A 57,671-nucleotide genomic window follows, 5' to 3' on the forward strand; every position below is an offset into this window, starting at 1 on the left:
TTCCGGTTGGCAGAAGGCTGCCAGGGTGATCCAGGTGCCCCCTGCTGCTGCACACGGTTCAGCGGACTGTTTTCAAAAACGGTAACCGCATAGGGATTCGGCGTCTTCACCGCTGCCACATCCCAGCCTACCCCATCTTTGTAAAAATCCGACTGTGTCGATTTTGCTGAAGCCCGGAAACTACCATTGCCTGACTTCTCACCATAGGGCAGATATTTCGTCGACTCACGACCAAACCCGTCATATTCAATATGCTGGACGATATCTTTATACGTTGGACTGGCCATCAGCTGCACCGTTTGGCTAGGCCTTCCTAGACCATCAAAGTACTGGATACTCTGATTCTCATCTCCGATCGTACGCTGCGCATTCAATGTAGCAAGTGTAACACCTGGACTACGGAACGTTTTGGTCATTATATAATTCTGTCCGGCTGTAGGAGTACTCAAAAGATTCTGAAAGCCCACAATACTGATCGTAACAGTTTTGCCTGCCGCGGGGGCAGGGATATGAAAGCCATTCTGGAGTGTAATGCTCTTGAGGGCCTGGATATTGATCTGGTTGCTATAGGAATTCAGCGTGGTGTCCTGCGGGAGCCGCTGTCCCTGTACTGCAACAAACCCGAATAAGGATATCAGTGTTAAAAAGTTCTTTTTCATAATCGATTAGGCTTAGTTGGAACGGTAATGGTAATCAAAGGACCTATTTACATAGTTCAGGTGATCAAGAACCGCCTGCAAGCGCTGCATACCGTCGTAGGTATAGGTTTCCTTGATTCCTCGAGCATCCGTCTTACTGGTCATACCAACCAAGGGTTTATAGGTATACGTTGTCACCATCGCTTTAGCCAGTCTGGAATCACTGCGGAGCTTATCTGATGCTGCCTTGATCAGGCTCTCCATTGTCGCTTCAGTCTGACTAATGCTGTTCAGGTTGTCAATTGTAGCTTGGGTAAGCACAGACACAACTTCAGCATAGGTCGCATTCTTAATTTCAATAATTGGATATTGGCCACCGTAACCCCAAAGATAAACCGTGATAGCATCATCTAACTTTTTTAGCTCCTGGGGCTTACTATAATTGTTATAGGATATAATTTCATAATCTTTCGCATAACGACTATCTGAGGAGAAAGTAGATAATGTTCCGGTTGGCGGTTCAACTCCTAAAACACGATTACTAAATTTAAACAATGACAATGCAACAGGCTGGCTAAGCTTAAGTTTTGATACCGTTTGAAGTAAACTATTTGAATTATATATATTGATAATTCCTGCAACTACTTTTCCATCAATCGTAGACACTTTCTCAAGAAAAGGTGATCTTACATTTCTACTAATCAGATTATCAATCCATGCAACACCCGATAAATAATTAGCGGGATAAACAAATATATCCTTCCGATTTCTTCCATCACTGGTTGACAAGGTTTGACTTATCAATTGCTGATCATTATTATAACTATAGATCACGCTTTCTTCCAGGGGTGCCGTACCATCAAACGTTTCGGTTTGCTTACTCACCAATGTACTGCTACAGCCATAGAGACTGGAGGTTCCATAACTGAAATAGGAATCTAAACCACTAAAAGAATACACTCCATCATTTTCAGTTGACTCTCCCTCAAGAAATAGTCTAACTTTTAAACTGTTGTATGCAGGTGTTAATATCTGTTGATAATTATATGTTTCCCGTTTAACAGGAGTAAGAATTGAATTTTCATATTTAAAATCTGTTTTCTTAAGCAAATTAATCTCCTTTCCTAAATAGTTTGTACTTACAAAAAAATCCGGGAATTGACGTGGAGACGTTTCCAGCTCCATCGTTGAACACATCAGCCCATTAGAGCCCATGTAATTTGAGGAAAAAAATATCCTTCCCACCGATTTATAAGGAGCCCCACCCCCAAAAGTAGAAAACGAATACCGCTGAAATGTGCTGTACTCAAATTGTGTGGCACCTTTGTAGGATTGATTGACATAATAATTTTCGGTGACCTTGGAATATCTAACAGGAGATTCCTCATTGTAAACCTTTTGAAGATCTGAAGAAAGTTTATCATTAAATTGCATTGACCTACCTAACCATCTTTGCGTATAAGGAGGGCGTACAAATCCATAAACAGATTCTTTGACATAATATTGTTGGTTAGCAATGTCATATTCTATATGAGAACCTTCATAGGAATATACGATGGAATCCCGTAAATTACCTTCTCCATTAGATAGATATTTTAAGCGAATACCTATCCTCTTATTATCGTGGAGGGAACTTTCGTATCCCATCCTCAAAACACCTCCTGTTGGAAACTGGACAGTATTCAACGAAAATGCGATTGCGGAATCGTCAGTAACGGTTCTATCTCTATTATAGTCAGTCAATAAAGCATCCAGGCTGTTGGTAAACATATTTGTAAATGAGCCTGAAAAATCGCAATACAGGCTATACCAAAATCGTGGAATATTTGTTGAAGGAGGTACACTTCCATATAATAACTTATAATAGCCCCAATAATCAGGAATAGATGAAGCTATTATGCTCGCATATTCGCTTTCTCTATTATAACTGAGAATATAACCTTGACCTTGCTGAACTGAGTTACCATCAAATATTTTAGCCGTTTTTAAAAATGATCCATTTCGTCCCAATATCATTTTACGCAAAAGACTGCTTCTTTGAAATAAGCTAATATAGTCCAGTTTATAATCGCTAGAACTTATTCTCTTCAGCTCAATCTTGATATTATTCGATGTATTTATTTCTTTCAAATAATATGTACCATAATACGGGCTATTACTAAAGCCTGCCGATTTTGAGGAAGATTGATTATAACTCATGGATCTGTATGAAACATAGTTGCTCCTAATATTTTTCGGATAAACATTATATTTATCATAACTGAATCTAATAAAATTATTATTTAAATCTTCAATTCGATAGATCATCCACGAGGATTTCGACATACCAAACATCTCAGTCCCATTTACTTCTTCGATATATCTGTCTCCTGTAGAATTGTCTGTTCCAAAAAAATATTTGATACCAGTATCACTTATCACTTTAAAGCCTTTAATATCATTCGCAACTATATCAATCTCTATCTTATATAAGCGGCTACCGCTCATTACAATGGGCTGACGGCTAACTGGGTCAAGGATAAATTGTCCGCTACCCTCAGGAGTAATATAAGAAAAGATATCGTAATCAGCATCCCAGTTCTTTCTACCAAATTTTGATGGGTAAACCTGATTGCTATTGACAAAATTTGCCAAAAATCTATCTCGCAAAAGGTTATTGGTATATAGAACATTTAAAGAATCTTGAAATGACGAGAAAAATGTAGTAGACTCATCAGGAAACCCATTTATTTCGCGGCTAACCCTATAATTACTGGAAAGAATCCATCCCAGACCAATCTCACCGATCGATTCATCGTATTTTATTCCGTCAGTTTTATAATTTAGTCCTACACTTAGTTTAATATCGCCATTCTTTAAATCGGTGAAGGGAATAGAAATATCTACATTACCATAACTGTTAGAAGCAGGCAGACTATGGTACTGAATGAATTTTTCCGATGTTGGAGAAGGCGGCACAATAATATTTTGCGACCATCCTCTATTAAAAAAACATAATATAGCTACGGTAAAAGTGAAAACATTTTTTAACATACCTCTTTTCATATTCAAAGTGTTTCTTTTCATGGTTAATTTTGGCTTTTAAACAAAAAGAAACAAGTATTTTCAATGATTCTCTTTGTTCGACAACTTGAAAAATAATTATCTTTTTAAAGATAAAAAAACTTTCAAAATTATTAAATAGAAAAGTGTGAAAAATACATTTATTTATTAAGATCAATTGAATTGACACCTCCCTATCTATCCATATTTGACGAAAAAAGTCCCGTAGATAATTTTCGGATAGTATTAAAAAGTAAACGAATTTGTCTCCAAATCAAACGTGTTATTTTTATAAACAAAAAAAGCCATCCAAAAATTGGATGGCTTTCTTAACACCTTTGTATTAAAGCTTATTTGATAATATCACGTAAACCTAGACCTTTAATGATCGCACGGTAACGGTTGATATCTTTTTTGTAAAGATAAGCTAATAATGAACGACGTTTACCTACTAACATTTGTAGGGCACGTTGTGTACCGAAATCTTTTCTGTTTTTTTTCAAGTGCTCAGTTAAGTGAGCAATTCTCTTAGTGAATAAAGCAACTTGACCTTCAGTAGATCCTGTGTTTGTAGCTGATCCGCCAAATTCTGCGAAGATATCAGCTTTGTACTCTTTACTTAAATACATTTCCTGAATAATATTAAAGCGTTAAAAATTTTATTAATTGGCTGCAAAGATAGCAAAAATCTTCGGTTTCCAAAATAATTTAATAAGCAAAGGTTCAGCTACTACTAAACCTTTATGTAGATTTTCTTCTTGTCCAACCAATAGCAGATTACCCACATCAACGTTAAGAAACATAGCGAATAAACAAAAGAACCAACTTCTGGTATCCCAGGCACTTTCGCGCAAACATATTTATAAAACCAGGCAAAAGCGTCGAGGTATTTTTGTGTACCATCCTCTTTTACGCCATCAGGAATACGGAACAATCCCAAAAAGCGTGGTAGAATACCGCTCAATACAAAGATGAATAACGGATTTTTACCAAAAACATCAAAAAACTGTGTCAATTTATTTTTGACACCCTGCACTTCAATAAACCAGATCATACCACCGAGTGTCATGGTTGCCAAACCTGTTGTATAGAGCACATAGGAACTCGTCCATATTTTTTTATTGATCGGAAAACCCAAGGCCCATATCCAAGCCAATACGACCAAAATAAATCCGGTCACAAACATTCCCGCCAGCAATTTAAAATGAGGCTCACTTGAGGCCGGCACTTTCGTCCACAGCCAATCCACCTGACCTTGCTTTTTAATAAATACACCAACTAAATAGCCAAAGACGACCTGAACAATTGTCGGCAAGGTACTCATCAACCCTTCAGGATCAAATGGCACCCCCTCCCCTTTGTAAACATGCGGCAACCCTAGGATTGCTATATCATACTTTGTACCGAACCAGCCCTCCAAGCTATAGGGATCTGCTCCTCCGGCTATTGCACAGATTGCCCAATAGAACAACAGTATGATTGCCGAGATCCAGATAATCGTTTTTTCTTTAAAATAATAAGCTAAAATCGAAGCAAAACAATAAGCAACTGCGATGCGTTGGAGTACACCAAAAATCCGGATTCCTCGGCTCGGATCCGTTCCGTCCACCCATTGTTTAAAAACTAGCTCCGCACCATCCCATTTCACAAAAGGCCACCAATTGATGAAAAGGCCAATCGCAAAAATCAAGATGGTCCGTTTAATTACTTTTTGCCAAAATACTGCAGGTCCCGCCTCCTGTAAACGAGGTATAACAAAAGACATGGCATTACCTACTGCGAAAAGAAAAAAAGGAAAAACCAGGTCTGTAGGTGAACATCCATGCCATTCTGCATGTTTTAGCGGTGCAAACATATGAGCCCATGTACCCGGATTATTCACCATAATCATCAGTGCCACAGTAGCTCCACGAAATACATCCAAGGAGTAATAGCGTTGTTTCATAATCAGATTGTATAATTAAAAGGTAAATATAACGTATTTGCCCTTCATTTTTATGCGCAGTCCACAATTTAATGGCATAAACAGGAAGGTCAGACGACAAGATTGTTACAATAACAAACGTTTGCATGGGCTTATTAGTCAGAAAAGGGATACTTTTTAAACAATTTTAAAAAGTATTTTGAACTTACTTTTTTTTAATATATCTTTAACAAAAGTTTAACCAACTTTATGAATTGTACCAAATACCAATGGAAAAAGATATACTGAAGAACCTATATTTTGATTCAACCCTGTCCATAGCAGAGTTGGTAAAAAAGCTTTCGAAAAGTACGCCATCCATTACCAAGGTGATCAATCGTCTTTTGGAAGAAAAGATCATTGTTGAATGTGGATTTGCCGAATCTACTGGCGGAAGACGACCTATTCAATTTGCGCTCAACCCGTCCTTGGATTTTTATATATTAACGATCTCTTGTGACCAGCATTTTTCGACATGCACAATTACCGATTTAACTCAAAAGACAATATTAGAGCATAGGGATATACCGTTAGACTTAAATTCCGAAGAGTCTTCAGAGCTCCTTTTATCCGAAATTGACCGAATTTTAGCATCTTCAACGATTTCATTAGATCGGATTATAGGTATTGGAATTAGTATGCCTGGTTTTGTTAATTCAGAATTGGGCGTCAATGAATCCTATATCAATACGCATCCTTTGTATGAAATAAAAAGCAGGATTGAAAAAAAATATAAACTGACAACAATCATAGAGAATGATTCTCGCTGCATAGCCATTGCAGAGAAAGAATTTGGGGCTGCGAAATACATTGAGCACTCACTTATTATTAATCTAAACTGGGGAGTTGGATTAGGAATTATCATTAATGGAACTGTTTTTAAGGGCGAATCAGGTTTTGCTGGAGAATTTAGCCACATCCCTCTTTCCGACAACAACACCTTATGCTCCTGTGGTAAACGGGGATGCCTTGAAGTTGAAGCATCATTGGATGCTGCCATTCGAAGTACGGAGAACGATATTCAAAACAATGAGTATTCGATTTATAGTACGTTTGTAAAGAGTAATCTAAACAAAATCGATGCACTGATCGAAGCGACTCATGTTGGAGACCAAATTGCGATTAACAATATCGGAAAAATAGGTTACATGCTCGGCAAAGGCATATCAACGCTCATCCATATTCTTAATCCAAAACAAATCATTGTCAGCGGAAGAGGTGCAGAACTGGGGAGAATTCTGAATCCTCAAATACAAATTGCCATTAATGAATTTTGCATCCCTGAAATTGCAAAAACAACACAGATTCAAATGTCAGAATTGAACAAACATGCTCAAATAAAGGGTACTGCAGCTATCGTCGTGGAAAACCATATCAACAGAATCCTAACTAAATAATTATTTATAAATTAAACACTTAAAGATGAGTCTATTCTACAAAAAAACAGCTGGATTAGCTTTGTGCACACTTTTCAGTGCAACATCGCTATTTGCACAGCAAGGCATTTCTGGAACAGTTTCAGATGCCAAGGGGCCAATTGCAGGTGCTACTATTTCCGTAAAGGGAACAAATAGAGCGACCCAGTCGACTGCAAGTGGGGCATTTAATATACAAGCTGCACAAGGCGAAACATTACGTATTTCACTAATAGGCTATAAACCTCAGGAAATTGTGGTTGGAACAACTAAAACGATTAACGTATCCTTAACAAGCGATGAATCAACTTTGGGAGAAGTGGTCGTCACAGCAATGGGAGTTAAACGTGAAAAAAGAAGTCTTGGTTATTCATTTCAAGATATACAAGGTACTGCATTGACGGATGCCAGAGAAAACAACATAGCCAATGCACTAGCGGGCAAGGTTTCCAGTCTTCAGGTTGTTAAAGGTTCAAACGGACCTTCATCATCTTCGAAAATTATTCTTCGCGGATTCAATTCCATTACCGGAGACAACCAACCGTTAATTGTTGTCGATGGGGTGCCGATGGATAATTTTGCCGGCGCTAAAAACAATGATTTTTGGAATCCGTCAGCAGATATGGGAAGTGGGTTAGGAGACTTAAATCCGGAAGATATCGAGAGCATGTCTGTCTTGAAAGGCGGTGCTGCTTCTGCGCTTTATGGATCACGTGCCTCTAATGGGGTTATTTTAATTACAACCAAAAGCGGTAAAGCAAAAGATGGCGTAGGAATTTCCTATTCAACCATTACGGGAATCGAAAATATCTTTATGACGCCAAAATTACAGAGTGACTTCTCTCAGGGGGATGGCGGTGTCTACGGTAAATTAGCCACAGGATCTTGGGGAGAAAAAATAACTGGGCAGGAAGTTGAGTTATGGAATGGTACGAAAACAAATTTAAAGGCCTACGATAATATCGGTAATTTCTTTAAAACAGGATTCAATACAACCCAAAACATCAATTTTCAACAGGCTGTTTCCGATAAAGTCAATGTATATTCATCAGCGACTTATTTGCATGATAACAGCAAATCTCCCGGCCAAAAACTAAACCGCCTAAATTTAATTAATAGAGTAAATGCCAAATTTGGTCAGCGCAATCAGTGGACTACCGACGTAAAGGTACAATACATGCGCAATATGGCCTATAATCGTGCAGTTGGTGGTGTGAATGGTGGTAATTATTATTCACAGTTGTTAACTTTCCCAAGAAGTTTGGACATTACGCAATTTAAACCTGGAATGGATGAATTGGGTGTGAAACAAAGTTGGTATTTGGAAGATTCAGGAATTAACCCATATTGGGCGGCCAACAATAAATTAAGCCGTGATACCCGTGATCGTTATTTGATGAACGCTACTGTAAAGTATGATTTTAATGACTGGTTAAGTGCTGATGTACGTGTGGGTTCTGATAACTATTCGACAAAATACGAAGATAAAACATATACCGGATCTCATATAAACAATTCGTATGGTACAGGTACAGACAAGTTTTATGAGAACAATTATATCGCAAGTTTACAGGCAAGAAAAGACAATCTATTCGGTAAATGGGGTGGTAGTGCCGCAATTTATGGACAGATCATGGACCGTAGCCGTACTTCCTTAAGCGCTAGTGCGGGCAATTTAAGGGTACCTAATCTATTTACCATTGGTAACAATATTGGCAATCCTGGTATTACTGAAAGTATCAATAGAAAACAGATTAATTCGATTTATGGTAACATTGACATCAATTATGATAATATTTGGTATGTTAGTTTCACAGGAAGAAATGACTGGACATCGACTTTACACCCAAATCATAACAGTTATTTTTACCCTTCTGTAAGCACCTCATTTGTACTCTCCGACCTGATCAATAAATCTGGAAGTATGCCTTCTTGGTTCAACTTTGCAAAGGTGAGAGCATCTTATGCAAGAACAGGTCGCGACATGGACGCATACCAATTATATAATACTTATATCATTGGTAATGACCCTAATAATAATACAACTGCATCCAAACGAGATGTTCTTTATGATGAGAACGTAGTTAATGAACTTCAAAAATCAATTGAAGTAGGTTTAGAGACTAAATTTTTCAACAATCGAGTTGGTTTGGATTTAACATATTATAAAAACAACTCAACAAATCAATTGATTGATATCCCAATGAACAATCTATCTGGATACAGAGCTTTCAAAGCCAATGCAGGTAATATTCTTAACGAGGGATTTGAAATCACATTAAACGCCGATGTAATAAGAAAAGAGAATTTTAGATGGAATCTAAATGCCAATGTTTCTCGCAATTTCAATAAAATTCTTGAATTACACCCTGAATCCAAACGAATGACATTGGGCGGCTATGACAATTTCGCAATATATGCAGCTGAAAATCAAAGATATGGCGCTATATTCGGAACAAAATTCCTACGTGTTGAAGATGCAAACAGCCCTTATAATGGACAACTTATTCTAAGCGGTACAGGTTTACCACAAGCGAAATCTAATGAAGCAGAGCTTCTGGGTGATCAGACTGCACGTGCCCTTGCTGGTATCACCAACTCTTTCACTTTTAAAAACTTCGGATTAAGCTTTCAAATCGATGGCAGATTTGGCGGAAAATTCTTCTCAGGAACACAGCGCGCACTACAAGCTAGCGGTTCTTCTGCCGAAACAGTTGTTAACGGAAGTCGGGATAATTTTGTTGTTGATGGAGTTATCCTAAAAAATGGTGCATACGAAAAAAGTACAGTCGCAGTTACGCCACAAGATTACTGGACAACCGTATCTGGAGCTAGTGGCAACTTAGGTATTACTGAACAAAATTTATACAATGCAACCAATGTTAGGATTAGAAATTTGCAATTAAATTACTCTATCCCTAAAAGCGTTTTGAAATCATCCATTGTTAAAAATGCAAAAGTAGGGGTATCGGTCAATAATTTAGCCATGCTAAAGAGTTATGCAAATGGTGTAGATCCTGAATCTACCTATGCAATGAGCTCAAATGCTGTAGGATTTGAAAATCTATCTTTTCCGACATCTCGTTCTTATTTCTTAAACCTATCTATTGGCTTCTAATCTGAATTATCATGAAAAATACACTATCAAAAATAGCGCTGGCAATATTATTAGTAAGCACAGCCACCTCCTGTACAAAACTAGAGGATATCAATATAGATCAAACTGCTGCAAATGACCAGCAAGTTAAACCAGAATATTTTTTAAACAACTCTATTATTGGAGCTCAGCAAGATCCCGGATTGGCCGAACGTTTATTTATTTATTCGTGGAAAACCGCTGCCCACCAGCAATATTTTAACTTTATCAATATCGGGCAGCAAAGTGATGACTATAATTCCTTGTACTGGTCAAGTATCTCAGGCTGGTTGAATAACGCTAACGCAACCATCGAAATTGCAGAGAAGAAAACTCAAAATGGCACGGCTGCTGTTTACAACCAAAATATGATACAGGTTGCCAGAATATGGCGAGCATACTTGTTAAGTGAGTTAAGTGACAATTTTGGCCCAATACCTACCAAAGGATTTCAAGGAGTCAATCCTGAATTTGATGCTGTCAAAGACGTTTATTATTATCTGTTGACTGAATTAAAAGATGCTCAATCGAAAATCGATCCAGCTGTCAGCAATTCGGGTATCGAAAAATATGATGCCGCTTACGGTTTCAAATGGGACAATTGGATCCGCTATGCGAACTCAATGCGTATGCGTTTGGCAATGCGCTTATCAGAGGTTGATGCAACGAAAGCAAAAACCGAATTTGAGGATGCTGTTAAAACGAATAAATACATTGAAACAGCTGCACAAAACTTCGGCGTACAGGAAAAAGACGGTTGGGATCCACTAACGGGTGTAATGAGCCGTTCATGGAATACACAACTACTATCTGCTACATTAAACAATATATTTATTGGATTGGGTGGCATCAAAACTGCTGATCAGTTTACAGAAACCGAAGTTTTAAGCAAAATCAAGAACGAAGACGATTTTGGTATCCGTTATCTGGATAACTTCTCGACTATGTCAAATGACCCAAGCCAAGGTTATTACTTAGATGGGATTCCAAATAAAATGGATCCAAGAGCATACAAAGCTTTCTTTATTCCAGGTCATACATCCGACCCACAATATTGGACCAATGCTAGCAATCAGGATGCCCAAATCAAAAAACCAGACGGCACTACATTGAATTTTAAAACTTCATACACATGGAATGCGTTTACGTCAGGTACATGGGGAGCTAAATCGTCAAATATGGTGCTTAGAGCACAAAATGGTCGTATTCCAGGCATGATCAAAAAGTTCAGAACAAGCACACAAAAACGTTTATTCTTCGCTTCATGGGAAAGTTATTTTTTGATTGCCGAAGCGGCTTTGAGAGGTTGGAGCACTCCTATATCTGACAAAGTTGCCTATGAAAAAGGTATTTCAGAAAACTTTAACTACTGGGAAGTATCATCTTACCTCGGTCAATACTTAGCATCAGAAAACTACAACCGTGTGGGAACTTCAGTAAAATATGATCATACAACGGAGCCTGCTGCGACCTTCACTGTCAAGTACAAAGACGGTTATACTAATGCTACAGGAACTGCCGCAATCAAGTATCCTGAAAATACGATCTATAAAAATGGAGCAATCAAGAACGATAAGTTGACAAAAATTATCACGCAAAAATATATTGCCTCATTTCCATACTTATGCCTTGAGGCATGGAATGACCAACGTCGTTTAGGCCTTCCTTTCTTTGAAAATCCTGCTGTCGAAACGGCCATCGCAACAATGCCACAATTGACAAGTGCAAATTACACAAAAAACCAAGTAGATTTCTTTCCACAAAGAACGAGCTATCCTTCATCATTTAGAAATGCTGATCAGGCAAATTATGATAAAGCGGTATCCTTATTAGGTGGATCAGATGGCGTATTTACACCCCTATGGTGGGCTAAACAAAAATAATTTTTTTATAACACTAGAAAAGCCGGCCTTGAGCCGGCTTTTCTAGTTTATCACAATATTGATCAGTATATTTGTTACAATTACACTTATTATTAATTCAAAAGAAGCATCCAATTCCCTTAAAAATAAAGAATCTATCAAATTCTTTTTAAATTTTTTAAAAAGAATTTGGAACTTAAAATAAAGTATCTATATCTTTATATATAAACTAAAAACAAACACAGAAAAACTCAATTGCCGCACACCTAAATTAAGTAGAGCAATTGAGCTAAAAACCAACTACCAATGATATTAAAAAAGTATAATATCATTATTGAAAACATTAAAAACCAAATGATTACTCATTAATGAAGCTTAAGTAGAAATGGTCCTAGAGATTTTAAGGAATTTGTATTATCGGCCTATGCAACCGATTGCAGACATCGCGAACTCACTTTCACGAAGTATACCTTCTGTCACCAAACAAATCAACGAACTTCTTTCAAAGAATATCGTAGTTGAGAAAGGTTATGCTGCATCGACAGGCGGAAGAAAGGCTATGCAGTATATGATTAATGAAGATTTAAGCTATACAATCGCCAGCCTATCTATCGATCAATTCTATACAGCAATTACCTTATCAAACCTTAAAGGGGATATTATCTCATCGCTAGAAAATCTTCCGGTTGATCTTCGAGATTCTGATGCAGCAAACGTACTATTAAAAACCGTAGATCGCTTTTTTTCTACAAATAATATTGATTTAAAACAGGTTATCGGCATAGGGATTAGCATGCCGGGCTTTGTCAATTCAGAAACAGGGTTAAATGAATCCTACAACAGTGATTCCCCCTTATATAATATAAAGGAACTCATCGAACAAAAGTTTAACGTGCCTGCAGTAATTGACAACGATTCACGCTGTGTCGCCTGGGCTGAGAAAAAATTTGGAAATGCACAAGATTCCTCGCACTCCCTTGTCATTAATCTTAATTGGGGAGTAGGTTTGGGTATTCTTATTAATGACGACATCTTTAAAGGAACTTCTGGTTTTGCCGGTGAGTTCAGCCACATCCCTCTTTCAGACGAATTAACACTATGCTCTTGCGGTAAGAGAGGGTGCTTAGAAGTGGAAGCTTCTGTGAGCGCTGCCATCCGAAATATTGAAAAGGATATAAAGAACGGCGAATACTCTATATATGAAAAACTTGTAGAAGAATATGACAACAAAGCTGAAGCTCTTATTGAATCCGTTCACATTGGTGATCAGATAGCCATCAATAATATCGGAAAAATTGGGTACTTATTAGGTAAAGGAATATCAACGTTGATACATATTCTCAATCCGAACAAAATTATCATCAGTGGTCGTGGAGCGGAAATCGGTTATATCCTTGCGCCTCATATCCAAGTTGCAGTAAATGAATACAGCATTCCTAAAATATCGAAGAAAACAAGCATTGAGATCTCCGACCTGCACAAAAGAGCGCAGCAACTCGGCACAACAGCATTAGTCATAGAAAAATACATCACAAACATTATTAACTAACGTTTTACACAAATACCTAAAACATGAGTCTATTTTACAAAAAAACTGCAGGATTAGCGTTATGTACACTATTTAGTGCTACATCACTCTACGCGCAGCAAAGCATTACTGGAACAGTTTCAGATGCTAATGGACCTATTTCTGGCGCTACGGTTACCGTAAAAGGGACAACTAGAGGCACACAAACAGCAGCAAACGGGTCATTTACACTACAAGCTTCTAAAGGAGAGACATTACGAATATCCATTATTGGATACAAATCACAAGATATCGCAGTTGGCTCGACTAAAACGATTAATGTAACCTTAACTTCTGATGCCTCTGCACTGGATGAAGTTGTCGTCACAGCGATGGGTATCAAACGGGATTCCAAAGCACTAGGATATGCAGTAAGCACGATCAAAGCGGAAGAACTTACCAAAGCAGGAAATACCAACTTTGGTTCTGCGCTATATGGTAAAGTTGCCGGTCTAAAAATTACAACTGCACCAGGTGGAGCTTCCAGTGCCGTAAACGTTCAAATCCGGGGTATTAACTCCCTAAATTATCAACGTCAACCGCTCTATGTTGTAGATGGTGTCATCATCCGTAATGATGAACAATACGGAACTAAAGGAGCCAATAACAACAACTATTGGGATGATCAACGTATCCGTGGTAATGGTATGTTAGATATTAATCCCGCGGATATTGAAAGTATGTCTGTATTAAAAGGATCTGCAGCAAGTGCGTTGTACGGATCAGATGCGGCAAGTGGTGTTATCGTAATTACAACAAAAAAAGGGATTAAAGGCCGAGGATTAGGCATTGATTTTAATTACAATGGTTCTATCGAACGTGCCGCATTTTTACCAAAATTCCAAAATATCTATGGACCTGGTTATGATGCAGCGACCAATCTCGCGAATGGTGCTACCGAAGAGGGATGGATCGCTGATGCGAATTCACCATCAGGAAGACGTCCATACTTTCGTTCATATGGTAACTTTGGTCCAAAATTTACTGGCGAAGAGGTAAGCTGGTGGGATGGTACGACCAAGAAATACGAAGCGCGCGAAAACAACTTTAAAGATATCTTCGATACTGGTTATAATTCGAACATTAACTTTGCGATTTCCAATCAAACAGACAAAGTCAACTATCGTCTGAGCGGTACGCGCATGGATTACAAAAGTACCAGTCCGGGTTCAAAACAAAGCAGAAATACCTTCAACCTAAATAGTACGGTGAAGATGCATGAGAAATTATCATTGGATCTCGTAGCGAACTATACAAACACAAAAACACATAATCGTTCGGCATTACTCGGACAAGTCCTAGGATCCTATGGAGGTTTCTTTAGCCGTACGGAAGATATGTCTGTATTAAAAGAAAAATATCAAACTTCCGATGGGTACAAGTATTCGGCCTTCGGTACGGGACGCGACGAAGATTTCAAATATACCATTCGACCATACAATTTGTTGGATTATTTCTGGTCCCAATATAAAAACAGTTATGACGAAACAGAAAACCGTTTATTAACGAGTGCTACCTTAAATTGGGAAGTCGTAAATCACCTTAAATTGAGAGGCCGTATCGGTAATGATTTCACTTCAGCTGCTATTACAAACAAACAATATAACGAGTATGCAACCCGTTATAATTCCACAACCAACAGCTCAGGAGGATTCAGTACATCAAAGGGACTGTACTCTATATTGTATGGTGATGTATTAGCAACTTATGCCAACAAAATAAATAGCGATTGGGATTACAGTGTAAGTGCTGGTTTCCAATCTAGGGAAGAGAACTATGACGATCAATCGTCTACTACACAAAGCGGACTCGTAAAAGAGAACTGGTTTAGTATCAGCAATAGCTATGCACCAGCAACCACAACAAATGAGCGTAAGAAAAAAATAAAATATGCCTATTTCGGGATGGCCAATATTGGTTATAAGGGATTTGCTTATTTAGATGGTACATATCGCTCGGAATATTCCTCAACCATGCCTCCTGGCAACAACAACTACAAATACGGTTCAGTTAGCGGAAGTTTTATTTTTAGTGATGCTTTGGGGCTAAAGTCTGAAAAATTCAACTTTGGCAAATTGCGTGTTTCTTACGGTATTGTCGGAAATGATGCTGGAATTTATGTCGCAAATGTGGCGAACAGTCAAAATGCAATTGGTACAATCAATGGGTCAGTACCTTCTTTGACTTACAGCGGTAGCTATGGAAATTTAGAGCTAATGCCAGAAATGAAATATGAATGGGAATATGGTTTAGAATTGAAATTCCTAAAAAACAGATTAGGGTTAGATATCAGCTACTATGACAACTACATTGACGATCAAATTTTAAATCTAACAACTGAAGCATCTGCGGGTGCAACTTCCCAATGGACAAATGTGGGTCGTATCTCCAATAATGGTCTCGAAGTGTCATTAACAGCAACACCTATCCAACATGAGAATTTTAGCTGGAATACCCGTCTAAACTATTCATTCAATAGAACAATGGTGGATAAATTAAATACTGGCGGAGACGAGTTAGTTTTTTATAGTGCGGATGAGAATTCCTTAAAAGTCGTGGCCGAAGTCGGCAAGAAATTAGGGAATATTTACGCCTATGATATAGCTAAAGATGAACAGGGGAATAATTTAATTTCCGATGAAGGTTATTATGTCATTGATAAAACAAAGTACAAATATGTAGGAAATATATTACCAAAAGCAATTGGTGGTATGACCAATACATTCAACTATAAGAACTTTTCATTGGATTTCACGGTAGATTATCGTCTCGGTGGTAAAATGGTGTCTGAAAATCAAAAATACGCCATGGGAACTGGTGCGTATGAAAATACTTTGGAATACAGAGAAACGGGTGTTACCTTGGATGGTGTAAATGAGAAAACCGGAGCTAAAAATAATGTACACCTAAGCGCAGCAGAATATTACATGAATACCTTTGCTTGGGGAGCGGATTCATGGACCGAGAAAGGCGCGGTATATGATAACTCTTTTGTCAAAATGCGGGAACTATCCGTTAGTTACCGAATTCCATCTTCTGTAACACAAAAGCTCAAATTAAATAATGTAAGAGTATCCTTATTGGGCCGAAATCTATTTTACTTCTACAGAACTCTTAAAAATATTGACCCAGAATCACCAGTTGGAAACCAATGGTGGTCACAAGGGGTAGATGTTGGTTCTAATACTGCAACAAGAAGTTTTGGATTTTCATTGAATGCTAATTTTTAACCGTAATTAATCATGAATAAATCATTTTATATATTATTATTTTTAACGCTATCGACCCTTGGATTTACAGGATGTAAATCTGAATTGGAAGATGCGTTTAACAATCCGGATCAAACCACTGAGGCAAGTATTCCCGGCTTTTTCACCGATTTGTTAAATAACGATCGGGTTCGCCCATCGTATTGGCATTACAGAACATTTATTCTATCAAATCAAGCGATATATACGCAAACTGCTTCTTTTATTCCAAACAATACAATGTACCAGCCGAATGATAGTTATTCCTATGGCTATTGGACAGATTTCTATGCTCCCGGTGTACTTGGCGTTTACCGAAAAATGGAAGCTGCTTACGCGGAATTAACACCAGAAAATCAAGCGAAAGAAGAAATTTTCCTTCAGGCTGGTAAAGTGGTCATGTACGATGAAGCATCAAAACTCATCGACAATTATGGTGATATTCCTTTTTCAGAAGCAGGGAGTTTACCGTTAACGAGCATTGCGAAAAAAGCGAAATTCGATGACCAAAAAGAGTTATACTATTCTTTTATAGATGATCTAAAAGCAATCAATACGTATTTTAGTGAAACTGCTACAACAGGTGATTTTTCAAAATTTGACATTCTAAATAGCGGTGGTATTGACAAATGGAGACGTTATGCCAACTCTTTGCGTTTACGTTTATTAATGCGCATCTCCAATGTCGATGAAAGTAAAGCTAAAACAGAAGTTTTAGAAATGTTGAATAATCCCAGCACATACCCATTAGTAGATGGTTCTGCAAATGCAAACTACCTTCCGGGAACTACGGATATTTTGCTTCAACCATTAACAACGTACACAGGTACGTTGCGTCAAGCGTTAACAGAAGGAAATAATCAATACGCAACGGATTACATGTTAAATAAAACAATGAAACCCGCAAATGACCCACGTATTCCTGTATTTTACGATAAATTTGGTGTTACAAAAGATGGTGTATTTACCCCAAATAAGGAGTATAATGCGATGCCAATTACCTTCACTGAAAATGACATTTTAACAAATTATCAAAAATATGCGGTGTTGGATTCTGCAACATTCTTTGATAATGCAAAACTACCGGGCATTGTTGCAACAGCATCTGAGACTAACTTTGCTAAAGCAGAAGCTTACTTAAGATGGGGAAGTGATACAGACGCAAAAGCAGCTTATGATCTAGCGCTTAAACAGTCCGTTACGTTCTATTATTACCTGAATAATTTAAATACATCAGGTCTGAAAACAGAAACAAAACCTACTGATGCTGTAATCGCTGATTTTGTTGACAATTCAACAGCGAAATATACCGGAACTTCAACAGCAAAATTAGAACTGATCTTGACCCAAAAATGGCTTCATTACGGATTCTTACAGGCGCAACATGCTTGGTCTGAATATAGGAGAACTGGTTATCCAAAAATTACGGTCTTAACAGCTGGAGCTGCAAATTATTCTACGCTTCCATTAAGATTTTTATATCCTACTGGAGAGATTTCCGTTAACTCCGAAAATTACGAAGCTGTTCGTTCAAAAGATACTAGAACAACCAAACTTTTCTGGGACGTTAATTAAGGCATACACTACATCTATCTATAAGAAGGCCACCTTAGGTGGCCTTCTTTTTATCATTTTCATTATCTTTATCCATGCAAAAATTAAAAACCATTATATCCACTGCGCTGATCGCTTCAAGCGCAACACTAGCGTTTGGCCAGGCACATAACGTATCTAATGGCTATCAAAAACCGACAGATCCCTTAGTAATTGAAAATCTCGAACAATGGCAAGATATGAAGTTTGGTCTTTTCATGCACTGGGGTACCTATAGTCAATGGGGAATCGTTGAAAGCTGGAGTATCTGTCCTGAAGATGAAGGCTGGACCCAACGCAAACCCGAACATGGTAAAACTTATTTTGAATACCTCAAGAACTACGAAAATCTACAGACCACCTTTAATCCTACGGATTTCAATCCACAAAAATGGGCCGATGCCGCAAAAGCTGCCGGCATGAAATATGTCGTCTTTACAACAAAACATCACGATGGATTTGCCATGTTCGATACCAAAGAATCGGATTATAAAATTACATCCTCCAAAACGCCATTTTCCACAAACCCAAAGGCAAATGTGACCAAAGAAATCTTCAATACCTTCCGCAATGACGGTTTTAAAATTGGGGCTTATTTCTCCAAACCGGACTGGCACTCCGATTACTACTGGTGGTCATACTTTCCGCCAAAAGACAGAAATGTAAATTATGACCCTAAAAAATATCCGGATCGTTGGCAAAAATTCAAAGACTTTACCTACAATCAAATCAACGAGCTGACCTCAGCATATGGCAAAGTCGACATTCTTTGGTTGGATGGTGGTCAGGTGCGCCCCTTAGAAACCGTTGACAAATCTGTTGACTGGCAACAGACAATCAAAATGGATCAGAATATTGACATGGACCGCATTGGGGGCATGGCAAGGAAAAATCAACCCGGCATTATCGTTGTCGACCGTACAGTACCTGGAAACTGGGAAAATTATGTCACACCTGAACAAGCGATTCCTGAACATCCCTTGGATATTCCATGGGAAAGTTGTATCACCATGGGAAATTCGTTCAGCTATGTGCCCAACGACCAATACAAACCGACCAAAAAGATTGTTGAAACATTGGTAAAAATTATTTCCCGCGGTGGAAACTACCTATTGAACATCGCCCCTGGCCCAACAGGAGATTATGACCAGGCAGCATACGATCGCTTGAACGAACTGGCAGCCTGGATGAAAATCAATCAAACTGCAGTGTTTGCAACACGTACGATTGCTCCATATCACCAAGGTGACTATTACTACACTAGAAGCAAAGACAGTAAAGTGGTCAATGTATTCCATCTTTCTGAAGGTGATACTTACCAGCAGCCAAACGAATACGTCTTTCAAGTACCTGATAATTTTAGCGTAAAGAAAATCGCTATTTTGGGTCATAAAGGTAAATTAGACTGGTCTCAACGTGGTAACCAAATTACCTTAAGAAGCCCTAGTACACGATTTAGTTATGCGACTGCAATTCAATTGCAAAGCAAATAATATAAAATTCCGTTGGATATAATCCAACGGAATTTTATCATTTAACAAGGTCATTGTTTACCGATCACCGCCTGAACATCTCAATATTCCCAAAGCCTCTGCTCAGGAATAAGAAAATAAGTCATCAACAAACTATGGGGTTTTTAGAACCTTAAATTCCAATGAAAAAAATCAACCTATTTCCACTATTTATCCTTCTTTTTCTCTCCTCATGTGCAACGTATAAACCTCAGATCCTGGTATCAGAGCAAATTTTTAAAACAGGCCAGGTTCCATTCCAACAATGCCATGCTTCCACGATTCAAGTCATCGGAAAAGACAGTTTATTGGCAGCCTGGTTTGGTGGTACACATGAATCTAACCCCGATGTTGTCATATGGAGTTCACTGTATAGCCATGGACAATGGCAGCGTCCTGTACAGATTGCAGACGGTATCCTTGGTGACAACCGCTTTCCAACATGGAATCCTGTCTTCTATCAATACCCGCACAGTGACACCCTATCTTTGTATTATAAAATAGGGCCCAATCCCAGAGAATGGAAAGGCTATGTCAAACATTCACTGGATAAAGGAACGACCTGGTCTGCAGCGCAGCAGTTGCCTGAAGGTATTTTGGGGCCTATCAAGAATAAACCGCTCACCTTGACAAACGGACTGCTTCTCTCCCCTTCCAGCACGGAGTCCAAAGAAGAAATCTGGAAAGCACACCTGGAAATCAGCCGCGATCATGGCCGCTCCTGGTCCGTCAGCGCAATACGCCCCGATACCAGTATCCAGGTTATTCAGCCAAGTGTGATCCAACATACAGATGGACGCATTCAGGTGCTCTGTCGAAGTAAAGAAAATAAAGTGATGGCAGCATTCTCAGCAGATGAAGGCCTTACCTGGGGCCCCTGGCAAGCCACAAACCTGCTCAATCCCAATTCTGCCACAGACGCCATCCGTTTAAATAATGGTTTATTTATCATCGTCTTCAATCCGGCCATCGCTGGCAACGACTGGTGGGAAGGACGCACAAAACTCCATGTCGCCATATCAAAGGATGGCTTACAGTGGAAAGATGTCCTAACCCTTGAAGATGGGGTAAAGAACGATGAATATTCTTATCCGACAATTATTCAGGACACAAACGGTCTTATCCACATCACCTATACCTGGAATAGGAAAAGTATCAAGCATATTGTGCTCAAATAAGAATGATAGTTGTAACAAAAATGGCAGTAACTTCGTTGTATGCTAAAAACCAAGTTATGAGATCAATATCAAAATTATTAACATTATTAGCATATATCGTATCCGTAGGTTGCTCAAAGGAAACTGCTAATCACAACCTCTATCTCGAGGGAACCTATTCAGGAAAATTTATAGTCAGCTATAAAAATCAGGACCAAACTTTCACTGGAGACGTAACTGTACGGTTTAAAGCGGACAGTTTCTTTTGTACAGCAAACAAAAATAGATTTCCTGCAGGTGGCTCAGGAACATATGAGATTAATGGCGACCAAATTATTTTCAAAGATAAAAATGTATGGACCGCCGACTTCGATTGGGCTTTAATATTGAACCACAATTACACCTATTTAGTGAATGGAAACGATCTAACTTTAACAAAAGCTCCCCATCAACATAATAGCTATATCTATAAATTAACGAAGGATTAATTAATAATCCTTCGTTAATTCCAATTCTCCCTTCAACCGGATATCATCGGAAGATGCGCCGACCAAAAGTTTAAACCTGCCTTTTTCCGTCTTCCATTCGTTACCTGCATTCCAAAGTTTGAGGTCCTCCTTGGTCAATTGAAAAGAATAACGTTCTTTCTTTCCTGCGGCAATGTTTTTACGCTCAAACCGCTTCAACTGCATAACAGGTGTCACCACCGAACTTACTTCATCCACAACATACAACTGAGCGACTTCATCGCCCGCCAATTTGCCCTGGTTTACCACGTCGAACGACACTGTACATACAAAATCATTGCCATTCTCCTTCAGCGAGACCTGTAAATTGGAGTAATCAAAACTACTGTAGCTCAACCCATAACCAAAAGCATACAATGGTTTGGCCGACATTTCCACATAATCGTGATGTTTAGGTTTTGTATGGTTGTAATGTACAGGAAGCTGGCCGACCGAACGAGGTACCGAAATCGGTAATCTTCCAGCCGGATTATAGTCACCGAACAATACATCGGCAATAGCCAAGCCGCCTTCTTGTCCCGGATACCAGGCATTCACGATCGCAGGCACATGTTCAGCTGCCCAATTTAAGTTCAATGGTCTCCCCATAATCGTAACAAGTACAACTGGTTTTCCCGTCGCCTGTATCGCTTTCAGCAACTTGATCTGATCGCCCATCATATCCAAAGAAACGCGATCAAATCCTTCTCCGCTCTCCATATCACTTACCGTATTGGGATCCACATTGGCTGCTCCAGTTGCTTGATACGACGTTTTAAAATCACGTGCACTCGAACCACCCAGGACTAAAACCACCGCATCGGCCTGCTTTGCAGCTGCGACGGCGGCAGCGATATCGGAATTGCTTGTATCACGGATTGCACAACCTTTCACATAATCAACCTTGGTACTGTTACCAACTGCCGCCCGTATTCCGGTCAAGAGGGTCTGAACTTTCCCCTCAGCTTGTGGAGCAGTATAATCGCCCAGCTGATTATAGGCATTGTGGGCATTCGGTCCTATAACGGCTATTCGTTTCAACGATTTACTTAAGGGTAAGATATGCTGATCGTTTTTAAGCAAAACAATCGACTCGCGGGCCACCTGTCTTGCTACCGTTTTATTTTGTGCCGTAGCGACTTTTTGCGCTACCAACTTTTCATCCACATAGGGATGATCAAAAAGCCCCAAATTGAACTTCATTCGCAGTACACGGGCTACTGCTGTATCAAGAACAGCAGGTTCAACGAGCCCCTGTTGGACAGCCTTAAGCAGATTTGAACCATAACCAGTCCCGCTTAGATCGACATCCAATCCGGCATGTATACTTTGTGAAGCCGCTTCTTCTGCAGTCGCTGCTGTTGCATGCCCTCCATTGAGCCCTGATATACTCAGTAGATCCGATACAACAAACCCCGTAAATCCCCAGTCTTTACGTAGAATGTCTTTTAGCAACCAGGGGTTGGCAGAACAAGGAATACCATCAATGCTATTATATGCTGTCATTACCGACCCAGCTCCCGATTTTACAGCACGCTCAAAAGGCGGCAGAAAATACTGTCTCAGGCTTCGTTCTCCAACCGATACGGACTCACCATTGTGACCGCCATCTGGAGCGGCATAGGCTACAAAATGCTTTAAAGTTCCTATTATTTTATCGCGCTCACCTAGCTTCTCACCCTGAAAACCACGGATCATTGCAGTTCCCATCTGACCGATCAGATAGGGATCCTCCCCATAGGTCTCTTCAGTGCGCGACCAACGTGGATCTCGTGCCAAATCTAATACAGGACCATAGCCGTTTTTACCACCCACAGCATAAGTCTCCATGGCGATTGTTGATGCCATATCCTGAATCAACTGTGGGTTCCATGTACTCGCCTGTCCGATCGCGGTAGGGAACACTGTTGCACCAATCGCCATATGTCCATGTGGCGCCTCCTCAGACAACAACAATGGAATCCCTAGTCGAGTACTATCCACCATATAACGTTGGATCGCATTTGTAGCGCGCGCAGCTTCCACAGGGCTCAGGCCATTCAGTAAGGTTTTCTGTGTCCAAGGATCTGCACGTAAGGTTGCCCATAACAATCCGATATGCTGTTCTTTTACTGCCTTTCGCAATTTATTGCTGATTGTAACCTGCTTTCCGTTTTTGCTATACATTTCCCAGCCCAGCAATTTGCTCAATTGCCCGACTTTCTCTTCCACAGTCATTCTTCCCAATAGATCACTTACCCGTTTTTCAATTGGTAATGTACTATTCTTATAGGGCAATTGCTGGGCTTGAAGTTGTGGGCAGAGCAATGTCGCCATTGCCGCCATAAGTAATATACGGACTTTCATAAGTGGATTATTATTTATCTAGTTTTCTTCATTAATCGGATCCGGTTTTATTATTTCACATTATCTATGCAACCGGTTTCCAAACCACTAAATTAACGATTTAGCCTAAATAATCAAGTTAAATTTTGATTCCTAATTCTTTTAATAATCATAGGGCGGCAGCATCGGTTTGAACAGCGTTCATCTAAACAACCTAACACAGGCTTTACTTTATGTATTGAAGTAGAGGAGAGCAAATGGCAAATATCCACGAAATTCATTCTTGCACGTTGGGCAACAACAAAACAGTTAGACAAAGAAAAAACTAATGTGAAAGATTCAATTGCAATTTCATCAAAACAGAATTGAACAAAAAAATAAAGACAGCAAGCCGTCTTTATTTTGAATGTTAAAGGAAATATACTACTTATCTTATTTTGTTGCAGCCGTTCGCTTACCTTGAAAATAGTATTCAATTGGAGCTGCGTATGCTAGAGGATTATTATTGCGCGAAATTAATATGAGCTGATCACCATCAAGCTGTACCTCATAACTTTGGTATGGGCTACTGTCGGCAAACTTGATACTTTTCTTCTCTTTATCATAGGCAAATGCGCGATGCTGTCCTTCAGCAAAAATCAAACTTTCAAATGTCAACTTATCATCCCCACATAGTTCTTTACCACGATTGACAGTGAACTTATTCGCTGATTCAGCAAATGTAAATGTATACACATTATCCTTTTCACAATCTTTCGGTTTGTGCTTCAATTGCTCGTTTGTCGTCCCTTTCGCAGACACGATGGGGCTCCATTCAAAACTTTCCAGCTGTTTTTGAACATCCATAGGTACAGTCATTTCATTTTCCTTACTACAGCTCGTCAGTAAAAAGAGGATTGCAAAACTCCCTGTAAATAATTTATTCATTACGGTTTCCATTAGTTATATCTTGAGAACGATCGTTCTAACAATATCGCTACAATAAAATCAAGCATTTTTAATTAAACAGATAAAAATAGACTAAGATCCGGAAAGCACTTCGCGCCACAAATTAGGATGATCTGTTTGAATAAGACGTACAAAAGGATATTTCTCCAAAAAAGATCGATAAGCTTTCTTTCCCTCCTGTTCTGCTTTGTCGTCATATTCCCCCAAACTATTCATCCAAAAATAAATGCCCTGTTGGCGCAATGCATTAAGTTTTTCGGCATCAATAAATGATTCATCAAGATGGACAATTGAGGTTAATTTCATCTTTAGTATGGCCTCTAGATCCTTCATATTACGTGCCCTCGGAAAAAGCGTGATCGCTGGATTGAGTTTGTAAATCTTGAGCATGTCTTTATAATCATAGAGAAAAAATAGTACCTGGTCTTCCATCCCCTCCTGTTCAACAAGCGCATAGGTTTTCTTAATAAACTCTTTGCGATCTTCTTTAAAATCGAGATCAACAAGGATTTTTCCCTTTGCAACGCGCAAAGCTTCCGATAGCGTTGGTATAACATGATCCGAGCCTTCACCATTAGCCTTTTTGCGTAAGTGAAGCTGTTGAAGCTCGGCATAGGTTTGTTTGGCGACCTCTCCTTGCCCGGTTGTCGTCCGATTGACTGTTTTATCGTGCATCAATACAAGTACACCATCTTTGGTGGCCCGCACATCGACCTCTACCACGGAAGCCCCCTGCCGAATGGCTTCTTCGATAGCAGCAATTGAGTTTTCAGGTTGCTCCAGATGAGCTCCCCGGTGTGCGGCAATGTGTAAACTTTTTTGCTCTAACTTTTTTATTAAATCGATCGACTGAGCATATAAGTGGGTCGTAGAACTTACTATTATACCCAACAGAATAGTAGAAAATAAAATCTTTTTCATTGCTGTATAGTTATTTTTTTGCAATCTCTTTTTGTTATACCTTAAAAACCGGCGATCTCGCTGCAGTTACATCTCAATCGCGTCATGGAGTGAATCCCGCAATTATATTGACGGAAAGTAATCCGGTTTGAATGGATTACCTTCCGTCTATGACGTTCTACTTTTTCGACAACTCGAATGAATCAAACAACTGCCCATTCAGCTTGTAGCTTGAAAAATACAATTTATTTTCGGTCAGCTTGATCACCTGATACAATTGCGTCTGTGACGTTGCAACTTCCATCCAGCGTTCAGAATCAGATTCATACATCTTAGGCCCCGCTACAGACAGGAGATAGACAGGTCGCTTTTTACCCAGCCCGCCACGAGCGTAGGTATGATCGTGGCCCTGAAGGACCAAATCGACACCATATTTCTCGAAAATAGGTTTGAAACGTTCTCTCAAGATGGTATTGTCACGATTTTTTGCCGTAGAGTATACGGGATGGTGCATGACAACAATATTCCATTTTTTTGGTGATGAAGACAACACTTTCTCCAACCACTTTTCCTGTATCGTTGCTGCAGTAGAGTCGAGCATAATCAATTGAGAATTTAGGGAGATCATACGTAGATCCTGGTAATCGAGGTAGTAAACAGCATCTTGTATACCCTCAGGGCCATTCCTTGGCAAGTTGAATTGTGCTTTCCAATGCGGGTCAAGTACAAGCTTCCCAAGCGAGTCGCGACGGTACTCGTGATTACCCGGTGTTGGAACAGCAGGGATCATCTGATGAATAAATCCTGCGGCCTCATGCCATTCTGCCCACTCCTCGTCTGCATTCGAACGATTGATCAGATCGCCCGCGTGAACAATAAAGCGTGCATTCGCTTCCTGCTGGAAAGCACGCCGAATGGCACGTGCCCAGCGTGAACGTAAGTCGTTCTGTGCATCACCCAAATAGATAAATGAAAACGCGCCTGAACGCTCCGCAGTCCTAAATTGGTTCCAGGCACTCCAATTGCTGCCATCTCCAACGCGATAGGCATAAACTGTACCGGGTTTCAGGTCACGGAAGGTTACCTGTCCATAAGCATCCTCTTGCTGTCCTCGCTCGAGCGGTAGCGCTGTTCCATTTATTGTGATCGCGTTTTTTTCAAGTTCTGGATTGCTCTGTTCTTCAGCAATCTGACCAATTATTTTGGTCCTATCCGCATTGATCCGCCAAGAAACAGACTGCGTACTGCTGGGCTCATCGGACCAGGTCAACGTAATCCGATCAGGTTGTTTGTCTTTATTATCCGTCTGGCTTTTCCCTTCCAATAAAGTGCAGCACAGTACTACAGCAAGAAGAATATGTTTGATTTTCATTGTGATATTGATTTTATAAGCGATTTGATTACTCTATTTAATAACTTTTAATTGATGATTACGAATTACCAGGGTTTGTTTGTTCCTTGCAATAACCAAGGTTTTGACCAAGCGCTATTTTCATTATCCGCTTGTGAATAAGCGGTCTTTTCAATACGTTTCAAGGCCTCCTCGGCATTTTTTTGATTCACACTCATTTCGGTTTGCATATAAGGTACACGAACAGGAAGCTGTGTACGAATGGCTGCGGGGCCGGCCTTTAAAGCGGGGTACCCTGTGCGACGATAATCAAACCAGGACTGTGCGGCAGTTGACCAACTGGCGATCCATTTTTGTTCAATGATCTGCACTTGCGTATTTTCAAACGCCACACCTTTCTGACGGATATAGTTGGAATAGTCTGCGCCCTTTCCCCAGCTTGCCAACGATTCCTGTATAGCACGCTCATAATAGGTCTTGGCTGACTCAGGCAGCCCCCATCCTTTCCAGGCTGCTTCAGCCAAAATAAAATTAACTTCGGCAGCAGAAAGCAAGCGTGCTTTTAACAAACTTCCCTTCGCCGAACGATAGCTATCATTCAGGTAAGAAACATGCGGATTGATCGAGGTTTGCCCCGGTGTTGGATTGAGGTTGTAGGCCGAAGGGTTTTTAGATACACTTGGCGGCAGTCCAACATACTCCTTATCGGTATCCACCGGAACGCCTTTGACGACATCTGGCGATACAATCCGAACACCATTAACGATCTTATCTGTACCTGCGGGCTCGTTACTGCGGATCTCAATGGGTATGTCTACCTTTCTTGCCCAAACCGCCAAACGAGGGTCGCCAAGTTCCTGTAGCCGGTCGACCAGTGTTGCACACATTTTCATTCGTCTAAAATTACTTCCACTGGCATCATACACCGTATTTGACGGCCAGGAGTCATTTGCATTATTTCCAACAAAATCCATCAATACATCATCAGTGGTACTCGTAATAATTGGAAATTTATCGGGATTGGCAACAATACTTTCAATCCCCTGTTTGGCAAAGTCAGCAGACTTTGCTGAAATGCGCATATAATACCGTAATGCCAAAGAATTGGCAAAACGACGCCATTTGGAAGCCTTTCCGCCAAAGTAAACATCCGCATTCGCCAGCACCTCATAAGAACCATCGGGGCGGGATAGAAGTTCATTGGCTTGTTTCAACTCGTCGATAATTCCCTTATAGATTATTTCCTGACTATCGTATTTCGGAAAATTATATACAGCATCTCCCAGTTCCGCTTTTAAGGCATCGGTATAAGGAGCGTCTCCCCAGAGATCAGTCACCAATCCGAATAAGTAAGCGCGCATCACCAGCGAAACTCCTGTATGAAAATCCAACCCTAATTTCTCCGCGCGTTTACGCATAAGCTCATTGTCACGTAAAAAGCCATAATAAGCATCCCAACTCAGAATCCCTCCTGTCCATTCGTAGTCATTATGTGAATTGAACCATGCATCAAATTGGGTGTGCTGCATAACTCCGCCAAGATCTGAGAAACTCAATTCGTTGTATTTTTTCGCTGTTCCTGTCAATATCGTCGGCAATAACAGATTGGGATTGGCGTCTTCCTCACTTACACCGTTCGGATTGATATTAAGTTCAGTCAGATCTTTACAAGCTGAAATATTCCATACCATCCCAAGGCCTACTACAGCCATGGTGAATCTCTTCAACTGATTTTTCATTTATGTCGTATATTAAAATGTCACATTTACTTTAAATCCAATAGGCATTGACCAAGGGGTAACGTTGTAGCGCTCAATCCCCTGTTTAAATCCAACACCAGTTTCTGGCTGAAAGGCCATTTCCGGATCTATACCTACTTTCGCTTTGGTCCATAAGATCAGGTTACGGGTATAGACTCCCACGCTGCCATTCTCTATTCCGAGACGTTTCAGCCATTTTCCTGATAAATCGTAGCTAAAGGACAGTTCCCGAAGCTTGATAAAAGAAGCATCAAATGTCGCTGCATTCATAAAATCCCAAGGGTAATTGTCTGAATAAGCGATATATTTTGTTCCTTCACCACCAAGATTCTCTGTATAACCTGTGATATTACCTTTATCATCATATTGTGCGATAACACCTGGATTAAACACCCCAAAATTGCCAACAAGACCACCCACACTGATCGGATAACCACCATACTCTTCGCCTGGTCCTCCAACAATGGGATACCTATTGCCTTGCACGCGAACAAGATTGTTATCGACCAAATAATTGCGTAGCGTTTCGCCTGTCATCCCATTGGGGTTGATCATCTGATCAAGAAAACGCTGCGTGGTTAGGTTCGATTCGAAATAGCGATAGGTCTGCGACATAAATTTCCCGCCAAAACGCATATCTGCGGCAATATTCATCGTCCATTTTTTATAGCGAAGACTTGACTGTAATCCCATCGTGAAATCGGGATTGAAGTTTCCGATTTTGTTTCGGCTATTATTGATCCGTACAGCCTGCCAAGAACCATTTTTATTGAGAATAGGAAAACCATAGTACGGCGACGATTGATCCTCTACGGTCACTAACTTGGAATCGTACAGATCCCCGATCTCTTCCCCGACATAGGTACGTGCCCCACCCCGACCGTCGGTCCAAAAGGTATAGAATTCTACACCATCAGAAAGCTCATCGATACGGGTACGATTGCGATGCCAATTGACACCAACGTCCCAGGACCAATTTTCCTTGGCAATAGGTCGCCCGGAAACAGCAAGTTCAATACCGCGGCTGCTTAACAGTCCGGCGTTGATATTTTTAGAATTGAAACCACTTGATCCGGGAAGTGTTGTTGAAATAATTTGGTTTCTGTTCTCCAGCTTATAGTAGGTTCCTTCAAACTTCAGTCGATTATTCCACATGCCTAGATCCAAACCAAATTCGTAAGATGTTGCAATTTCGGGCTTCAGATTAGGAACCAAGAGTGATCCCGAACGTGTTAGCCGCAATACATCACCCCAGCTACCGGGATTACTCAGTACATTGGAGAGATTATAGGGATAAGTATCATTTCCTACACGTGCAATACCCGCTCTCAGTTTTGCCAAATTGATCGTTTTAGGCAGAGAAAACACCTGGTTAGCCAACACACTTAGGGATGCCGAAGGATAGAAATAGGACCGATTGTTCACAGGTAAGGTGCTGGACCAGTCATTGCGCCCAGTCACATCTAAATAAACCATATCCCTGTAACTTAGATTGATCAGTCCGTAAACACTGTTTATGGCTCTTTCAGAAATTGTACTGTAGAAATCCAAATTTAATGGACTGATATTGGCCAATGTGTAGAGTCCCGGCGTGATTAATCCAGCGCCATTCTTTGAGGTATTTTGCACGGATTTACCACGATTATACCGCAAATTTCCACCCAGTGATCCTGTGATCTGAAAGTCGCTCATCTTCTTTGTATATGCCGTCAGAAAGTCGATATTCTGTTCCATATTCATCAGATTAACAATCCCATAAGCACCTCTGGGTTCGTTCGTATAACTGTAAGGGATTTTTGTTTCCCTATTTTCCCAATAAATATCCGTTGCGTACCGTATCATGGCCGTCCAATCTTTTTTGATGGTCCAATCTAACCGTAAGTTTCCAAAGACGCGGTCTCTTGTAAAAGCATTATTCACTCCATAAGCAAGGAAATACGGGTTATTGTGGTTGCCAATAGACTGTGAACGCTGTTGGATCTGCTCCTGCCCTGGCAACCAATAATCCTGCAATTCCAGAATATTGATGTGAGGTGCAACTTCATAGGCCGCTTGCATCGGATTGGTTCCCCGATTTCCTGCAGGTCTATTGCTGGAGTTATTTCTGCTGGCATCTAGCGAAAGCCCCAATGTCAAACTATTGCGAAGGCGCATGGTCGAATTGATATTCAAGGTGTTTCTGAACAGATCCGAATTGGGGATAATACCCTTATTGGCCATATTGGAATACGAGAAACGATAGTCCAATTTTTCGCTTCTGTTGCTCAGGGAAATCCCATTGGTACTTGTGACCCCAGTCTGGACAAAGTTTTTAATGTTATTTGGGTACGCTTTTAGTTCCGTAGGAATGGGCTTACCGTTCTCGTCAAGCGGACTATTCCATTGGACAGCTTTATACCCCTTATCCAGTGCAGGGCCTACCATAACACTAGACTCCTCCTCAATAACTAAATTGCCGGGCAGGTCGCCTGGTCGCCATGGCAAGGTACCGCTTGCAAATTTGTTATGCAATTCAATAAATTTATACGGGATATCAAATACTGTGTTACTAGTCACAGCAATGGTCATCTTCTCCGCATTCTTACCACTTTTGGTTGTGATCAGCACTACACCATTACCTGCACGTGAGCCGTAAAGCGCAGCTGCACTTGGCCCCTTCAAGATAGAAATATTTTCAATATCTTCGGGATTGATATTGGCAATTGCATTACCATAATCCACTTTGTTGTCGTCACCGATCTGACCAACATTATTTAAACTATTCATCAAGGGCACTCCATCTACGACAAATAGCGGCTGGTTGTCTGTACTTAGCGATGATGCCCCCCGAATCACCATATTCACGCTGGAACCGGTGGGTCCTGTAGAACTAATCGAAACCCCGGGTACTCTACCTGCCATACCAACCAGAAAGTTATCATTATTGACCCGATTGATATCCTCGCCCTTAATTTTACCGACAGCATAACCGAGGGAACGATCCTGCCGTTTGATGCCCAATGCAGTCACGACCACTTCATCCAATTCGTTGTCATCTTCGTTTAAGACCACCTGACGTATACCTGCTGTGCTGGCATCGAGCTTGAGATCGTTCAACTCTTTTTTTTCATATCCAACATGGCTTATCAGTACATCATATACGCCGGCAGCTAGTCGAATAGTCACTTCACCTTTGGCATTTGACAAGGCGCTCTGTCCAGTCAGTGGAATATGCACGGAAGCTCCCCCAATAGGTTGTTTTGTACGATCGACAAGCTGCAATTTCAAGTCATAAGATTCCTGTTTACCCGTATTTTTTACAAGGACAATACCCCCTGACACTCTTTTTGACTTAATGTTGGTCCCGTTCAGGATATAGGCAAGGACTTCCTCGAAGCTCGCATTCTGGAATTTTTTTTCGGCAATTAAAATCCGATCTAATTGGAGCATACTCCGATCGTAGCCGATCGCTTGACCTGTTTGTTTTGACAACTGCAGTACCGCCTGCGCGGCGTTACCACTAGACAAATGAATATTGATATTATCCCAGTAAGTGCGATTGATCTTTTCCAATCCCTCAGCATGGCTATTGGTTACAGCACAAGAGACCATAGCGCAGATGGCAAGCTTTGTCGCAAGGCCGGTAAGCTTAATTATTTTATACATATATTTGTATGAATGTTTTAAACATGAATATTCAGGTGCTCACTGGTCGATTTAGCGGTTTGCCAGATGAGCACTTTTCTTGGGCAGATAAATTATGCTGTTCTACCCCCTACAGCTTATTTGTATAAGATTATTTCATTTTTCTCCCTCCTAAATTTGATTTGATGAATATTGCAAACGATATTCAGCACCTGGTCTAATGACTGTACATGTGGTATCATAAGCGAATAATTGAATGGATCTGTATTCAGATTTTCGGTAAGCAACACAACACCGAAGCGGTTATAGATTATTTCTTTCAGTTCCTTGAAGCTGATGTTATTCAATTGCATACCGCCTTGTGTCCAAAGGCTGATGTAAGCTGGATCGCTATCGAAAGTTTTAAAATCATTTTTAACTACGCTATACCGGACGGCCTTACCTGCTGTAAGGATATGGTTTGCTCCATTTTTTGCATTTAGAACACTCACCCGCCCAGTTTTAACTTCGACCGTCACATGTTTAGTAGACATCGAATTGTTGACGTTGAATGATGTTCCTAGGACTGCAACAGAAACGCTGCCTGTTTCTATCTCAAATGGGTGTAAAGTATCCCGTCTGACCCGAAAGAATGCTTCCCCTCGATCTAAAAAGAATTTTCTATTTGATGCAAAATTCTTACGATCGTAGCGGATACGTGTATTTCCGTTTAAAAAAATAGATGTGCCATCAGGTAACTGAATTTCTTTCAATTCGCCCGCATTCGTAACCGTTTCCGTCAGTAATGCGACCGCTTCTGTCCGCTTCCGAGAAAGCGACATCGGGTTGTGCTGTAAAAATAGCAGACTGATGCCTCCTAGGACCAAAATAGCCGCTGCTGCTGAAAGCCAAGAGAATTTTCTGACCGGTATGTTGGCCACCTTCTTTGCCCTCGCAGGTGCTTCAGCTATTCCTACACGAATAAATAATTCTTGTTTGATTTTTTCCCGATGATTTGCATCGCTAAAGGGATTAATATCATCGTTTGAAATAGACTCGTACCAGTCGTCAACATGACCTTTTTCCTCCTCAGTCAATTTTCCTCCGAGATAATCTGTTATGATAAGTTTAAAGCGTTCTAAATTCACCTGCATTAATTTTTATACTAATACAGATCAAAACGGGCAAAGTACTTTAATTAAATATGTTCTTTATATTAAATAATCATAAAGGAGATAGCTTCCTGCGAGCAATAAAAATACAGAATCGTGGTCCGCAAACCTTCTTGTCAATTCGTACCGCATAATCTTTTTGGCCTCTGACAGGTAGTTCTTAACGGTCTGTTCAGCCAGATTGAGTTCCTTGGCAATTTGTGTTATTGAATAATTGTCAGAACGCATTAAGTAGACTGCTTTCATCAATCTAGGTAATTTGTCTATCGAATCATCCACAATAGCCTCCAGCGCCTTATACCTGGCAAAGGCCTGGCTATCCAAATTGGAAAAAGCGTCCATACGTTCCATTGATTTCTCCAAGACCTGTTTTCGTACACGCTCCGAGGCGTAGTAATTCAGTATTTTGTTTTTGAGGGCTTTGTGGAAATAGAATTTTATATCGGAGTATTCAGTACTCACGAGCGATCGTTTTTCCCAGATATGGATGAATACTTCCTGCACAAGATCCTTAGCCTGATCCTCTTCCCGAAGATGACGAAAAGCGACGGTGTATAGATCCTCCCAATACCGCTCAAAGAAATGGGCAAAGGCAATGGGGTCACCTTCTTTAAAACGCAACACATAGTGGCTATCTACATTGGCTTCGGTAGTTTTCACCTAACAAAGATAGGTTCGTCAGATTATCAAAATGTTAATTTTTCGGGAAGCTTTTATTTGAATACGCTCTATTATTTGAATGAACTGCGCTACTCAAATGAACTGCGCCATTTGAATACACTCCGCTTAGTCTTTGTAAAAAACCATCCCAGGAATTGTTAATAAACATGTTAACTTTCTAGTATAGAGCAGATCTTTTGTTAAAAACGTAGCGGACGTCCTATTTTTTTACAATTAGGCATTTAGGACAAAAACAGTTCAGCTAAAATGTTAACAACAATGTTAATTAACTTGTAATCAACAACCTTTATGTTAATAACTACTTATCAGTAAAACCTATAAAATTTCATGTAATGACATGTGAATTTAAGTTGAATCATACATATTCGCGGCGTGAAAAACAAAAAATTAGGTAAAAGCTAAGGGTAAATTGAAAGTCGGCTGTCATAAAGATAAAAACTAATCTTTTATGAAACTATCGCCAATCTTACTTATTGGATTATCGCTTCAAGCAGGGTTTACATTCGCCCAGCAACCAGCAGCGCCAAAGCAAAAAAATCAGGTTGTGACCGAAACTGTCAAAGGAACCGTGATAGATAAAAATACCAGATTACCGCTTACAGGTGCCACAATTGTCATTTCATCCAGTGATGGAACAAAGTCTGTAAGTACAGACGCACAGGGCATATTTCGGCTGCAGCAAGTTCCGGTTGGGCGTCAACAGCTTCAAGTTCGCATGGCCGGATATAAACCAGAAGAATTTACAGAATTACTGATCACCAGTGGACGGGAGAATATGGTCAATGTGGAAATGGAGCCGCAAATAAATGCATTAACTGAAGCTGTCGTCTATGCCAATGCCGGAAAACAACCGCTCAACCAGATGGCAATGACGAGTGGACGCTCTTTTTCGCCGGAAGAGACCAACCGCTATGCTGGCGCCTTTTTTGATCCCGCCCGTATGGCACAGAGTTTTCCAGGTGTTGCTGCCGGCGGCGATGACAATGAAATTATTGTTCGCGGAAATTCTCCCAAAAGCTTGCAATGGCGGCTTGAAGGTATCGAAATTGTAAATCCCAATCATTTTGGAGCCGAAGGCGCTGCAGGCGGCGGAATCAGTATGCTCAATACCATGGTATTGGGAAAATCTGATTTCTATACTGGTGGACTTGCCGCGGAATACAGCAATGCAACAGCGGGTGTTTTTGATCTTAGGTTCCGTAAAGGTAATACCGACAAACGCGAATACACATTCAACGTCGGATTACTGGGCGTAGGAGCAACGTTAGAAGGGCCTTTCAAAAAAGGAAGTGACGCTTCCTATTTGATTAGTTACCGCTATTCTTCATTGAGTCTACTGGAAAAAGTAGGTGTAAAAGTTTCAGACACTGGCGTCCCAAAATATCAGGACCTTTCTTTTAATTTTGTATTTCCCACAAAAAAAGCCGGAACCTTTTCCTTATTCGGTATAGGCGGTTTGGGGAAACTTCAACAAACTGCCGAGCGTAATTACGAAAAATGGGACGAACGAACAGACGCCCAAGATCTAAACTTAAAGTTCAACGCGGGGAGTGCTGGACTAAAACATCAATACATTGCAAACGACAGATTATATTTCACCAATATTGTTTCCATGTCCCTTAGCCGTAATTCCAATAGCACTGATACATTAACACGGGACTATGTTTCCAGCCTCTATCACAAGGACAAATTTACGAATACGGCTCTTCGCTATGCGGGTACGCTAAACTATCGCGCCAACAGTAAAAACACGATTAGAGCGGGCTTAAATGCAAGTTTATTACACTATGACCTCTATGCGCTGTCCTACGACACCGAGCTAGCAGCATTGAAAGAGCGGATTAATGAGACTGGGAATACAAGTACTTATGATGCTTTTGCACAGTTAAAAACAGTTTTGAACGACAAACTAACGCTAAATACAGGAGTACATGCAAATTACTTCGCCTTGAGCAAGAGCTGGTCTATCGAGCCAAGGCTTGGCCTAAACTGGCGTGTAGCCGCAGATCAAACGATATCTTTTGGGACTGGTCTATATAACCGACTGGAGCCCTTGGTCTACTATTTTGCTAAAAGTAGCGATCAAACAAGCCTAGAGCCAAACAAGCCTCTTTCGCCAACGAAATCTGCTCAGGCTGTTATTGGCTATGAAAAGAACCTAAGCAGAACACTCCGGTTTAAGACAGAACTCTATTATCAGCATCTTTATGATGTCCCAGTATCTACAGATTCCGACATCAACTTCTCCTTACTCAATGTATCGGATATTGCAGCTATTGGTACATCAAACTACCGTCAGCTTATCAATAAAGGAACCGGCAAAAATTACGGCATTGAGCTGACGCTTGAGAAGTCGTTAAGTAAGGGGTATTACTTCATGGCAACGACCTCCTTCTTTGATTCTAAATTCAAAGCACGCAATGGCAAAGAATACAACACCACATTCAATACGCGTTATGTAGGAAATTTATTGATGGGGAAAGAATGGACCGTGGGAAAGAGTAAGAATAATCTGTTCGGTCTTAATGCCAAATTAATTTATGCCGGAGGAAGAAAGTACTCTCCTGTTCTGGAAGAAGAATCGCTTCGTTTAGACGAAGAAGTTATTGATCAAGATCGCATCAATACCCTGACTGCCGATCCCTACGTACGTGTTGATTTCTCATCGAGCTATCGGGTTAACCGCAAAAAAGTAAGCCATCTTTTTATTTTGGATATTCAGAATCTCCTTAATAGAGAAAACACTGTGGGTATGCACTACAATTTCAGCAAACGTATCATTGAACCTCAAAAATGGACTGGTATCATTCCGACCATTAACTACCGGATTGAATTCTAATGCCCAATAGTAGCAAGTACAACGGAAAGATTTATTTCCAATCGTTTGTCTCCAGACACGAGGCGCTGAAGACAAACGATTGGATTAATGAGACAAGCTCATGCTTCCAACAATACGCTTATTTATTCACTGTTTTTAAGTTACTAAAACCGATAGCCAACTGAAATACCCAAGGAGCGATTACGTATAGCATTCCCGGATTTATAATCCCCCCATTTGGATTCTAAATTGGCAATTCCTTTCTGAAATTCTATACCGACAAGATAATGTTCCCTAAAAAGATAGTTTACTTTTGCACGAGCGCCATAATCAAAAGGTCTCCCAAGTGTATAATCCCCATACTCACCTTCACTCGAATCATTTTTGAACTTGATATCTCCCTTGTTATCAATTGCAATATCGTCCAGGTAAACAGATTCTGAAGTTTTCCATTTCCCGCCCAATCCATAACCGATATAAGGGCCTATACCGACCTCCAACTTACCTGTACCGATCGTAGCATTAAAGACAACATCGATAGGCATTTCTATATAAGACGTATTCGCTTTAAAATCTTTACCCCAGCCTATAAAACTTCCATCTTTTCGTTTAAAGCCCCGTTTAGCAAACACAAATGCCGGTTCTAAAGAGAAATTATCGCTGAGGCGTAATGTGGGACCGAGTCCCAAATACAGGCCTCCGACCGCGGCCGTGCTGGCCTTATCGCCCGCTTTATTTTTAGCATCCACATTTGAAAAGGCGACTCCGGCTTTTACATTCCATTTTGTCTGTGCATAGCCTGCATATGCTCCAAGTGACAGACATAACAATAACGCGGTTTTTTTGATATTCATCATACGAAAAGAAATAGGTTTACATAATTTCCTTATTAAACGACAATCGCTTACAGACGCTACACTGACCTTTGAATTATTGATCCAAATACTCCCAGCAGGCATACCTTTCTAAACAGATATTAACCAAAAATCTTTCGATTTTTAGGCAGGCTGTTACGAAAACGATTGCGAGAAAACGTCCTTATTGTTCTCTATCAATACTGTAAATTCACTTCACAGAAAATTCATTTTTCAGACCAATTAAATCTAAAAGCCTATGATCAAGATCAAGAACACATCCGTTTCGACGAATCGTTGGATGTATCCGGCAATACCATTATCCTGCTTGTTGGTCGTATCTAGCCTGACAACACAAGCGACTCCATTTGCACCTGTTAAGACAAACAGCAAGCTTTCACTGGCCATGCAGCAGACAACCATTCGGGGTAAGGTTTTAGACAAAGATGGCAAAGGCATCGCCAATGTCACCGTTCAGATTAAAGGAACGAATCTAGCAACATCGACCAATGCAAGTGGTTCATTCGAAATCAAAAGTCAACAGAACGACGCAACATTGGTTTTCACGAGCATCGGTTATAAGAGTATCGAAACGAAGGCACAAGCTGGCAACCCGCTTACGATCACCTTGGAGAATGAGTCCAAGGGACTCGACGAGGTTGTTGTTGTCGGTTTTGGTACACAGAAAAAAGAAAATGTAACCGGTTCGGTCTCTTCCATCCAGATGTCCGAGGTTGTGGAAAGCAGACCTGTAACCTCCTTGTCAGCTGGTCTAGCTGGACAGGCGCCGGGATTATATGTTAATCAGGGCTCAGGCAGACCGGGCAGTGATGGGGGAACACTACGTGTTCGCGGACAGGGAACACTCAATAATGCCAATCCACTTGTCGTGATCGACGGTGTTATTGGCGACATGAACTTGATCAACCCACAAGATGTCGAAAGCATATCGGTTTTAAAAGATGCTGCTTCAGCGTCAATTTATGGTTCAAGAGCCGCAAATGGTGTTATCCTCATTACAACGAAAAAGGGTAAATCGGAGCAATTTAAAGTTATTTACAACAATTATTTCTCGAGTCAAAAACCATCCAATACCATTGGAATGGTTTCCAACTATGCCAACTATATGGAGCTGATCAATGAAGGCTATCGCAATGGCGATCCAAATGCTAAGCCCATATTTTCGCAGGAAAAAATTGACCTTTGGCGCCAGGACGCAGGACAGGATCCATTGAAATATCCCAATACGGACTGGGTTTCGGACCTTTTCCAGAACAAAATCAGCCAAAACCACAACCTTTCCTTTACCGGAGGTAGTGACAAAATCAAGTTCTTTGGTTCCTACGGCCTCCTCAATAACCCTGGAATCATCGAACAAGCAACCTATAAACGTCATACCGGACGTATCAATCTAGAAGCTGATGTAAAACCTTGGTTAACGTTGGGAGCCAATATCAATGGTGTCGTTTCCAAAACAGATATAGGCACCAATATCATCGATGATGTATTTACTTTTGCCGCAGCAAGTACTCCGGGGATGGTCCTGCGTGCTCCAGATGGAAGATTTGGTTCGCCAAACAATCCGGAAGATGACCCACAGTCTAACAACGTGCTACACCGCCTTTATGCGCAGAAAGGCAACATCAACAAAAACCGTTTCGTGTCGCGCTTCTACGGAAAACTGAAACCCGTCGAGGGACTTTCCATCGAAGGATCGTACACCTATACCTATGACGATGATTTCGTCTACTCTCAACCCGTGTTCAATGACCGGTGGAACTTTTTGACAAATACAATTGCCTCAGCGGGTACAGGCCGTTCGTCGGTAACTAACGAATCAATCAAATCCCACCGCTATTACATGGATGGAATTGCCAAATATAAAAACAAGCTCTTTGAGAAACTGAACTATGAAGTCATGGTGGGTGCCAGCCAGGAGTATTTTAAAGATGGTTGGTTTGCGGCATCCAAACTCGACCTTGTAGATCCATCCCTGACCGTTCTGAATGCGGCGACTATGGATGCCTCCGCTTCTGGCAATATCACCGATTGGGCTATGCGTTCGTTTTTTGGCCGGATCAACCTATCCTGGGATGACAAATATTTGTTGGAAGCCAATCTACGGACAGACGGTTCATCTCGTTTTATGAGCGGAAAAAGCAGATGGGGAACATTTCCATCCGCTTCCTTTGGCTGGAAAGTTTCCTCAGAAGACTTTTATGACATCAAATGGATGCCTAACCTGAAATTCCGTGCATCATATGGTGCCTTAGGTAACAATGGAACCTCCGATGAGTCTTTCCGCAAAAACGCCAACATCAACAATTATGAATATCAAGCGCTTTATAATCCAACAAACTATGTGTTAAACAACCAGCTCTATGTAGGTTTTGCGCAGACCGTATTGAGTAATGCGCTTCTGACTTGGGAAAACACTTATATCCTGAATGCTGGTTTAGATTTTGACCTTTTCAATTACAAACTAGGGGGCTCGATCGACGTTTTCAACAAAGTAACCGACAACATCTTAATCAACCTGCCTGCTCCGCTTGTCGTTGGAAATGCGACAATACCACGCACCAATGCGGCCAAAGTACGTAATAATGGTGTCGAGCTGAATTTGACTTACCGCGATAAAATTGGCGATAATTTTAAATTCAACATTGGTGGCAACTTTACCTTTATTGACAATAAAGTGGTCAAATTTAAAGGCAATGACAAGTCTATCAGTGGTTCCAATTTACTTCAGGAAGGTTATGCCATTAATACCCAATATATCCTGTTGACCGACCGCATATTACAGACAGATGCTGATATGCAGCTCGTGCAACAGATGATCGATAATGCGCCAATCGATCCAAACACCAATCAAAAAGTAAATCCATTCGCATCCTATGGTACACCTAAAAAAGGGGATCTCTTGTATAAAGACACCAATGGAGACGGCGTCATCAACGACAATGACCGGGTTCCGGTAGGTCATGGTACGGCGCCACGGATGACCTATGGTTTTAACATGGGATTCGATTATAAAGGATTTGATTTCTCGGTCTTCTTGCAAGGTAATGCAGGCAACAAAGTCGTGTGGACGGATGGTTATTACACACCCACTGTTCGCTGGGGCTATCAAATCAATCAGGAAATTGCTGATGGCCGATGGACTGAAGGTGCAACAGATGCAAAATTCCCGCGATTGTTGCCTTATACCGATACAAGAAACACCAAAAACAGTGATTTCTGGTTACAGAACAAGGCATTTATCCGCGTAAAAAATATCCAGCTGGGCTATACAATCCCGAACGATATCACTAAGCGGATACAGGTGCAAAACCTACGCGTATTTGCATCGCTGGAAAATTTTTGGACCATTACCAAATATAAAGGTTTCGATCCGGAGATCAGCGGTACCAACTATCCAACAATGAAACAGGCTGTTTTTGGCGTTAGCTTATCTTTCTAATAAGAAAGAAATGTAACTGGAGGTATCCCCTTCCTGTATTAAATAAATTATGGACAAAAGTTGAGGAGGTGGTTTAACACCTTTGAATATAACACATATCATGAATAATTAATTAAACCTCATGAAAAAAATTTCACTACTCATAGCCGGATGCATTGCTTTATCATCTTGTTATAAGCTTGATACCAACCCCTACAGTCAGGTAAGTGCTAGCACATTCTGGCAGAATGAAGACCAAGCCCTAGCTGGCGTACTGGGCTGTTATAATGATTTAAAGAAAGAAGCCACCTTTGGTTTGCAATTTTCTTACGATGGTCTTACCGATATTGGTCTGGGCTATGATCCCCCGGGTTTGGGCGAAGTGATCAGCGGTACTTTTACGGACCGTTCGTCAATTATTGTGGATAGATGGCAAGCGGGCTACGATCTTATCCAACGTTGTAATCATGCAATCGCGCATATCCAGCCTATGACCATAGACAAGGCCAAACAGGAGGGCTTTATTGCGGAAGCGAAGTTCTTACGTGCGCTGATGTACTTCCAGCTCACCAATCTATATGGCGCCTTGCCGATATACGATGAAACTGTCGACTTGAACAAAGATTTCGCTGATCTTAAAAATAGTCGCTCTTCTGTAGAAGATGTCAATAAGTTTATCCTCAATGACCTGAACTATGCAATTGAGAAATTGCCGGTAAGCTATGATGCAAAGTATTATGGAAGAATCACTAAAGGTGCAGCGTATGCTTTGAGAGGGAAAGTAGCCCTTTACAATAAAGATTGGGCTGGAGCAATCCGGGATTTTGAAGAGATTGTTTACAACAAGACCAACACGTATGGCTATAGTTTAAACACAAGCTACTCGGCCTTATTCACCATGGATGGTGATCAATCGCCGGAGATGATTTTTGCCATTCAGAATATGGGTGGTACGGGTTTCCCTTATGGTATGCCCATGGCCTTCTATATGGGAACGCGTTCAACCTTTGGTAGCGACTGGAACAACTGTATGCCGAGCACACGTCTTGCTGATCGCTACGAAAACCGAGATGGTAGTCCATTCAACTGGAATGATTATTTCCCCAACTATACAACCGATAATGCGGTCAAAAAACAGGCGATGGAGTCTACGCAATCTGGCGGCACACTTACCAAAGTACCAGATACAGCAAAACTGCGTCAGATCTATGCCAATCGCGATCCTCGGATGAATCAAACCTTGATCGTACCATATTCGCATTACTTAGGATGGAATGCAAACAAAGAAAGAGATATGCAGCTGATATTGGCAACCGGTGTAAACGAAAACTTTGGTCAGATCCGCAACAATCGGGGTTGGTACACCTATCTATGGCGGAAATTTGTTCCTGAAGGAAACCTAAAAGGCGCCATTACCGATCGTGCACATACACCGATCAATTTCCCTATCATACGTTTGGGCGATGTACTTTTGATGCTTTCCGAAGCGTACAACGAGTCCAATCAATTGGATAAAGCGATTACTGAGCTTAACAAAGTACGTACACGCTCTAAAATGCCCGCACTAAATAGTGGCAGCTCATTTTTGGTTGTCGGTAACAAAGCAGATATGAGTAAACGTATCCAGCACGAACGGGCCGTAGAACTAGCAGGTGAAGGATGGCGTTATTTTGATCTTAAGCGCTGGAACCTCTTAGAAAGCGTCTCCAAAGACTACATCGAAAAAAGTATTACTGGAGACAATCTCGTCACCCGGGGTTACCAAAGCCGTCATAAGCTTTGGCCAATACCAGGGCAAGAGATTGAAATGAACCCGGCATTACTACCACAAAATCAAGATTGGTAATTATGAGAATTTACTTAATCCTACTATTTTTCCTTAGCAGTTTTTCTTTCCAAAGACTGCTAGGGAAAGATCTGAACCTGCTAACAGGAGCATTTAAACAAGAGAACCTGAAAGCCAGCCTAGGCAATGACAAATCTTGGGTTCCCTACCCGGCTTATTCCGACCGTTTAGCCTGGGATAAGCTGATGGCTCCCTTTAAAGAGCGTATTATAAAAAAGGGAAACGAGGCCCTGAACTACCAGTGGCAGGTCGTCAAAGCAACCGACTACCTTGAATATGAGCGTTCAGGCAACCGCAGCATAATGGAAAAGCCAATGAACGAAAATTGTACTGCGCTGACCAACCTACTGTTGGCGGAGCTTGCAGAAGGACAGGGGCGCTTTGTTGACCAAATCCTAAACGGCAGTTGGCAATTGACGGAAATGGCAACATGGTCTCTCTCGGCACACCTTGGGGCCTTTCAGTCCAGTAAGCGATCATTGCCGCAAGAGCGCACACAAGTAGTCGATCTGATGGCCGGTGATGTAGGCTCTCTCCTCTCCTGGGTTCATTATTTCTTCCGCGATACGTTCAATACAATAAACCCCGAAATCAGTACCCGTCTAAAACAACAGATCCAACAACGCATTATACAGCCCTATCTGGATCGTAACGACATGTGGTGGCAGGCATTTGAACTCAAGGAAGGACAGTTGGTCAATAACTGGAATCCATGGTGTAACTTTAATGTTCTTACGGCCTTACTTTTGGTTGAGGACAATCCCGATATACAACTGGCGGGAATTTATAAGACAATGTCTTCTGTGGATCGCTTTATCAATTATGTCAAAACAGACGGTGCCTGCGAAGAGGGACCCTCCTATTGGGGACATGCTGCGGGCAAACTGTACGATTATTTAAAAATACTTTCGCTTGCCACCAAGGGCAAGATCAATATTTTTGATAAACCTGTAATTCGCGATATGGGTGAGTACATCGCACAATCCTATATTGGCGGAGATAAATGGGTAGTTAATTTTGCCGATGCTTCGGCAAAAGGTGGCGGCGATCCACTATTGATCTACCGTTATGGACAGGATGTCAATAGTAGCGAGATGATGCAATTTGCCCGATATATGGAAAATACCGGCGACAAAACTGCAAATTTCAAACCTTCAAGGGATATTTTTCGCGCCTTCGAGGACCTGAGATGCTATCCACAATTAGAGCGTGTTACCGCTTCACTCCCTCAAAATAATGCCAAGTGGTATCCGGAAACACAATTTATATATCTAAAAAAGGGCCCGTTTTTCTTTGCCGCCAAAGGTGGTTTCAATAATGAAAGTCACAACCATAACGATGTCGGGAGTTTTATCTTATACGCGGATCAACAACCACTGTTCATTGACGCCGGTGTCGGCACCTATACCAAAAAGACCTTTAGCGATGACAGATACAGTATCTGGACAATGCAGAGTGCTTACCATAATGTTCCGATGATCAATGGAGCAGACCAATCTTTTGGAAAGGAATATAAAGCTGAAAATGTGGCATTTCTGCCTGCACAAAATAGATTCCAACTTGATATTGGAAAAGCATATCCGAAGTCGGCGAATGTTGAACACTGGAATAGAAGTTACACCCTCGTACAAAATGGGCTGGACATTCAGGATGAGTTTAAAATCACAGGTCCTAAGCAGGCCAATATCATCCATTTTCTTGTTGCTCAGGAACCAAAAATTGGCAAAGGGGAAATCCGCCTCAATAATGGGCACGCAACCCTACACTTTGATGCTGGACAGTTCACGGCGAGCTACGATGTCATTCCTCAAGATGACCCACGTTTGAGTCAGGTATGGGGTAAGGAACTCTATCGCATCAAACTCACCGCTAAAAGCATCAAATCCGCTGGAAAATATACCTTTACGATTCGCCAAGAGGCTATAAAATAAAAAGAATCAGATTATTATGTAACTTACTAAGAATATAAGCCGTTATGAAAAAAAGAAAACCTGGTCTAAAAGCACTTTTTGTGATCACATCCAGTCTGATTGCACTGAGTTTTACAGATCAAAAACCAAGCTTTATTGACACAAGTTTTAGAGCTGCAGAAAAACAATATCAATTTTTAGAACAAGCAGCAGAAAAGCAGCACAAATTTCCACGCACATTGAGTCCTGCAGGAAAACTGGTAGGGACAGACGAATGGGATTGGACCGGCGGTTTCTTTCCAGGGTCACTATGGTATATCTACAACCATACCCATAATAAAGAGACCGAAGCTGCGGCGATCAAATGGACAGAGGCGCTTGAAAAAGCCAAAGACCTTGATCAACATCATGATATTGGTTTTGTGATGTATTGTTCCTATGGCAATGCCATTAAATACCTTAAAGATCCCAAAAAGGTTGCCGCTTACAAGGATATCCTCATCCACTCGGCCAATACTGCGCTTAAACGTTATAATCCGCAGGTGGGCGTCATCAAATCATGGAACGAGAAGAAGTCTTGGGACGGCAAGACCCTATGGAAATATCCAGTCATTATCGACAACATGATGAACCTGGAAATGCTGTGTTATGTGTCCGACTTGACTGGAGATACCAAATATAAGGATGTGGCCATCAGTCATGCCACCCAAACCATGAAAAACCATTTTCGTAAAGACCACAGTACTTACCATGTTGTCGATTACGATGGTAATGGCCATGCTATCCACCAACAAACGAACCAAGGCTATGCCGACAATTCAACCTGGGCACGCGGTCAAGCCTGGGCTATTTATGGATTTACCATGATGTACCGGGAGACCAAAAAACCAGAATTTCTTAAAACGGCAAAAGCGGCGGCAAAGTTTTACATGACCCATCCGAATCTTCCAAAAAATAAAATTCCGTATTGGGATTTTAATGCCGGAAAGCCGGGTTATAAATCGGATGCCGATTTTTCTTCCTTGAAATTAAATTTTGTGCCGCGCGATGCCTCAGCTGCAGCCATTGTTGCTTCTGCACTGATTGAACTCTCAACAATGACCACTGGCACCGAAAGCAAATCCTACTTGACATTTGCTCAGGAAAGCCTGCAAACACTATCAGGAGCCACCTATTTTGCTAAATATGCAAGCAATGGCGGTTTCTTATTGCAGCATAGTGTGGGTAGCTTACCCCATCATTCGGAAATCGATGTTCCGCTGACCTATGCAGATTATTATTATCTGGAAGGTTTGACACGGTTGGAGCAGCTCAAAAAATAAAAATACAAAGGGGAGATATTTAATATCTCCCCTTTGTATTTTTATAAGCTTTCCAATTGAATCTGGATTATTTCTTCCCGATCGCGATTTGGTTACTTACAGTACTCCCTGCGTATTCGCCCTGTGGAAGCGAAACCTCCAGCGATTGATTTACACGAAGCTGTTTATTGACGAGTTGAACCTTCACTGTTTTGGCTCTTTGGAGTGGATCTGCAACATCAAGCTGCATGCTAGTTGTTTCGCGCATACTCAATTGTATGATAGCAGGTTGATCGAGCTTTATAGACCAATTGCCAACTTGGTACGTTCCTGCTTGATAACAAACAATTTGTAGAATCCGGCTCCCTTTATGCTCCACCGCCTGTATATCCGATGTATTCTGCCAAATTTTTAGCTGCTGCATTGCTTTTGTATCAACAGTTTTGGTACCAGGCACAACAATATAAGCATAGCTCGCATTGTTTGGAGCAACAGCATGATCAAACCAAAGCTTGAAGACCTTTCCATGTACAACATCTTTGGAACGGGAACGGTTGATCCGGTACCAGGAACCAACCTGATCTTTGGTTGTCAATCCAACATTCATAGCTGCTGGAAAATAATACAGAACATTGTTATGGGTTATAAAATCGCCTACTTTGACAGATCTCTGTACTGAATCGAGTGCAGACATTTCCTTTCCATTCCAGACAACGGGTCCATTCAGCCAGGTTTGGTTTAAGGTTGTTACCACAGCTTCTGGCGCAGCACAGTGAATCCCAGCCCCCAAACAAACGATTTCCCGATCGAAAAAGAACCAGGCTTTTTGAGCCTTGACCCCGTCGTACTGGACCGACATAGCTGAGGCTCCTGTCTTATCGTTGCTTACGCCGCCTGCAAAGTTATTTGCAGCAAGTGCTCCCCATTGTTCTTTCAATTCCAGGTCGCCCGGATAATCTCGTGTTGTCGTTCCAGGAATTTTATCCCATTCCCATACGGGCATAATATTATAATATTCGGGTCCAAATACCTGAATATTGGTCACACCATCTGACATATTGCGCCCAAGAACGTTTTCTCCATTTCCAGACTCCGATTTATTGGTACGGCTACTGGCCAATCGAACATTAAAGTGGAATTGCTTACGCAGATGAGTCGTGTAGTCTCCTTTCCAGTAATGGCGGTGGACCTCGATATGCTCAGCGTCATAAGGCTGGACGCTATCTAGTTTTGCTAGCGCTTTGTTCCAAATGGTATTTTTGGCGGGATCAATCAACTTCATTTGTTGTAATATGGCGGTCTCCTGTGTTTTTTCCAAGATATTGGGGCGTGAGATCCCGCGACCATGTACATTAAAATCGATATAGCGCGAACGAATAATTGGCAGGTAGGTTTCAGTAAGAAATTGTTCAAAAAGGCCGAGCCTCTTCATGTCTACAGCATAAGGTGTCTCCCGCACATAGGCCATAACTTTTGAGATCCCCTTCAGAAATTCCTCCCCATAGCCTGCAATGTATAATTGAGGGCCATGTTGTAAGTAAGAGAAATCATATTGCAGTCCTTCCTTGCCATTCACGAGCTGTATCGGAAAAAGCAGCTGCTCCATCGCAGCAGCTAAAAGATTTTCATCTTCCAAGATCAATGCACGATAAAAATAGTGCATGGCAATATCACTTTTATTCGCCCCTGTTTTTGTGTAAGGATCGCCACGCTTCATCAGCTCAACAAGTGGAGTCTCTAGTGTAGTAGGAATTTTTTCCTTTCCAAATTTCATCAGGATAAGACAGACACCGATGGCTTTTGGCGAAGCGATCTCGTTATGCCACCAATTTGAAGACTCAAAACGATTATTTGCCCAATATTGTGCGGCAAGCAGGATTTTATCGTAAAGTGATTTTTCCTGATAAGATGCACTTTGTGGAGACACATAGGCAACAATAAGTGTCCTTAACCGATCCAAGTGCTCTCCCGGAGGCCAAAGCGATATTGACTTACTGCTGTAATCGATATCTGCCCAAGTACCGTCAGCACGCAGTTGATTACATAGGCTTAACGTTTTATCTGCATTTGGCAATGGGCCACTTAACTCATCATCGTATACATGCTTTTTAATACGCACAAACGTATCGCTGTTCTGCGCCTTTGCCATAACCAAGGCAAAGGACAATAAAAATAGGATTAGTCCTTTCATCTGTTTTTAGTATTCATTACTTAAGGATATTGTCGTTCTGCGGCTCGTCCGACGACTTCCATCCGGTGTTTCATCAGTTGATTTTGATCATTGTCCAATACAGAGCTTAGCCATTTTGGATTCTCCAGTCCCTTTTCCCATTCCTTCAGTTTATTCAGCATCTCCTTTACACGCTCAGGATACTTCGTGGCTAGATTATGCTGTTCCCGAAGGTCATCCCTAAGATTGAACAATAATATCGGATCATCTTTAACCACAATCAGTTTCCATTCTTTGTGTCGCACAGCACGTGCAATCCCTCGACGCCAGAATAAATAGTCGTGTCCATTTTTCACATCCTTATAGGAAGATAGCAAACTGATGCCATCGATTTGCTGCCCCTGGATGTTCTTCCCTTTTATTGCCTCGATGCTGGTGGGTAAGATATCCATTCCCGATACCATGGCATCTGATGTTATCCCTTTCGGTAGCTTGGCTGGCCATTGCATGATAAGGGGAACCCGGATTCCACCTTCCCATTTCGATCCCTTTAAACCACGCAATTGTCCATTGTCTGCGCCATTATTTGTTGCCGCTCCATTATCATTCATAAAAATGATTAAGGTGTTTTCATAAAGTCCTTCTTGCTTTAAATGTTCAACCAGACGTCCAATATTTTCATCCATATTATCCAGCATAGCCAAGTAAGCACGACGCAATGGATCAGCTACATTTTTATACTTATCAATAGTCTTCAGGGGCGCTTCGACAGGTGTATGCACTGCATTGAAAGCTAAATACATAAAAAAGGGCTGGCTTCGATACTGTTGAATATACGCAATTGCTTTATTGGTCAATGTTTCAGTCAAATAATGAATTGAGTCTTCGGGGACTATACGTCGATCGTCATAAAGCAGCTGCGTTGGCTTCACGGCACCATGGATTGGGAAGTAAGGCCGGTCACCACCGATAAAACCATAGAAATGGTCAAACCCACGTTTCAATGGATTAAATTGTGGACCATCCCCTTGATGCCATTTGCCAATCGCTACAGTTTTATAGCCGTTATACTTCATGAAGTCAGCAATGGTGGCTACCTGCGTATCCATTCCGATATCTTCAGGTGCGACACCCGCAGTGGGACGTTTCGAAATATTATGTTCAAAACCAAAGCGCTGCTGGTAGCGGCCAGAAAGTAAGCCCGCCCGAGAAGGAGCGCATACTGAAGCTGAGGCATAGGCCGACTGAAAACGTACGCCATTTTTCGCAAGTGCATCAATATTGGGGGTATAGACCTCCCTACCGCCGTAACAACCAAAATCATCATAACCTCCATCGTCGCTCAGGATGACAATAACGTTAGGATGTTGCTGTCCGAATACAGAAATCCCAAACCTAAAGAGTATATTCACAAGAGTTAATATACTATAGCAAGTAAATCGGTAGATCATAACATTAGATTTATCCTTAAATGTATCGTTAAATGTATAGGATTTTTTGTTAAAAAACCGCAAACGATTTCGTTAGGCTATTTTTAGACGATTAAAAATAAAGGTCAGAGATGAAAACAGATGAAAAAAAATTGGTCTGTACACTTGCTCATTTTTTGGTCAGTGATTCGGATGGCACTGCATTAAGCTCGTTTTTGTGTTCATTGACCTATCACCCCAGTACCATTAGAACCGAACTCGTTCAATTGTTGAACAAATGGCAAAACAAAGCAGCTGGAACAGTATTTCCCGGGGAGGACCTCTGGACAGATTTTAAGCAACTTGTGGGAAGCAATCCCGATCTTGGCGTGGCTGTGGTTGATGGCTGTAGCATCAACGATATTGCAAGTTTTTACGAAGAAATCAATGCCGTCTACATGTCCAGCGAAAGCTGGAAGATAGGAAGCCTAGATGGCTTTGACGATTTGCTTTACGGTGGATTTGGTAACTTTAAAGATGCTGTTTCACATTGCATTGTTTGGAAGGATATTGCACACAGCAGGGCATCATTGGGCGTTGAAACAACTTTGGCCTATTATAGAGGGAAACTTGGAGCAGAATCACCATTCAATCAAACGCATTTTCAAAAGAAACTAGATGAGCTAAAAGCTGGTCGTGGAGAAACCTATTTTGACATTGTTGCCGATATCATCCAATCGCACCGCAAAGTAATCTGGATTTACAACGGGTATCCTCAGCACAAATCGGTATATTTATAATAACTAAACTTAACATATGAAGCATCTTATCCGCCTAGTTTTCCTGCTCCTATTCTTCCAACAAGTTGCACAGGCCAGTGAGCGACTTAAAGTTGCTGTTGCGGGGCTCAACCATGACCACGTATTCTTGCTTTTAAATTTATATAAGGATAAAAAAGTCGATATTATCGGTATTGCCGAACCGAATCAAACCTTATCAAACAAAATACGAACGCAGTATAATTTACCTGACACAATCTTCTACCATGACTTACCAAGCTTATTGAAACATGTCAAACCGGATGCGGTACTCGCCTACAATCCAACCGATGAGCATATCCTCGTCGCAGAGACCTGTCTCCCGCTTAAGATCCCTGTAATGGTAGAGAAGCCTCTTGCTACGACTCTTTCTGACGCAAAACGTATTGCATTTTTGTCCAAACAGTTCGCAACACCCTTTTTGGTAAATTACGAAACGACCTGGTATAAAAGTAATCAACAGTTGAAGCAGTTGGTCGACAAGGGTGAAATTGGAAAAATCACACGTATACTTGTAAAAGACGGTCACGAAGGACCTAAAGAAATCGGCTGCAGCAATTACTTCCTCGACTGGCTTACTGATCCGAAAAAAAATGGTGGCGGTGCAGTGATGGATTTTGGCTGTTATGGCGCCAATCTGATGACCTGGCTCAAAAATGGAGAAAGGCCAATTTCAGTGACAGCCTTTACACAACAGCTCAAGCCAGAGGTTTATCCAAAGGTAGACGACAATGCCACCATCATACTAAGCTACCGTGACGGCAGCACGGGCATTATTCAAGCTTCTTGGGCTTGGCCATACAGTGTTAAAGATCTGCAGGTTTTTGGCACAAAAGCTCAGCTCTACGCTAAAAATGATAAAGAGCTTCTAAAATACAAACAGCAGAATGATCCACCTACACATATACCGACTACGGTCCCCTATTTTGAGAACCATATTGCCTATCTCGAACAGGTTCTGAAAGATGCTATGGCTCCAGAAAATGATCTCGGATCGATCAATAATAATGTCACTGTGGTCGAAATCCTGGAAGCGGCAAAACGCTCGGCTAAAGAAGGAAAGTCCATTATTTTAAAATAAAAAAGGTCCGTAGCTTGCAATGCTGCGGACCTTTTTCATGCCTTCCCATAAGCCATAGACAAAGCCGATCTGCTCAGTTAATAGATTAGCAATCGGCCTAGTTAGTTGGCTAAGGGTCTAAGGGTTCATCAGGATCGATCGTATAGGCCTCTTCTTTTGCCTTGAACTCGATGATCACATCTGAAATTCGTTTACCCAATGTATAGGGAATATACCCCAATTCACGCATACAACGATCGCCCATCTTTTCCACCGCATCAATGTGCACTTTACTACTGTTAACGATGGCGTATTTATCTTTCGGAAAACCATAATTTAACAGGATACGTGCTGTATTACGCAAATTTGTGGTCGTATGTCTCGCATGTGGATCAATCAATATTGCCGCTTCAGGTACTCCCATAATCTCGATCAGATACTTTTTCATTTCTATTGCCTCAATAAAGCGAGTCTTATAGGGATGTACTTTACCGCCAGACAACACAATAAAAGGGGCCAATTTTTCAAAGTAGCTTCGGGCTGCCATCCGCGCACGTAACATTCCACCTGGACTAATAGGCTGTCCATACACCTCGGGGCCTGCACCTAAGGTCAGCAACAGACTATAGGGATAGCTTGCGAAATCGGTATTTTTGACCGCTTCGTAAGCTTTCTTGTTTTCGAGTTCAATCAGCGGTTCTAGTTGTGCCGCGTCCCATCGCTCATTAATTTCCAACAAGCGTACAGCAGTCATCATGGTCAAAAAAAATGCCGTTTTATGTGTTGGAATATCCTTGCGGACGTCTTGGCGAACATCGTCCAAAAGATGAAGGTAGGCCGCACGTTTTACATCGAAAGAGATCGAATCTATTTTGGGGTAATTGGGACTTTTACCTCCGCCATAGACGTCCACCACATAATTCATTGCCTTTAAATCCTGTTTCAAGGCTTTCGTAAAATAGGCCTTTGCCGTTTCATGATGCAACACACCATAGGTCATTGATGGAATAAGACTAGCCTGAACAAGCTGGTCCAATTTCTTGTTATGCCCAATTTGCTCCGCCAGCTGCTCTGCCAACAGGTCAATTTCGTTCTCCTGCCATTTGAAGGCATTCAAATAGCACATGAGATCGGGACAACTGGCGCTGTTGTTAAAACGTTCGAACCGTTTTTCCAACACCTGTGCTATCGGCTTGGAGCCCACGAGCTCCTGTATAAGGGCAGGATCTTTTAAGAGCAAATAGGATGCATAATAATTCTTCTTGATCAGCCAATCCTGTGGACCGTCAGGCATATTGTTTACTTGACCTTTGGAAATATGCAGGCAGCATATTCCCAAGGTAAGTAACAAGATCTTTCTGATATTTTTTATCATATCTATTCCATTGCAGATTAATAACCAGGATTTTGATACATACGTACCGGATCCAGCTTATATTCATCAAAAGGAATTGGATAGTATCGATCTTTTGTCGAGATATTGGAGATTTTAGCATTTCCATAATCAGCCTGGCTCTTCGTTTTGAAATAAGTCACCAGTTCTTGTGCATTATAATTACGGATCAAATCAAACCAACGTTGGTTTTCAAATGCCAGTTCTACACGGCGTTCATGCAATATGGCCTCCTTTAAGGTTGGATATTTACTACGATAGGTAGTATTTAGCATTGAAGTAGCATACGAAGGCAATCCAGCACGTTCACGTACCTGATCCAAAAGCGCGATAGCTTCCGCATCTTTACCCAAGTGATATTTTGCTTCTGCCAACAACAGCATCACATCGGCGTAACGGATCAAGATCCAGTCGTTTCCGCCCCAACCATTGGTACCTGCAGCGTCACTGTTATCTCTAAATTTGGTTACAAACCAATCGTTAACTTGCGTATTGGCGGCAAACTTTACCGAGAAGCCTTTTCGGATATCGTCTTGCTCGTAATCTTTAATCAAATCTAGTTTCGCAACTTCGCCAGCACCTGTAGAGTTATAGCGTGAGTTGATGGTCTCCCCTCTCGCCTGGTAATTACGGGCAATACTCGAGCTATAGTTTTGGTCACCTTGTTTGTACTGAATCTGAAAAACAAGTTCTTTACAGCTATTTTTCTTGGTCACATCGAAAACATCCGCATAGGGGATTTCGTTCAGTTTACCAAAAGTTCGCATTTGGTAGGCCGCATTAAGGTACTGTTCTGCCTTCGCAAAATTTTCTGCACTCCCCGACGTCTGCGTTGCTCCCAACGTTAAGTATACTTGTCCCAAAATTGCATTAATAGCCGATTTAGATGCTCTGCCAATGACGTAATCTTTCTGTGTATTGGGAAGATTGCTGGACAATGCCTCTGTCAAATCCTTAATGATCTGTTCGTACACAACCGACTCTTTTTGCCGAAAAGCCAATTCATTTGCTTGCTCTTTACTGGTCACCTGTACCGTAGATAATGGAATATCTCCGAATTTACGCACCATATGGAAATATAATAATGCACGAACGAATTTCGCTTCCGCAATATAACGTCCTTTTAATTCTGCACTCGTAAAGGTCACATCGTCGACATGTGACAGAACCACATTACAGCGGCTGATTGCCGCATACATAGCCGACCAATGCGTCTTTAGATAGGTATTACTTGGCAGCAACGAAAAGTCATTGAATTGGAATGGCTCGCCGGCGTTGGATTGGTTATCATTACGTCCACTATTATCCGAACGTTCCTCATTATACAATGTACTGGATTCTCCGATCGTACTTCCCGAACGAAGGGACTGGTAAAGACCGTTAACCGCCAAGAGCACATCATTTTCTGACTTGAAGTAATCATCAATCGTAACGGCGTTGGGATTTTTCTGATTTAAAAAATCTTTGGTACATGAAGACAATGCCAACAAAACAAAGGGTAATATATATCTTTTTTTCATCCTGTTATTTTTTTATTTTTCATCAGCCCACGGAACTACAAAGAGCAGTCTGTAGGACTATTTTACAATACTGGAGCTTAACACGGGGCTTTCCTTGATATTCCTACGCACAACAGCTCCTCGATCCTGCTATTAGAACGTTACTTTCACACCAAGGTTATATGATCTCACCAATGGATAAAGCCCATAATCCACACCTGGAGTCAGGTTGCCGCGTTGATTATAATCGGGTTCCGGATTGTAGCCTTTGTATTTAGAAATCGTAAATGGATTGTCCATGGTCGCGTAGACCCTTACCCCAGAAAGTGTTAATTTTTCTGCTAGGCTTTTGGGAAGATTATAACCCAAGGCAATATTTGTCATACGCAAGAATGAACCGTCCTGCAGATAAAAATCGGAAAGACGTGTACTGTTACTTTGCGTACCGCCACGCGATGCACGGTAGACTTTACCATTTCCCGGATTTTGAGCCGAACGGTAGCGTTGTGCGACATCCGCATATTGGTTACCGGAACCTTCCATATTGTAGAGGTAATAATCATAGCCATCCAGCACTTTATTCCCTTGGGAGCCATTAAATGATGCCCGTAGATCAAATGCCTTATAGCGTGCGTTAACGGCAAAGCCATAGGTAAAATTAGGATGCGGATTGCCGATCACACGTTTATCGGCATCATTGACGATACCATTGCCATCTACATCTTCAAAATAAAGATCTCCTGGTTGCAGTGGGGTTGTTGAAGCCGCAGAAGGTGCGACAGTTTTATAGTTTTCCTCTGTTGCAACACCCAGAACTTTAAAACCATAGAACATACCAATTGGACTTCCTTCTTGTGTAATATGCGTTAAGTAGGAGCGTTCAGCACCATTCGTCAGAATGGTAGAAGCCCCACCAAGATCGAGCACTTTATTTCTGTTGACATTGATATTCCCACTGAATCCTAATTCAAATTCATTTTTGCGAATCAGTGTTGCATCAATCTGTAGATCAAAACCTTTATTCTGCACCTTCGAATTTGGCAGATTGGTCAGGATCGTTGTTGATCCAGATACAGCGGAGAGTGGCTGGTTGAATAATAAATTGAAGGAACGGCTCAGGTAAAAGTTGGTCATAATGTTGAGGCGGCCTTTCAACAAACCGAGATCAAGACCGGCGTTGTATTGCGAAGTTGTTTCCCAGCTCAATTTTGGATCGAGTAGATTGCCAGCCGTATAAGAGGTTTCTACTTTATCCCCAAGGATCACACCTGCTGGTGAGTTGATCACGGATATCGCATTGTAATCACCAATATTATTATTTCCACTACGTCCCCAGCTCGCTCTTAGTTTGACTGTCGATTGTTGCCCTAACCAATCCGTATAAAACTCCTCCTTGGAGAGGGTCCACCCGGCTGAAACCGATGGGAAAGTTCCCCATTTACTGTTCGGTCCAAAGCGTGACGAACCGTCAGTACGAATGGATGCCGAAAGGAAATATTTCGAATCGAAGCTGTAATTTACGCGGCTGAAATAAGACTGGAGCGTTGTCGTACGTTTGAACGTATCGTCTTTTAGCAATTGGAAATTAGAAGGATCCGCTCCTTTATCTGTAATTTCCCCAATTGCATTATTATTAAAACCGTTGGCTCTCACACCTTGATAATCATAATCTGTTCGTTGCGCCGAATAGCCCAATAAAGCGGATACCTGATGTTTACCACCAAAGGTCTTGTTATAGTTTAACGTTGTTTCCAGCAATTTGTCCAATTCATTTTTTGTCTTGGCATCTGCATAGGCAGCAGAAATTGCCTGCGGTGAAAACGGTTTGTTGTTTCCATCGGATATACTTGTCGGACGGAAATAATCATACTTCTCGTCATAAGTAGACAGTCCACCGTTTACTTTTAGATTTAGGCCATCCATAATGGAAAAATCTGCAAAGGCGTTATATACCCCTCTCTTTCCACGACGGTTGTTTTTAATCTCAGTAACATAAGCCAGTGGGTTTTCAGGGTTCTGGATACCGTAATTATTCGCCGAAAGATCGGCCATCAGGTATTTGGCATAGGTTCCATCTTCATTATAAACCGGCAGTGTCGGCAGATAGATTAAAGCCGCCATAGACGGACTTCTGTCGTAACGGCCTGTCGTCACCTCGTTATTGTCGTTATATGTAAACGATACGTTTGCGCCGACGGTCAACCTCTTGCTTACTTTGCTATCGATATTGGCACGAAAATTAAAGACTTTTTGATCCGTCCCCAGCATGATCCCTTGTTGATTCTGATAAGATCCACTTAGGAAATAGCGATTTTTTTCGTTACCGCCATACGTAGAGAGATTATGACGTTGGAAAGAAGCATTACGGTATAAGGCATCCTGCCAATCCGTATCATATTTCGCTTTTTTTGCGGTACCGGACGCAAAGTCATAGTAGTCTTCAGGAATACTTACTGAACCGGCATTTCCGACATTGGCGATACGCGTTTTATTATCATCAAAGCGTCTACTATCGCTCCAAGCGATCCCTTTCGTAGCCAGAAGGTCTTTATAGGAATTGTTACGACCATCAATCAAGAGATCAATAAACTGTTCCGAATTTAAAACATCGATTTTCTTGGAAAGCTGACCAAAGCCGCCCAATACTTCGTAGTCCACATTACTTTTACCTTCCTTGCCACGCTTGGTTGTAATCAATACAACACCACCAGCGCCACGGGACCCATAGATCGCAGCAGAAGCGGCATCCTTTAAAACATCGATAGACTCAATATCA

Annotated in this window: 34 protein-coding genes (1 of these 34 running past the window's edge); 16 read left to right on the forward strand and 18 right to left on the reverse strand. The window is 41.2% G+C overall.

The genetic code is table 11. The features are described from left to right. From IQ31_RS17225 to IQ31_RS17240, 4 genes are all read right to left on the reverse strand, one after another. A partial coding sequence (locus tag IQ31_RS17225; protein WP_244294517.1) for a DUF6443 domain-containing protein occupies positions 1–659 on the reverse strand: 659 nt, incomplete at its 3' end. 12 nt (positions 660–671) lie between these two features. Then, entirely contained in the window at positions 672–3,704 is a 3,033-nt protein-coding gene (locus IQ31_RS17230; RefSeq protein ID WP_145328845.1) for a hypothetical protein, read from the reverse strand. Between the two features lie 326 nt (positions 3,705–4,030). Then, a complete protein-coding gene (rpsO, locus tag IQ31_RS17235; RefSeq protein WP_145328847.1) occupies positions 4,031–4,309 on the reverse strand; it encodes a 30S ribosomal protein S15 in 279 nt (92 codons plus the stop codon). A gap of 104 nt (positions 4,310–4,413) precedes the next feature. Next, positions 4,414–5,625, reverse strand: coding sequence for an acyltransferase family protein (locus IQ31_RS17240; RefSeq protein WP_145328849.1), 1,212 nt, complete (start codon positions 5,623–5,625; stop codon positions 4,414–4,416). Between the two features lie 248 nt (positions 5,626–5,873). Here IQ31_RS17240 and IQ31_RS17245 point away from each other — a divergent pair, with 248 nt between their 5' ends. The 9 genes from IQ31_RS17245 (at position 5,874) to IQ31_RS17285 (ending at position 21,620) form a co-directional block, all read left to right on the forward strand. Next, positions 5,874–7,040 carry an ROK family protein gene (locus tag IQ31_RS17245; protein ID WP_145328851.1) on the forward strand — a complete coding sequence of 389 codons (1,167 nt, stop codon included), beginning with the start codon at positions 5,874–5,876 and terminating at the stop codon, positions 7,038–7,040. 25 nt (positions 7,041–7,065) lie between these two features. After that, entirely contained in the window at positions 7,066–10,176 is a 3,111-nt protein-coding gene (locus tag IQ31_RS17250) for a SusC/RagA family TonB-linked outer membrane protein (RefSeq protein ID WP_145328853.1), read from the forward strand. 11 nt (positions 10,177–10,187) lie between these two features. Next, on the forward strand, positions 10,188–12,077 hold the full coding sequence (locus IQ31_RS17255; protein ID WP_145328855.1) for a SusD/RagB family nutrient-binding outer membrane lipoprotein: 1,890 nt from the start codon (positions 10,188–10,190) through the stop codon (positions 12,075–12,077). A gap of 364 nt (positions 12,078–12,441) precedes the next feature. Continuing rightward, positions 12,442–13,605: an ROK family transcriptional regulator gene (locus IQ31_RS17260; protein WP_145328857.1), complete on the forward strand. Its 1,164-nt coding sequence runs from the start codon at positions 12,442–12,444 to the stop codon at positions 13,603–13,605. Positions 13,606–13,628: 23 nt separating this feature from the next. Then, complete coding sequence (locus IQ31_RS17265; protein ID WP_145328859.1) at positions 13,629–16,853, forward strand: SusC/RagA family TonB-linked outer membrane protein; 3,225 nt, start codon at positions 13,629–13,631, stop codon at positions 16,851–16,853. 12 nt (positions 16,854–16,865) lie between these two features. Then, the gene (locus tag IQ31_RS17270; RefSeq protein ID WP_145328861.1) at positions 16,866–18,446 is read left to right on the forward strand and encodes a SusD/RagB family nutrient-binding outer membrane lipoprotein; all 1,581 of its coding nucleotides are present in this window, start codon (positions 16,866–16,868) and stop codon (positions 18,444–18,446) included. Positions 18,447–18,520: 74 nt separating this feature from the next. Next, positions 18,521–19,957 (forward strand): alpha-L-fucosidase, encoded by a 1,437-nt coding sequence (locus tag IQ31_RS17275; RefSeq protein WP_145328863.1) that lies wholly within the window; start codon positions 18,521–18,523, stop codon positions 19,955–19,957. A 161-nt stretch (positions 19,958–20,118) separates the two neighbouring features. After that, complete coding sequence (locus tag IQ31_RS17280; protein WP_244294518.1) at positions 20,119–21,153, forward strand: sialidase family protein; 1,035 nt, start codon at positions 20,119–20,121, stop codon at positions 21,151–21,153. A gap of 56 nt (positions 21,154–21,209) precedes the next feature. After that, positions 21,210–21,620, forward strand: a complete 411-nt coding sequence (locus tag IQ31_RS17285) for a hypothetical protein (protein ID WP_145328865.1) — start codon at positions 21,210–21,212, stop codon at positions 21,618–21,620. Here the strand turns inward: IQ31_RS17285 and IQ31_RS17290 are convergent, their stop codons facing one another. From IQ31_RS17290 to IQ31_RS17325, 8 genes are all read right to left on the reverse strand, one after another. Then, the gene (locus IQ31_RS17290; RefSeq protein ID WP_182983310.1) at positions 21,621–23,984 is read right to left on the reverse strand and encodes a glycoside hydrolase family 3 N-terminal domain-containing protein; all 2,364 of its coding nucleotides are present in this window, start codon (positions 23,982–23,984) and stop codon (positions 21,621–21,623) included. Between the two features lie 411 nt (positions 23,985–24,395). After that, entirely contained in the window at positions 24,396–24,890 is a 495-nt protein-coding gene (locus IQ31_RS17295; RefSeq protein ID WP_145328867.1) for a hypothetical protein, read from the reverse strand. 93 nt (positions 24,891–24,983) lie between these two features. Then, positions 24,984–25,832, reverse strand: a complete 849-nt coding sequence (locus IQ31_RS17300) for a glycerophosphodiester phosphodiesterase family protein (RefSeq protein WP_145328869.1) — start codon at positions 25,830–25,832, stop codon at positions 24,984–24,986. Between the two features lie 157 nt (positions 25,833–25,989). Then, positions 25,990–27,183: a purple acid phosphatase family protein gene (locus IQ31_RS17305; protein WP_145328872.1), complete on the reverse strand. Its 1,194-nt coding sequence runs from the start codon at positions 27,181–27,183 to the stop codon at positions 25,990–25,992. Positions 27,184–27,248: 65 nt separating this feature from the next. Beyond that, positions 27,249–28,901, reverse strand: coding sequence for a SusD/RagB family nutrient-binding outer membrane lipoprotein (locus IQ31_RS17310; RefSeq protein WP_145328874.1), 1,653 nt, complete (start codon positions 28,899–28,901; stop codon positions 27,249–27,251). Between the two features lie 12 nt (positions 28,902–28,913). Continuing rightward, on the reverse strand, positions 28,914–32,567 hold the full coding sequence (locus IQ31_RS17315; protein WP_208734298.1) for a SusC/RagA family TonB-linked outer membrane protein: 3,654 nt from the start codon (positions 32,565–32,567) through the stop codon (positions 28,914–28,916). A gap of 116 nt (positions 32,568–32,683) precedes the next feature. Beyond that, positions 32,684–33,673: a FecR family protein gene (locus IQ31_RS17320; protein WP_158638904.1), complete on the reverse strand. Its 990-nt coding sequence runs from the start codon at positions 33,671–33,673 to the stop codon at positions 32,684–32,686. A gap of 63 nt (positions 33,674–33,736) precedes the next feature. Beyond that, a complete protein-coding gene (locus IQ31_RS17325) occupies positions 33,737–34,357 on the reverse strand; it encodes an RNA polymerase sigma factor (protein WP_070563451.1) in 621 nt (206 codons plus the stop codon). A 469-nt stretch (positions 34,358–34,826) separates the two neighbouring features. Here IQ31_RS17325 and IQ31_RS17330 point away from each other — a divergent pair, with 469 nt between their 5' ends. Further along, positions 34,827–37,217 carry a TonB-dependent receptor gene (locus IQ31_RS17330; protein ID WP_145328876.1) on the forward strand — a complete coding sequence of 797 codons (2,391 nt, stop codon included), beginning with the start codon at positions 34,827–34,829 and terminating at the stop codon, positions 37,215–37,217. 143 nt (positions 37,218–37,360) lie between these two features. Here the strand turns inward: IQ31_RS17330 and IQ31_RS17335 are convergent, their stop codons facing one another. Next, positions 37,361–38,053, reverse strand: a complete 693-nt coding sequence (locus tag IQ31_RS17335) for an outer membrane beta-barrel protein (RefSeq protein ID WP_158638906.1) — start codon at positions 38,051–38,053, stop codon at positions 37,361–37,363. A 256-nt stretch (positions 38,054–38,309) separates the two neighbouring features. Between IQ31_RS17335 and IQ31_RS17340 the strand changes: the two genes are divergently transcribed. The 4 genes from IQ31_RS17340 to IQ31_RS17355 all read left to right on the forward strand — a co-directional run bounded on the left by IQ31_RS17340 (position 38,310) and on the right by IQ31_RS17355 (position 46,567). Further along, positions 38,310–41,510 (forward strand): SusC/RagA family TonB-linked outer membrane protein, encoded by a 3,201-nt coding sequence (locus tag IQ31_RS17340; RefSeq protein WP_145328880.1) that lies wholly within the window; start codon positions 38,310–38,312, stop codon positions 41,508–41,510. Positions 41,511–41,631: 121 nt separating this feature from the next. Continuing rightward, positions 41,632–43,335, forward strand: coding sequence for a RagB/SusD family nutrient uptake outer membrane protein (locus IQ31_RS17345; RefSeq protein ID WP_145328882.1), 1,704 nt, complete (start codon positions 41,632–41,634; stop codon positions 43,333–43,335). A gap of 2 nt (positions 43,336–43,337) precedes the next feature. Beyond that, entirely contained in the window at positions 43,338–45,266 is a 1,929-nt protein-coding gene (locus tag IQ31_RS17350) for a heparinase II/III family protein (protein WP_145328884.1), read from the forward strand. A gap of 44 nt (positions 45,267–45,310) precedes the next feature. Further along, positions 45,311–46,567 carry a glycoside hydrolase family 88 protein gene (locus IQ31_RS17355; protein ID WP_145328886.1) on the forward strand — a complete coding sequence of 419 codons (1,257 nt, stop codon included), beginning with the start codon at positions 45,311–45,313 and terminating at the stop codon, positions 46,565–46,567. 67 nt (positions 46,568–46,634) lie between these two features. Here IQ31_RS17355 and IQ31_RS17360 read toward each other — a convergent pair whose 3' ends face one another. Next, complete coding sequence (locus IQ31_RS17360; protein ID WP_075991014.1) at positions 46,635–48,737, reverse strand: polysaccharide lyase 8 family protein; 2,103 nt, start codon at positions 48,735–48,737, stop codon at positions 46,635–46,637. A gap of 20 nt (positions 48,738–48,757) precedes the next feature. After that, positions 48,758–50,167: a sulfatase-like hydrolase/transferase gene (locus IQ31_RS17365; protein ID WP_145328888.1), complete on the reverse strand. Its 1,410-nt coding sequence runs from the start codon at positions 50,165–50,167 to the stop codon at positions 48,758–48,760. Positions 50,168–50,277: 110 nt separating this feature from the next. Between IQ31_RS17365 and IQ31_RS27945 the strand changes: the two genes are divergently transcribed. Beyond that, positions 50,278–50,925: a barstar family protein gene (locus tag IQ31_RS27945; RefSeq protein ID WP_244294519.1), complete on the forward strand. Its 648-nt coding sequence runs from the start codon at positions 50,278–50,280 to the stop codon at positions 50,923–50,925. 16 nt (positions 50,926–50,941) lie between these two features. Beyond that, a complete protein-coding gene (locus IQ31_RS17375) occupies positions 50,942–52,024 on the forward strand; it encodes a Gfo/Idh/MocA family protein (RefSeq protein WP_145328890.1) in 1,083 nt (360 codons plus the stop codon). A gap of 109 nt (positions 52,025–52,133) precedes the next feature. On the opposite strand, the gene IQ31_RS17380 is transcribed toward IQ31_RS17375, so the two are convergent. The 3 genes from IQ31_RS17380 to IQ31_RS17390 form a co-directional block, all read right to left on the reverse strand. After that, positions 52,134–53,378, reverse strand: a complete 1,245-nt coding sequence (locus tag IQ31_RS17380) for a YdcF family protein (protein WP_244294520.1) — start codon at positions 53,376–53,378, stop codon at positions 52,134–52,136. A 17-nt stretch (positions 53,379–53,395) separates the two neighbouring features. Beyond that, positions 53,396–54,916: a RagB/SusD family nutrient uptake outer membrane protein gene (locus tag IQ31_RS17385; protein ID WP_145328892.1), complete on the reverse strand. Its 1,521-nt coding sequence runs from the start codon at positions 54,914–54,916 to the stop codon at positions 53,396–53,398. A gap of 132 nt (positions 54,917–55,048) precedes the next feature. Continuing rightward, a protein-coding gene (locus tag IQ31_RS17390) for a SusC/RagA family TonB-linked outer membrane protein (protein ID WP_145328894.1) crosses the window boundary here: on the reverse strand, positions 55,049–57,671 show its 3' portion. 629 nt of this gene lie beyond the right edge of the window; the window shows 2,623 of its 3,252 coding nt (coding positions 630–3,252); its start codon lies off the right edge, out of view; it ends in the stop codon at positions 55,049–55,051.

It is taken from the genome of Sphingobacterium siyangense (assembly GCF_007830445.1).
In the GTDB taxonomy this organism is placed as follows: Bacteria; Bacteroidota; Bacteroidia; order Sphingobacteriales; family Sphingobacteriaceae; genus Sphingobacterium; species Sphingobacterium siyangense.

Excerpts from the sequence above, each read along its gene's own strand:
- IQ31_RS17230 (WP_145328845.1), bottom strand. The coding sequence starts at position 3,704 with ATGAAAAGAAACACTTTGAATATGAAAAGAGGTATGTTAAAAAATGTT.
- rpsO (WP_145328847.1), bottom strand. The coding sequence starts at position 4,309 with ATGTATTTAAGTAAAGAGTACAAAGCTGATATCTTCGCAGAATTTGGC.
- IQ31_RS17240 (WP_145328849.1), bottom strand. The coding sequence starts at position 5,625 with ATGAAACAACGCTATTACTCCTTGGATGTATTTCGTGGAGCTACTGTG.
- IQ31_RS17245 (WP_145328851.1), top strand. The coding sequence starts at position 5,874 with ATGGAAAAAGATATACTGAAGAACCTATATTTTGATTCAACCCTGTCC.
- IQ31_RS17250 (WP_145328853.1), top strand. The coding sequence starts at position 7,066 with ATGAGTCTATTCTACAAAAAAACAGCTGGATTAGCTTTGTGCACACTT.
- IQ31_RS17255 (WP_145328855.1), top strand. The coding sequence starts at position 10,188 with ATGAAAAATACACTATCAAAAATAGCGCTGGCAATATTATTAGTAAGC.
- IQ31_RS17260 (WP_145328857.1), top strand. The coding sequence starts at position 12,442 with ATGGTCCTAGAGATTTTAAGGAATTTGTATTATCGGCCTATGCAACCG.
- IQ31_RS17265 (WP_145328859.1), top strand. The coding sequence starts at position 13,629 with ATGAGTCTATTTTACAAAAAAACTGCAGGATTAGCGTTATGTACACTA.
- IQ31_RS17270 (WP_145328861.1), top strand. The coding sequence starts at position 16,866 with ATGAATAAATCATTTTATATATTATTATTTTTAACGCTATCGACCCTT.
- IQ31_RS17275 (WP_145328863.1), top strand. The coding sequence starts at position 18,521 with ATGCAAAAATTAAAAACCATTATATCCACTGCGCTGATCGCTTCAAGC.
- IQ31_RS17280 (WP_244294518.1), top strand. The coding sequence starts at position 20,119 with ATGAAAAAAATCAACCTATTTCCACTATTTATCCTTCTTTTTCTCTCC.
- IQ31_RS17285 (WP_145328865.1), top strand. The coding sequence starts at position 21,210 with ATGAGATCAATATCAAAATTATTAACATTATTAGCATATATCGTATCC.
- IQ31_RS17290 (WP_182983310.1), bottom strand. The coding sequence starts at position 23,984 with ATGAAAGTCCGTATATTACTTATGGCGGCAATGGCGACATTGCTCTGC.
- IQ31_RS17295 (WP_145328867.1), bottom strand. The coding sequence starts at position 24,890 with ATGAATAAATTATTTACAGGGAGTTTTGCAATCCTCTTTTTACTGACG.
- IQ31_RS17300 (WP_145328869.1), bottom strand. The coding sequence starts at position 25,832 with ATGAAAAAGATTTTATTTTCTACTATTCTGTTGGGTATAATAGTAAGT.
- IQ31_RS17305 (WP_145328872.1), bottom strand. The coding sequence starts at position 27,183 with ATGAAAATCAAACATATTCTTCTTGCTGTAGTACTGTGCTGCACTTTA.
- IQ31_RS17310 (WP_145328874.1), bottom strand. The coding sequence starts at position 28,901 with ATGAAAAATCAGTTGAAGAGATTCACCATGGCTGTAGTAGGCCTTGGG.
- IQ31_RS17315 (WP_208734298.1), bottom strand. The coding sequence starts at position 32,567 with ATGTATAAAATAATTAAGCTTACCGGCCTTGCGACAAAGCTTGCCATC.
- IQ31_RS17330 (WP_145328876.1), top strand. The coding sequence starts at position 34,827 with ATGAAACTATCGCCAATCTTACTTATTGGATTATCGCTTCAAGCAGGG.
- IQ31_RS17335 (WP_158638906.1), bottom strand. The coding sequence starts at position 38,053 with ATGATGAATATCAAAAAAACCGCGTTATTGTTATGTCTGTCACTTGGA.
- IQ31_RS17340 (WP_145328880.1), top strand. The coding sequence starts at position 38,310 with ATGATCAAGATCAAGAACACATCCGTTTCGACGAATCGTTGGATGTAT.
- IQ31_RS17345 (WP_145328882.1), top strand. The coding sequence starts at position 41,632 with ATGAAAAAAATTTCACTACTCATAGCCGGATGCATTGCTTTATCATCT.
- IQ31_RS17350 (WP_145328884.1), top strand. The coding sequence starts at position 43,338 with ATGAGAATTTACTTAATCCTACTATTTTTCCTTAGCAGTTTTTCTTTC.
- IQ31_RS17355 (WP_145328886.1), top strand. The coding sequence starts at position 45,311 with ATGAAAAAAAGAAAACCTGGTCTAAAAGCACTTTTTGTGATCACATCC.
- IQ31_RS17360 (WP_075991014.1), bottom strand. The coding sequence starts at position 48,737 with ATGAAAGGACTAATCCTATTTTTATTGTCCTTTGCCTTGGTTATGGCA.
- IQ31_RS17365 (WP_145328888.1), bottom strand. The coding sequence starts at position 50,167 with ATGATCTACCGATTTACTTGCTATAGTATATTAACTCTTGTGAATATA.
- IQ31_RS27945 (WP_244294519.1), top strand. The coding sequence starts at position 50,278 with ATGAAAACAGATGAAAAAAAATTGGTCTGTACACTTGCTCATTTTTTG.
- IQ31_RS17375 (WP_145328890.1), top strand. The coding sequence starts at position 50,942 with ATGAAGCATCTTATCCGCCTAGTTTTCCTGCTCCTATTCTTCCAACAA.
- IQ31_RS17380 (WP_244294520.1), bottom strand. The coding sequence starts at position 53,378 with ATGATAAAAAATATCAGAAAGATCTTGTTACTTACCTTGGGAATATGC.
- IQ31_RS17385 (WP_145328892.1), bottom strand. The coding sequence starts at position 54,916 with ATGAAAAAAAGATATATATTACCCTTTGTTTTGTTGGCATTGTCTTCA.